Source organism: Halomonas qaidamensis (assembly GCF_025917315.1).
Lineage (GTDB): Bacteria > Pseudomonadota > Gammaproteobacteria > Pseudomonadales > Halomonadaceae > Vreelandella > Vreelandella qaidamensis.
In genome coordinates this window covers 2,076,173-2,133,843 of record NZ_CP080627.1, presented here as the reverse complement: position 1 = coordinate 2,133,843, position 57,671 = coordinate 2,076,173, and the positions used below count along the sequence as shown (strand labels likewise).

54 protein-coding genes (2 of these 54 running past the window's edge) are annotated in these 57,671 nt (G+C 51.8%); 47 read left to right on the top strand and 7 right to left on the bottom strand.

Translation table 11 applies throughout. The annotated features are described in order from the left end of the window. The 13 genes from plsX to K1Y77_RS09845 form a co-directional block, all read left to right on the top strand. On the top strand, positions 1–394 hold the final stretch of the coding sequence (gene plsX / locus K1Y77_RS09905; RefSeq protein WP_030072413.1) for a phosphate acyltransferase PlsX. Its footprint begins 626 nt before the window's first position; 394 of the gene's 1,020 nt are visible here — the last part of the coding sequence; the start codon falls outside the window, past its left edge; the stop codon is at positions 392–394. Positions 395–545: 151 nt separating this feature from the next. Then, positions 546–1,505 carry an ACP S-malonyltransferase gene (gene fabD, locus K1Y77_RS09900; protein ID WP_264018108.1) on the top strand — a complete coding sequence of 320 codons (960 nt, stop codon included), beginning with the start codon at positions 546–548 and terminating at the stop codon, positions 1,503–1,505. 66 nt (positions 1,506–1,571) lie between these two features. Next, the gene (fabG, locus tag K1Y77_RS09895) at positions 1,572–2,315 is read left to right on the top strand and encodes a 3-oxoacyl-ACP reductase FabG (RefSeq protein WP_030072417.1); all 744 of its coding nucleotides are present in this window, start codon (positions 1,572–1,574) and stop codon (positions 2,313–2,315) included. Between the two features lie 124 nt (positions 2,316–2,439). Continuing rightward, positions 2,440–2,673, top strand: a complete 234-nt coding sequence (acpP, locus tag K1Y77_RS09890; protein ID WP_008956801.1) for an acyl carrier protein — start codon at positions 2,440–2,442, stop codon at positions 2,671–2,673. A gap of 193 nt (positions 2,674–2,866) precedes the next feature. Beyond that, positions 2,867–4,105: a beta-ketoacyl-ACP synthase II gene (gene fabF / locus K1Y77_RS09885; protein ID WP_030072425.1), complete on the top strand. Its 1,239-nt coding sequence runs from the start codon at positions 2,867–2,869 to the stop codon at positions 4,103–4,105. Positions 4,106–4,111: 6 nt separating this feature from the next. Next, positions 4,112–4,918 carry an aminodeoxychorismate lyase gene (gene pabC, locus K1Y77_RS09880; RefSeq protein ID WP_264428223.1) on the top strand — a complete coding sequence of 269 codons (807 nt, stop codon included), beginning with the start codon at positions 4,112–4,114 and terminating at the stop codon, positions 4,916–4,918. Positions 4,919–4,948: 30 nt separating this feature from the next. Beyond that, the gene (mltG, locus tag K1Y77_RS09875) at positions 4,949–5,956 is read left to right on the top strand and encodes an endolytic transglycosylase MltG (protein WP_264428222.1); all 1,008 of its coding nucleotides are present in this window, start codon (positions 4,949–4,951) and stop codon (positions 5,954–5,956) included. Positions 5,957–6,019: 63 nt separating this feature from the next. Further along, positions 6,020–6,673 (top strand): dTMP kinase, encoded by a 654-nt coding sequence (tmk, locus tag K1Y77_RS09870; protein ID WP_264428220.1) that lies wholly within the window; start codon positions 6,020–6,022, stop codon positions 6,671–6,673. Further along, entirely contained in the window at positions 6,664–7,647 is a 984-nt protein-coding gene (locus tag K1Y77_RS09865; RefSeq protein ID WP_264428218.1) for a DNA polymerase III subunit delta', read from the top strand. The genes tmk and K1Y77_RS09865 overlap by 10 nt, the downstream gene beginning before the upstream one ends. Before the next feature lie 67 nt (positions 7,648–7,714). Further along, the gene (locus tag K1Y77_RS09860; RefSeq protein ID WP_264428216.1) at positions 7,715–8,050 is read left to right on the top strand and encodes a PilZ domain-containing protein; all 336 of its coding nucleotides are present in this window, start codon (positions 7,715–7,717) and stop codon (positions 8,048–8,050) included. Between the two features lie 121 nt (positions 8,051–8,171). Then, a complete protein-coding gene (locus tag K1Y77_RS09855) occupies positions 8,172–9,005 on the top strand; it encodes a TatD family hydrolase (protein WP_030072437.1) in 834 nt (277 codons plus the stop codon). Positions 9,006–9,038: 33 nt separating this feature from the next. Next, positions 9,039–9,605, top strand: coding sequence for a DUF1285 domain-containing protein (locus tag K1Y77_RS09850; RefSeq protein WP_264428214.1), 567 nt, complete (start codon positions 9,039–9,041; stop codon positions 9,603–9,605). After that, positions 9,602–11,809, top strand: coding sequence for an ATP-dependent helicase (locus tag K1Y77_RS09845; RefSeq protein ID WP_030072440.1), 2,208 nt, complete (start codon positions 9,602–9,604; stop codon positions 11,807–11,809). Before K1Y77_RS09850 ends, K1Y77_RS09845 begins: the two co-directional genes overlap by 4 nt. A gap of 34 nt (positions 11,810–11,843) precedes the next feature. On the opposite strand, the gene K1Y77_RS09840 is transcribed toward K1Y77_RS09845, so the two are convergent. Continuing rightward, complete coding sequence (locus K1Y77_RS09840) at positions 11,844–13,508, bottom strand: electron transfer flavoprotein-ubiquinone oxidoreductase (RefSeq protein WP_264428211.1); 1,665 nt, start codon at positions 13,506–13,508, stop codon at positions 11,844–11,846. A gap of 413 nt (positions 13,509–13,921) precedes the next feature. Here K1Y77_RS09840 and K1Y77_RS09835 point away from each other — a divergent pair, with 413 nt between their 5' ends. From K1Y77_RS09835 to K1Y77_RS09775, 13 genes are all read left to right on the top strand, one after another. Beyond that, positions 13,922–14,671, top strand: coding sequence for an electron transfer flavoprotein subunit beta/FixA family protein (locus K1Y77_RS09835; protein ID WP_030072442.1), 750 nt, complete (start codon positions 13,922–13,924; stop codon positions 14,669–14,671). 14 nt (positions 14,672–14,685) lie between these two features. Next, a complete protein-coding gene (locus K1Y77_RS09830; protein ID WP_030072443.1) occupies positions 14,686–15,612 on the top strand; it encodes an electron transfer flavoprotein subunit alpha/FixB family protein in 927 nt (308 codons plus the stop codon). 232 nt (positions 15,613–15,844) lie between these two features. Then, the gene (locus K1Y77_RS09825) at positions 15,845–16,456 is read left to right on the top strand and encodes a superoxide dismutase (protein WP_030072444.1); all 612 of its coding nucleotides are present in this window, start codon (positions 15,845–15,847) and stop codon (positions 16,454–16,456) included. Between the two features lie 311 nt (positions 16,457–16,767). After that, the gene (gene nrdH / locus K1Y77_RS09820; protein ID WP_030072446.1) at positions 16,768–16,989 is read left to right on the top strand and encodes a glutaredoxin-like protein NrdH; all 222 of its coding nucleotides are present in this window, start codon (positions 16,768–16,770) and stop codon (positions 16,987–16,989) included. A 9-nt stretch (positions 16,990–16,998) separates the two neighbouring features. After that, positions 16,999–17,448, top strand: a complete 450-nt coding sequence (gene nrdI, locus K1Y77_RS09815) for a class Ib ribonucleoside-diphosphate reductase assembly flavoprotein NrdI (RefSeq protein WP_051690158.1) — start codon at positions 16,999–17,001, stop codon at positions 17,446–17,448. Positions 17,449–17,552: 104 nt separating this feature from the next. After that, a complete protein-coding gene (gene nrdE, locus K1Y77_RS09810; RefSeq protein WP_232222380.1) occupies positions 17,553–19,658 on the top strand; it encodes a class 1b ribonucleoside-diphosphate reductase subunit alpha in 2,106 nt (701 codons plus the stop codon). A 43-nt stretch (positions 19,659–19,701) separates the two neighbouring features. Further along, positions 19,702–20,673 (top strand): class 1b ribonucleoside-diphosphate reductase subunit beta, encoded by a 972-nt coding sequence (gene nrdF, locus K1Y77_RS09805; RefSeq protein ID WP_030072458.1) that lies wholly within the window; start codon positions 19,702–19,704, stop codon positions 20,671–20,673. Between the two features lie 246 nt (positions 20,674–20,919). Continuing rightward, positions 20,920–21,702: a DUF3450 domain-containing protein gene (locus K1Y77_RS09800; protein WP_264018115.1), complete on the top strand. Its 783-nt coding sequence runs from the start codon at positions 20,920–20,922 to the stop codon at positions 21,700–21,702. Continuing rightward, positions 21,699–23,069 (top strand): MotA/TolQ/ExbB proton channel family protein, encoded by a 1,371-nt coding sequence (locus K1Y77_RS09795; RefSeq protein WP_264428206.1) that lies wholly within the window; start codon positions 21,699–21,701, stop codon positions 23,067–23,069. The genes K1Y77_RS09800 and K1Y77_RS09795 overlap by 4 nt, the downstream gene beginning before the upstream one ends. A gap of 1 nt (position 23,070) precedes the next feature. Beyond that, the gene (locus tag K1Y77_RS09790) at positions 23,071–23,613 is read left to right on the top strand and encodes a MotA/TolQ/ExbB proton channel family protein (protein WP_264428204.1); all 543 of its coding nucleotides are present in this window, start codon (positions 23,071–23,073) and stop codon (positions 23,611–23,613) included. Beyond that, entirely contained in the window at positions 23,606–24,013 is a 408-nt protein-coding gene (locus tag K1Y77_RS09785; RefSeq protein ID WP_030072466.1) for an ExbD/TolR family protein, read from the top strand. Before K1Y77_RS09790 ends, K1Y77_RS09785 begins: the two co-directional genes overlap by 8 nt. Further along, entirely contained in the window at positions 24,010–24,777 is a 768-nt protein-coding gene (locus K1Y77_RS09780) for a TonB family protein (protein ID WP_030072468.1), read from the top strand. Before K1Y77_RS09785 ends, K1Y77_RS09780 begins: the two co-directional genes overlap by 4 nt. Positions 24,778–24,859: 82 nt before the next feature. After that, entirely contained in the window at positions 24,860–25,960 is a 1,101-nt protein-coding gene (locus tag K1Y77_RS09775) for a tetratricopeptide repeat protein (RefSeq protein WP_264428202.1), read from the top strand. Between the two features lie 69 nt (positions 25,961–26,029). Here the strand turns inward: K1Y77_RS09775 and xthA are convergent, their stop codons facing one another. Together xthA and K1Y77_RS09765 are read right to left on the bottom strand one after the other, a co-directional pair. Then, positions 26,030–26,863, bottom strand: a complete 834-nt coding sequence (xthA, locus tag K1Y77_RS09770; protein ID WP_264428200.1) for an exodeoxyribonuclease III — start codon at positions 26,861–26,863, stop codon at positions 26,030–26,032. After that, positions 26,863–27,111, bottom strand: coding sequence for a hypothetical protein (locus K1Y77_RS09765; RefSeq protein WP_030072474.1), 249 nt, complete (start codon positions 27,109–27,111; stop codon positions 26,863–26,865). Before K1Y77_RS09765 ends, xthA begins: the two co-directional genes overlap by 1 nt. Before the next feature lie 145 nt (positions 27,112–27,256). On the opposite strand from K1Y77_RS09765, the gene rhlB reads away from it, so the two are divergent. Both rhlB and dinG read left to right on the top strand, forming a co-directional pair. Next, positions 27,257–28,531, top strand: coding sequence for an ATP-dependent RNA helicase RhlB (rhlB, locus tag K1Y77_RS09760; protein WP_030072476.1), 1,275 nt, complete (start codon positions 27,257–27,259; stop codon positions 28,529–28,531). A 5-nt stretch (positions 28,532–28,536) separates the two neighbouring features. After that, on the top strand, positions 28,537–30,663 hold the full coding sequence (gene dinG, locus K1Y77_RS09755) for an ATP-dependent DNA helicase DinG (RefSeq protein ID WP_264428197.1): 2,127 nt from the start codon (positions 28,537–28,539) through the stop codon (positions 30,661–30,663). Positions 30,664–30,782: 119 nt separating this feature from the next. Here dinG and K1Y77_RS09750 read toward each other — a convergent pair whose 3' ends face one another. After that, complete coding sequence (locus K1Y77_RS09750; protein ID WP_030072478.1) at positions 30,783–31,859, bottom strand: 3-deoxy-7-phosphoheptulonate synthase; 1,077 nt, start codon at positions 31,857–31,859, stop codon at positions 30,783–30,785. A 390-nt stretch (positions 31,860–32,249) separates the two neighbouring features. Between K1Y77_RS09750 and rpoE the strand changes: the two genes are divergently transcribed. The 12 genes from rpoE (at position 32,250) to acpS (ending at position 43,428) form a co-directional block, all read left to right on the top strand. Next, positions 32,250–32,849: an RNA polymerase sigma factor RpoE gene (gene rpoE / locus K1Y77_RS09745; protein ID WP_030072479.1), complete on the top strand. Its 600-nt coding sequence runs from the start codon at positions 32,250–32,252 to the stop codon at positions 32,847–32,849. A 447-nt stretch (positions 32,850–33,296) separates the two neighbouring features. After that, positions 33,297–34,037 carry a sigma-E factor negative regulatory protein gene (locus K1Y77_RS09740; protein ID WP_264018120.1) on the top strand — a complete coding sequence of 247 codons (741 nt, stop codon included), beginning with the start codon at positions 33,297–33,299 and terminating at the stop codon, positions 34,035–34,037. 124 nt (positions 34,038–34,161) lie between these two features. Next, positions 34,162–35,064 carry a MucB/RseB C-terminal domain-containing protein gene (locus K1Y77_RS09735; RefSeq protein WP_264018121.1) on the top strand — a complete coding sequence of 301 codons (903 nt, stop codon included), beginning with the start codon at positions 34,162–34,164 and terminating at the stop codon, positions 35,062–35,064. A gap of 14 nt (positions 35,065–35,078) precedes the next feature. Continuing rightward, entirely contained in the window at positions 35,079–35,525 is a 447-nt protein-coding gene (locus K1Y77_RS09730; RefSeq protein WP_264018122.1) for a SoxR reducing system RseC family protein, read from the top strand. A gap of 78 nt (positions 35,526–35,603) precedes the next feature. Then, positions 35,604–37,022: a DegQ family serine endoprotease gene (locus K1Y77_RS09725; protein ID WP_030072486.1), complete on the top strand. Its 1,419-nt coding sequence runs from the start codon at positions 35,604–35,606 to the stop codon at positions 37,020–37,022. 191 nt (positions 37,023–37,213) lie between these two features. Then, positions 37,214–39,031, top strand: coding sequence for a translation elongation factor 4 (gene lepA / locus K1Y77_RS09720; protein WP_030072489.1), 1,818 nt, complete (start codon positions 37,214–37,216; stop codon positions 39,029–39,031). 15 nt (positions 39,032–39,046) lie between these two features. Then, a complete protein-coding gene (lepB, locus tag K1Y77_RS09715) occupies positions 39,047–39,850 on the top strand; it encodes a signal peptidase I (protein ID WP_264018123.1) in 804 nt (267 codons plus the stop codon). Between the two features lie 61 nt (positions 39,851–39,911). Continuing rightward, on the top strand, positions 39,912–40,604 hold the full coding sequence (gene rnc / locus K1Y77_RS09710; protein WP_030072493.1) for a ribonuclease III: 693 nt from the start codon (positions 39,912–39,914) through the stop codon (positions 40,602–40,604). Further along, positions 40,601–41,500: a GTPase Era gene (era, locus tag K1Y77_RS09705; protein WP_030072495.1), complete on the top strand. Its 900-nt coding sequence runs from the start codon at positions 40,601–40,603 to the stop codon at positions 41,498–41,500. Before rnc ends, era begins: the two co-directional genes overlap by 4 nt. An 8-nt stretch (positions 41,501–41,508) precedes the next feature. Then, positions 41,509–42,201 (top strand): DNA repair protein RecO, encoded by a 693-nt coding sequence (gene recO, locus K1Y77_RS09700; RefSeq protein WP_264018124.1) that lies wholly within the window; start codon positions 41,509–41,511, stop codon positions 42,199–42,201. Between the two features lie 35 nt (positions 42,202–42,236). Continuing rightward, positions 42,237–43,049, top strand: coding sequence for a pyridoxine 5'-phosphate synthase (pdxJ, locus tag K1Y77_RS09695; protein ID WP_264428190.1), 813 nt, complete (start codon positions 42,237–42,239; stop codon positions 43,047–43,049). 1 nt (position 43,050) lies between these two features. After that, positions 43,051–43,428, top strand: a complete 378-nt coding sequence (acpS, locus tag K1Y77_RS09690) for a holo-ACP synthase (RefSeq protein ID WP_264018126.1) — start codon at positions 43,051–43,053, stop codon at positions 43,426–43,428. Between the two features lie 7 nt (positions 43,429–43,435). On the opposite strand, the gene K1Y77_RS09685 is transcribed toward acpS, so the two are convergent. Further along, positions 43,436–46,138: an ATP-binding protein gene (locus K1Y77_RS09685; protein ID WP_264428186.1), complete on the bottom strand. Its 2,703-nt coding sequence runs from the start codon at positions 46,136–46,138 to the stop codon at positions 43,436–43,438. Between the two features lie 91 nt (positions 46,139–46,229). Here K1Y77_RS09685 and cysM point away from each other — a divergent pair, with 91 nt between their 5' ends. The 7 genes from cysM (at position 46,230) to K1Y77_RS09650 (ending at position 55,900) form a co-directional block, all read left to right on the top strand. Next, a complete protein-coding gene (gene cysM, locus K1Y77_RS09680; RefSeq protein ID WP_030072505.1) occupies positions 46,230–47,126 on the top strand; it encodes a cysteine synthase CysM in 897 nt (298 codons plus the stop codon). Next, positions 47,127–48,593 carry a 23S rRNA (uracil(1939)-C(5))-methyltransferase RlmD gene (rlmD, locus tag K1Y77_RS09675; RefSeq protein ID WP_264428184.1) on the top strand — a complete coding sequence of 489 codons (1,467 nt, stop codon included), beginning with the start codon at positions 47,127–47,129 and terminating at the stop codon, positions 48,591–48,593. 70 nt (positions 48,594–48,663) lie between these two features. Then, the gene (gene relA, locus K1Y77_RS09670; RefSeq protein WP_264428182.1) at positions 48,664–50,940 is read left to right on the top strand and encodes a GTP diphosphokinase; all 2,277 of its coding nucleotides are present in this window, start codon (positions 48,664–48,666) and stop codon (positions 50,938–50,940) included. Continuing rightward, positions 50,940–51,779, top strand: coding sequence for a nucleoside triphosphate pyrophosphohydrolase (mazG, locus tag K1Y77_RS09665; protein WP_264428180.1), 840 nt, complete (start codon positions 50,940–50,942; stop codon positions 51,777–51,779). The genes relA and mazG overlap by 1 nt, the downstream gene beginning before the upstream one ends. Before the next feature lie 61 nt (positions 51,780–51,840). Then, positions 51,841–54,489 (top strand): phosphoenolpyruvate carboxylase, encoded by a 2,649-nt coding sequence (gene ppc, locus K1Y77_RS09660; protein ID WP_030072512.1) that lies wholly within the window; start codon positions 51,841–51,843, stop codon positions 54,487–54,489. 79 nt (positions 54,490–54,568) lie between these two features. Then, a complete protein-coding gene (gene rluF / locus K1Y77_RS09655; protein ID WP_264018130.1) occupies positions 54,569–55,588 on the top strand; it encodes a 23S rRNA pseudouridine(2604) synthase RluF in 1,020 nt (339 codons plus the stop codon). A 33-nt stretch (positions 55,589–55,621) separates the two neighbouring features. Beyond that, positions 55,622–55,900 (top strand): DUF1294 domain-containing protein, encoded by a 279-nt coding sequence (locus K1Y77_RS09650; protein WP_030072516.1) that lies wholly within the window; start codon positions 55,622–55,624, stop codon positions 55,898–55,900. Here the strand turns inward: K1Y77_RS09650 and K1Y77_RS09645 are convergent. Both K1Y77_RS09645 and K1Y77_RS09640 read right to left on the bottom strand, forming a co-directional pair. Next, entirely contained in the window at positions 55,884–56,558 is a 675-nt protein-coding gene (locus K1Y77_RS09645; protein ID WP_264018132.1) for an anthranilate synthase component II, read from the bottom strand. The genes K1Y77_RS09650 and K1Y77_RS09645 overlap by 17 nt on opposite strands. Further along, positions 56,555–57,671 carry the 3' portion of an anthranilate synthase component I family protein gene (locus K1Y77_RS09640; RefSeq protein WP_264018133.1) on the bottom strand. Its footprint extends 308 nt past the window's final position, so only the last 1,117 of its 1,425 coding nucleotides appear in the window; its start codon lies off the right edge, out of view; the stop codon is at positions 56,555–56,557. Before K1Y77_RS09640 ends, K1Y77_RS09645 begins: the two co-directional genes overlap by 4 nt.

Sequence of the window (57,671 nt, the reverse complement as noted above, 5' to 3'; positions counted from 1 at the left end):
TTTAAGCTTTGACTACCTGGGCTACGCCGAGGGTGGGGATATTTTTCAAGGCGATCTTGATGTCGTTGTGTGCGATGGCTTCGTTGGTAATGTCACGTTAAAGGCCAGTGAAGGGCTGACTCGTATGTTGGTGGAGCGTGTACAAATGGCGTTTGAGTCACGCCTGAGTGGACGTTTGGCAAGTATACTGGCCAGGCCTGCACTGAAGAGGCTTAAGCGGGAGCTAGACCCGGTACGCTATAATGGGGCCAGCCTCTTAGGGCTACAGGGTATTGTGGTGAAGAGTCACGGCAGTACCCAGGCGGATGGCTTTTACTACGCTATTCAGCGTGCATTGCAAGAAGTGGAGCATGATTTGCCGGTACGAATTGCAGCACGCTGGTCGCGTTCTTGAGCGTTGTCAACGCAGTAGATAATAAGACGTTATATATTTTTTGCGGGCTATTGGTGGTGGCAGGATGCGCCAATCATCATTCTAGTAGTGGTTCCAATAACCCGCTTATCGCTCAGATGAGCAAATGCCTACAAGAGCAAAGGTGAACGACATGTCTCAACCCCTTGCCCTCATTTTTCCCGGGCAAGGCTCTCAGCAGCTTGGAATGCTGCGAGAGCTAGCCGAGCGCTATAGTGTGGTGGGAACTACATTTGAGGAAGCCTCAGACGCTCTGGGCTACGATTTGTGGAAAGTCGTCCAGGAAGGTCCAGAAGAAGCGTTGAATGCCACGGCATGCACTCAGCCGGCACTACTTGCCTCCAGCGTTGCTATTTGGCGTATTTGGCAAGAGTTGGAAGGACCCCGCCCAGGCGTTATGGCAGGTCATAGTCTTGGTGAATATAGTGCTATGGTCTGCGCTGGAGTGATGGGTTTCGCTGAAGGTGTACGCCTTGTTCGCCTGCGTGGTGAAGCCATGCAGGAAGCTGTGCCTGCAGGAGAGGGTGGCATGGCAGCGATTCTTGGTCTTGATGACAGCGCCGTAGAAGCGGCTTGTGCCCGAGCGGCACAAAATGAAGTAGTGTCTGCTGTTAACTATAATTCGCCTGGTCAGGTGGTTATTGCAGGCAGCAAAAATGCTGTTGATAGAGCTATTGCGGCTTGTCAAGAAGCCGGAGCCAAGCGAGCGCTTCCTCTGCCGGTGTCAGTACCCTCACACTGTGCGCTGATGCGGCCTGCCGCCGAGCGTCTTGCCGCTGCTATGCAGGCTATTGAATTACGCGCGCCTCGTTATGCGGTGATTCAAAACGTCGATGCGCAAGCCCATGCTGATATTGAAACATTGCGTACGCGCCTAATCGAACAGCTTTATCAGCCTGTCCGTTGGTCATCTTGCGTTGAAGCGATGGTCGAACAAGGTGCTAATGTGTTTATTGAGTGCGGGCCTGGCAAAGTGCTTACTGGCTTGAACAAGCGCATTATACGTAGTGCCAAAGGGTTGGCGGTAAATGATCCTGATAGCTTGGATTCAGCCCTTGAGTTAGCACGTGATGCATCGGCGGGTGGTGCGTGAAAAATGGTGCGTGTTAAGTCGCTATTTTCCGCTACCCTTGCTTAGTTAGGTTGAAGGAAGAACGTTATGACTCAAGAACGAAGAGTTGCACTAGTCACTGGTGCTAGTCGAGGTATTGGGCGAGCCATTGCCCATGAGCTTGGGCGTCAAGGGCGTATCGTGGTGGGTACAGCCACTAGCGAGTCGGGCGCTGAAAAAATTGATGCCGATCTAAAAGAAAAGGGCATTGAAGGCGCAGGTATTTGCCTGAATGTGACTGATCAGCAAAGTATCGACCAGGTGCTCAAAACCATAGGTGAGCGTTTTGGTGCCCCAACCATTTTGGTAAATAATGCCGGTATTACCCGCGATAATTTGCTAATGCGCATGAAAGAAGATGAGTGGGACTCCGTAATGGATACCAACCTCAAATCGGTTTATCGCGTTAGCAAGGCGTGTTTGCGTGGTATGACAAAAGCACGCTTTGGGCGTATCGTGTCGATAAGTTCAGTAGTGGCAACGATGGGCAACCTAGGCCAAACTAATTACGCTGCCGCTAAAGCGGGGATGGAAGGCTTTAGTCGTGCGTTGGCGCGCGAGGTTGCTTCACGTGCCATCACGGTTAATGCAGTAGCACCTGGGTTTATTGCAACGGACATGACTGAAGCGTTGCCTGAAGCGCAGCATGAAATGCTGCTTAAGCAAATTCCTCTTTCGCGTCTAGGTGGGCCTGAGGAAATTGCGGCTGCTGTTGGTTTTTTGACAAGTGACGCTGCAGGTTATATCACTGGTGAAACGCTGCACGTTAACGGCGGCATGAATATGCGTTGATGGCCTTAGGTTTGGCGGTTGCGTCAGCTTAAGGGCGTCTATAAACTACCCCGCAGCTTTTGGCTTGCGGTTTCCAAATGGCTGGTTATCAAAAACGGCTAATGTGAACGACTGGAGTACGTTGATGAGTACTATTGAAGAGCGCGTGAAGAAAGTTGTGGCAGAGCGCCTGAACGTTAAAGAAGAAGACATCCAGAACAGCTCTTCTTTTACTGAAGACCTGGGTGCTGATTCTCTTGACACCGTTGAACTGGTGATGGCACTTGAAGAGGAATTTGATACTGAAATTCCTGATGAAGAAGCCGAAAAAATCACTACGGTTCAAGAAGCTATCGACTACGTGAATGCCCATCAGTAAGGGCTAAGTTGAAGCAATGAGCCAGGGTGGGGTGCTTACCCACCCGTATAAAAAGCCGTCCTGAGTAGGGGCGGCTTTTTTGCTTTGTTATCACAATGAAGTTAACGTTCAATCTCCGTTATACTAGTCACCAAATTTCTGCAGCAAATGACCCAGATGGGTCGTGTCACCATGGATGCCTGGAGGAAAGCTGATGGCGCGAAGAAGGGTAGTGGTAACTGGGTTAGGCCTGGTGACCCCAGTGGGCAACAGTGTTAATGAGTCGTGGGCAAATATTGTCGCCGGTAAAAGTGGCATAGCGCCGATTGAGCACTTTGACACAAGTGGTTTCAACACGCGTTTTGGGGGATCGGTTAAAAATTTCGATATTAGCCCCTACCTGAATCCTAAAGACGCACGCAAGATGGATTTGTTCATCCAGTATGGCATGGCGGCGGGAGCCCAAGCTGTTCAAGACTCGGGGCTTGAGTGCACCGAAGAGAATGCCGAACGAATTGGGGTGGCGATCGGTTCAGGCATTGGCGGCTTGCCAATGATTGAGCATAACCATAATGCACTAAATAAGGGTGGCGCACGCCGCGTTTCGCCGTTTTTTGTTCCCGGTTCAATCATCAATATGATTTCCGGCAACATGGCGATTCAGCACGGCTTCAAAGGCCCGAACATCGCGATCACTACAGCGTGTACAACGGGTACCCATAACATTGGCTACAGCGCCCGTACGATTGCTTATGGCGATGCTGATGTAATGATCTGTGGTGGTGCAGAAATGGCTACCACCCCATTAGGATTGGGCGGCTTTTCGGCAGCACGAGCGCTCTCTACTCGCAATGAAGACCCTCAGGCGGCGAGTCGCCCATGGGATACTGATCGTGATGGCTTCGTATTGTCAGACGGTGCGGGTGTGCTTGTTTTGGAAGAGTATGAGCATGCGAAAGCCCGTGGTGCCAACATCTATGCAGAGCTTGCCGGCTTTGGTATGAGTGATGATGCCTACCATATGACGGCGCCGCCGGAAGACGGGCGTGGTGCTGCACTTTCCATGAGCAATGCCATTAAAGACGCGCGTATGGATCCGGCGGATGTGCATTATATTAATGCACATGGCACGTCTACTGCAGCGGGTGACTTAGCAGAAAGTCGGGCGATTGAAAAAGTGCTTGGCAGCGCAGCTCAGCAGGTTGCAGTGAGTTCTACCAAATCGATGATTGGTCATCTATTAGGTGCTGCAGGCGCGGTTGAAGCGGTGTTTAGTATTTTGGCTATTCGAGACCAGATTGCACCGCCTACCATTAACCTGGATAACCCGCAGGAAGGTTGTAATCTTGATTATGTACCACATACCGCGAGAGAGATGACTATTGATGTAGCCCTCTCAAACTCGTTTGGATTTGGCGGCACCAACGGCTCACTGCTGTTTAAAAAGGTATAACTCGCAATGCCAATGCCCCAGGTGCCGTTTGACGACCGAGGGCTTGCATATGGTGACGGAGTATTTGAGACGGTGCTGCTGCGCGCTGGTGTTCCTGTGTTATGGGATTATCATTACGCGCGCTTACTGCTGGGCTGTCAGCGTTTGAATATTCCGTTGCCCTCTAGGGAACAGTTGGTCGCCAATTGGCAATCTCCACCTAACGCCGAACTTGAAATACTCAAACTAATCCTGACCCGCGGGAGTGGTGGTAGAGGGTATGCGACGCCAGACAACTCTCAACCACGCTTGCTTAGCCGTAGAACACCTTTTGTGGTAAATGCTGACCGTTGGCATGAGGGGGTTAATATACGGATTTGCCAGTTGCGTTTGGGGCACCAGCCGTTACTAGCTGGCATTAAGCACCTAAACCGCTTGGAAAATGTGCTAGCGCGTCAGGAGTGGAATGACCCAGCCATCGCCGAAGGTTTGCTTGGAGATGCTGATGGGTGGCTAGTGGAAGCCACCAGTATGAATGTCTTTTGGCAGCAAGCGGGAGCGCTTTTCACTCCTCCATTATCGCAATGTGGCGTGGCGGGCACCCTGCGAGCCGCTTTATTGGATCATGGCGTGGTACAGGAGGCTGCTATTGCGCTGACCGCTATCCATCAAGTTGATCGTCTATGGGTAGCTAACTCGGTACAAGGTGTGTGGCCAGTGAATAAGCTGTTAAGTGAAACAGGCGTGGTTTTGCAGTCCTGGAATCCTGCAGGTCACGATAGGCTGCAAGTAGTAGGCCATGAATTACTTGGCTATTCGCCGACCTCCCGTTAGGCAGAATTTTATCAACATTATTGAGGTGTCATGGTGAAACGGTTTTTAGCTGCCATCGGTGTCGTGGTCGTGGGTGGGTTCGCAGCAGTTGTGGGCGGCTATGCTTACTGGCAGCACCGCTTATCAGCACCGATCTCTCTTGAAGAACCCGCGCTTTATCAGGTTCCTGCGGGTGCTGGGTTCAATCAGGTCGTTCGAGAGCTGGAAAGCCAGGGTTTTATTGAAGATGCTTGGGCGTTTCAATTATTAGCGCGTGTCGAGCCTGAGCGGGTACCACGCTTACGGGTGGGTGAGTATCAGCTAACCCCAGGGATGAGCCGTCTTGAGCTGATTGCCCTCTTGGGGAGCAATAACGTTGTCACTTATCCATTGACGATTCCCGAAGGATGGACCTTCCGCCAAATGCGCGAGCTGCTAGACAATGCGCCAAAACTTGAGAATCGAACGGCAGAGTTAGGTGACGACGAAATTATGTCGTTGCTAGGACGTGAAGATACTTTTCCTGAAGGCTGGTTTTTCCCCGACACGTATCGCTATCACCTGGGTATGAGTGATGTTGATATTTTGCGTCAGGCACTGTCTCGCATGGAGCGGATTCTAGAAGAAGTCTGGGCCGCTCGTAATGATGATTTGACGATTGATACGCCTTATGAAGCGCTCATTATGGCATCGCTCATTGAGCGTGAAACGGGAGCGCCGGAAGAGCGCCGGGAGATTGCAGGTGTTTTTAAACGTCGCATGGAACAGGGAATGCGTTTGCAAACAGATCCCACTGTCATTTATGGCATGGGCGAACGCTATGAAGGGCGAATCACCCGTGCGGATTTACGTGAGGCGACACCCTATAACACCTATGTGATTGATGGCATGCCGCCAACGCCGATTGCCTTACCTGGGCGGGCTTCCCTTGAAGCGGCTGTGAATCCGCTACCCGGAGAAACGCTTTACTTCGTCTCGCGCGGCGACGGTACCCACCATTTTTCACGTACATTACGTGAACACAATAATGCGGTTAATCGCTATATTCGCAATCGCTAATTAGCTTAAGTCATGGTTTAGGTGTGATGTGTTTTTTTCGAATTTACTCAGTAAGGGGCTTCAATGAGCAAGCGCGGACGCTTCATCACCCTTGAGGGTGGTGAGGGAGTCGGAAAATCTACTAACGTAGCGTTTGTAGAGACATGGCTACAAGAACGCGGGATAGAGGTTGTGCGAACCCGTGAGCCCGGAGGGACGCCGCGCGCTGAAGCGATTCGAGGATTGCTGCTTGATCCCTCTTTCGATGAACCCTTGCACAGTGATGCCGAGTTGCTATTAATGTTTGCCGCGCGCGCCCAGCATCTAGCGCAAAAAATAGTGCCGGCGCTTGAACGCGGTGCCTGGGTGATTTGTGATCGTTTTACCGATGCGACCTTTGCCTACCAAGGTGGCGGCCGCGGAATTGAGACAGATCGGATTGCTCAGCTGGAGCAGTTCGTGCAAAAGGGTCTCTCCCCGGATCTAACCCTGTTGTTAGACATGTCACCTGAGGCTGCGAAAGAGCGTCTTGAAGGGCGTTTAAGAGACCAGCAAACTCAGCGTGACCGCTTTGAGCAAGAGCAAATAGCCTTTTTCGAAGCTGTGCGACGGGCTTACCTCGAGCGTGCTGCCGCTGCCCCCCAGCGCTTTGCAATTATTGATGCGGGGCGAGCGCTTGATCACGTACAGGCGTCGCTAGCTCAAGCGCTAGAAGAGCGAGTGGCGTTATGGCAATAACGGGCGTGTTGCCCTGGCACCAGTCCACGTGGCAGCAGTTGATTCGTCTCATCAATGAAGGGCGATTGCCGCACGCACTGTTAATCAGCGGCGCACATGGAGTTGGCAAACAGCAGTTGGCGGAAGCGTTGATTGCTCGAACGTTATGCGCACAGCCTGGCGAGCTAGCCTGTGGTCATTGTCATAGCTGTGCCATGTTGGCTTCAGGCTACCACCCCAACTTGATGCGCATTTCTCCAGAAGAGGGTAAGCGCCAGATTCGGATTGACCCCATACGTGAAGTAAACCGCTTTGTTTCGCAAACCGCGCAGCAAGGGGGCTACCGTGTGATTGTTATTTCTCCCGCAGAAGCAATGAACATTGCAGCGGCAAACGCATTGCTCAAAAGTCTTGAAGAACCTGGTGACAAAACGCTGTTTATTTTGCTGTCAGACGTCCCTTCGCGCACGCTACCTACGATTCGCTCCCGCTGCCAACAGTGGCCGTTAGCCAGTGTTCCCTTTAATGATTGCCGAGGCTGGTTGACTGAGCAACTTGGTAGCGACGAAGCACATTTTTGGTGGCGAGTGTCGGGTGGTTTGCCGCTGCTTGCGGTGGAATTGGCAACGCCGGAAGAGCGCGCTCTTCGCCATCAAATTCATGATAGTTTCGAGCAGTTAGTGCGTGGCGCTGAGCCTGTTTCAGAAGCTGCCAGGCTACACCGCCAGGCTATTGATGCCATCTTGTGGTACGGTATTGCTTGGCTTGAAGACTTGATTAGATTGGGCTTGTCTGGGGAAACCTCAGTACTACATAACCCTGATTTAGAGTCGTTATACCGTCAAGCGATGAAAAATGGGCGGGTTCAGGATTGGTTCCGATTGCTGGATTATGCACGAGAACAGCGCCGCCTATTCGCCGTGGGCGCTAACCCAAACCCTCAGCTAGTGCTAGAAGCGTGGCTGGTACGCTGGTCAGCGTTACTGCGTTCTTAAGGTTTTTGTACATAGGGTTTTTGTACATAGGGTTGTTGCCAATAGAGTTGTTGCCAACGAGGCTGTTATGACGGTTCAAAAAGCACTTTCTTTGACAATACCAGATATACCGACGTTGCTTTCCGCGTATATGCCTTTTCTGGATAGAGGTGGCATTTTTGTACCGACCAAAGCGCCCTATAGTCTTGGTCAACAGGTCTACTTGTTGCTGACGCTGCCAGGGGAGAGTGAGCGCCTCTCGATCACTGGTCATGTTGTTTGGGTATCTCCCGAAGGCGTGAGTGGACAGCGAATGCCAGGGATCGGATTGCATTTTAGTCAGCAGGACTACTCAGTCCGTGATCGTATTGAAACATTGCTGGCCGGTCAGTTAGATAAAGCACCTCCCTCTTTTACGCTCTGATAGAACTGAGTTAACAAAACTAAGTTAGCAAGCGCTAAGTTAGCAAGTACCGAGTTAGTACCGCAGTTACAGTGTACAAGACCTGCCCCTTTACCCTTTTACAAGAATTTAAGAGAGCTGCATGTTTGTCGATTCCCACTGCCATTTAGACCGTTTATCAGAACAAACCCACGGTGGCGATATTGCCGCAACGCTGGCGGCTGCTCGTGCTGCCAATGTGAACCAGTTCTTGGCTATTGCGGTGACGCTTGAAGAGATGCCAGGGTTGGCGGCAATTGCCCGTGAGCACCACGACGTGGTGATTTCTGCTGGATTGCATCCGCTTCATCAAGCTCCAAAAGAGCCTAGCGTAAGTGACATTGTTGAGGCGGCTGAGCAGTACGGTGCAGTCGCCATCGGTGAAACAGGTCTAGATTATCACTACCAGGACAGTGTACCTGTGGCGGTCCAGCACGAGCGATTTAAGCGTCACTTAATGGCGGCTACTGAGCTTGAACTGCCGGTAATTATTCATACCCGTGAGGCGAAAGAGGACACATTAGCGCTGCTGCGCGAGCACACTAATCCCGATGTAGGCGGCGTATTACACTGCTTTACCGAAGATTTAGACATGGCTCGTGAAGCCGTGCGCCTTGGGTTCTATATTTCGTTATCGGGTATTATTACCTTCCGTAATGCTGCCTCGCTTAGAGAGTTGGCAAGCAAACTGCCGCTTGATCGACTGCTGATTGAAACCGATAGCCCTTATTTGGCGCCTGTTCCCCATCGTGGAAAACCCAACGAACCTGCCTGGGTGGTTGAGGTGGCAGAGTGTATCGCTAAGGAGCGGGGTATCAGCGTTGATGAAGTGGCGATGCAAACCACCGCCAACTTTTATCACCTATTCCGCGCGGCGGTGCCCGATGCTCCTGATCATGTAAAGGAAGCGCTGGCACAGTCTGGTTTAGTGGTATAAGTGCTACTGAGCGCACAACCTGGGAGGTAAGCGATGAATATTGATCGGCTTATGCAGCAATTTGACGGCTCTGCGACGATTCCCCCCGTTGAGCAGTGGCAGCCAGCCCTGAGTGGCGATATTGATATCGTTATCCAGGCTGATGGCACATGGCTGCATGAAGGAAAGCCGTTTGTGCGCCTAGCCATACCACGGTTGCTAGCAAGTTTATTACGACGCGATACTGATGGGTATTGTTTGGTAACGCCGGTTGAGCGCTGGCGTGTCACCGTGGTTGATTGCCCATTCGTAGCGGTAGAAGCAGACTTTCACGACGATGCCTGGTGGCTGACAACCCAATTCGATGACGTTGTTCGTGTGGATGAAGAGCATCCACTCCGTCTCTCCAAAACGCCAGAGGGTGACCTTGCACCTGAGTGCGCTGTGCGTTTTGGGCTAGCTGCGCGTTTGCACCGCAATGTCTATTACCGGTTAGTAGAGCAGGCCACGCTGAGCGAAGCAGACGATGGCGAATGCCAATGCCGTCTCTACAGCGCAGGATCTTGGTATGTCTTAGGTCAGTTTAATGCCAATGATGTAATGCCAGGCGAGGAGACGTGAAGTTAACCGCTGAACAGCAAGCCGTTGTCCATCATCAAGAGGGGCATGCCCGCGTAGCTGCTGTCGCGGGGGCAGGTAAAACTACGACGATGGCCGCGAGAGTGCTTCACTTGCTGGCGTCTGGTGTCGCTCCGAAACGGATGTTGGTGCTGATGTTCAACCGCTCAGCTAGGGACGATTTTCAGCGCCGCTTGGTGAGTATGGCGCCCAAAGGCCAGCCGTTGCCCGATGTGCGCACCTTTCACTCCCTTGGCCACCGATTGACCCAGAGCCTGTGTCGATGGGGCGCGCTTGCGCCAAGACGTTTACTATCTGCTGACTGGCAGTTAGAGCGCCTTTTACGCCAAGCCAGCCTGAATGTCCTTCACGATGCCGTTGAGCGTCGCGATGCCGCATTGGAAGGTGATCGGCTGGAAGCGCTTGCGCATTTCTGCGGGTTGGTAAAAGCAGAAATGCTGTCTGCCGATACGCTCTACAAACGGTTGAATTACGAGCCGGATACGGACTACTTTCCCAGAGCGTTTGATGAGGCCGAGCGGCTGTTGCACGCTGAAGGCGTCATGACCTACGCCGATTTGCTCTATCGTCCTTTGCAGGTGCTTGAAGCCGACCAAGCATTACGTAGTCGTGTAGAAGGTTTTCTTGATCATGTGATTATTGACGAATATCAGGATATTAATACCGCACAGCAGCGCTTACTGGGGGTGCTAGCGGGCACCAGTGCCAATGTGATGGCGGTTGGCGATGCTAATCAGTGCATCTACGAATGGCGGGGCGCACGCCCTGACACCATGTTGGAAAACTTTACGGCGATGTTTGGCAGCGCTACAGACTATCCGCTTTCCATTACGTTTCGCCATGGCCACGCGCTGGCGCTAACCGCTAATCATGCCATCATGGCTAACCAGCGTCGGCCGGATCAGCTCTGTTTAGCGGATTCCAATAATCCTGAAACCCATATCTCTGTTGGTCAAGGCAGCCGTCTGCTACTTGATGCTTTAGTTGATTGGCAAGCTAAGGGGCGCGCACTGAGCGATGCCAGCTTGCTGGTTCGCAGTTGGGCGCTTTCGGTGCCTTTTCAGCTGGCGCTGTTACAGGCGGGTATTCCGTTTCGTCTTCAGCGAGAAGATCGTTTTGTTTTCCGGCTCCCACTAGTGCAGGCATTAGCAGGCTATTTGAAACTGTCTCGCCGCCCAGAGCTATTGCGCGATCCCGAGCAACTGATGCTGCTTCTATCGCAGCCAACCCCATTTGTCGCCCGCGAGGGGCTTCAGCGGTTGGCGTATCAATTAGCCAGCACCCAGCGTTGGCCTGAGCGCCACGAGCCGGTACTCACCACTTTAAAGCCACTGCAGCGGCGGACACTTAAAAAACGCTGGGCACTGCTATGCGAGCTACCCAAGCTGAGCGCTTGGCCACCTGCAAAATTACTGAGCCATGTGGTGGAGACGATTGACGCGGAAAAAACCCTAAAACGTGCAGCCGCAAGGCGTGACAAAGGTGAAGAAGACGTTCGTCTATTGGATGTGCTGATTGAGCAGGCCGATAGCGTAAAAGACCCTGATGCGTTTATCGAACTGCTCGAGCGTCCAGTAGAAAACCAAGCTGGCGGTGTGCTGATTAGCACGGTTCACGGAGCCAAAGGTCTAGAATGGCCGCTTGTCGCCGTTGCTGGCGTGAATGAAGAGGACTTTCCGCATTACAGTCGTGACAACCCGATTAACGACGAGCGGCTAGAAGAAGAACGGCGGTTGTTTTACGTGGCGATCACTCGTGCCCAAGAGCAGTTGCTGGTATTGCATGATGGCGGGGCTCATCGGCCTAGCCGCTTTATTGCCGAAAGCGCCTGGCAGGACAGTTTGCGTATGGCCTCATGTCTGGCGCGTCAAGAACCCCCAGCAACAGCTGTACAGGTCACATCACCAAGTTTAATGAAGCGCTATCTTGAACGGTTAGGGCGCACAGATATTGAACTTGAAGCGCCGCGGGTCAATGAGGCAGCGGCAACTTATCAGGCTGATGCACACTTTTACCCTGGTCAGCGCTTGTTACATGCCGTGTTTGGAGAAGGGGAGGTGGCTTCGGTGGAAGGTAATCCCTCCGATCCGGTCATCGATGTGAGGTTTGCACAGGCCGGGCGGCGCAGGTTGATTGCTCGGCGCGCACCCATTGAACGCTTAGAGCCACCAGCGCAGCCAGCGTAACTGGCTGCGCAGTATGGCTATTTAGCGGTACTGCTTACATATTGGGATAGTTAGGACCGCCGCCGCCTTCTGGCGCTACCCAGGTAATGTTTTGTGCTGGGTCTTTAATATCGCAGGTTTTACAGTGTACGCAGTTCTGGAAGTTGATCTGGAAGCGCGGCTTGCCTTGGTCATCCTCAACCACTTCATAAACGCCTGCAGGGCAGTAGCGCTGAGCTGGTTCTGCATAGATTGGCAGATTGTCACGAATCGGTAGCTCTGGGTCTGCTAAGCGCAGGTGGCAAGGCTGGTCCTCTTCATGGTTGGTGTTAGACAAGAAGACAGAGGTCGACTTATCAAACGACAGCTTGCCATCGGGCTTCGGATAATTGATTTTTTCGAACTCGGCCGCAGGTTTTAGCGCACCGTGATCGGTGGTGGTGTCGTGAACATTGGGTAGCTTATTACCCAGTAGTTGATTGGCGAAGTTATAAGCACCACCACCCACCGTGCCATATTTGTGAATCGCAGGGCCAAAGCTTGCGCTCTCTTTCAGCTCTTCATATGCCCAACTGTTTTCCCACTTCTCAGTGAAGCTGGCAAGCTCCTGAGCGCCTTCATCACCACTCTTAATGGCCTCAAAGACGCTCTCAGCTGCTACCATGCCGGACTTCATCGCGGTATGCAGGCCCTTGATTTTGGCAAAGTTCAGCGTGCCCGCATCGCAGCCAATCAGCAGGCCACCAGGGAAGGTCATTTTCGGTAGGCAGTTAAAGCCACCTTTAACAATTGCGCGTGCACCATAAGCAACCCGTTTGCCGCCTTCTAAATACTGGCTAAGCACCGGGTGATGCTTCATGCGCTGGAATTCATCAAAAGGTGACAGCCAGGGATTCTTATAACCAAGATCCATAATGAGGCCAACGACGATCTGCTGATTCTCCGCGTGATAAAGGAACCAACCGCCGTGAGTGTCTTTTTCAAGCGGCCAGCCCGAGCCGTGCAGTACAAGCCCTGGTTCATGCTTGTCAGCGGGCACATCCCATAGCTCTTTTAAGCCAATTCCGTAGTGCTGCGGGTCGCGGCCAGCATCTAGCGAGAACTCTTTGATTAGCCGTTTGCCCAGGTGGCCACGGGCGCCTTCGGCAAACAGCGTGTATTTGGCGCGCAGCTCCATGCCTGGCATGTGACCATCTTTGGGGGTGCCGTCTGCGCCAACGCCCATGTCGCCAATCAGGATGCCGCGCACTGCGTCATCTTCAATAATTACTTCCTGGGCTGCAAAGCCAGGGAAGATTTCCACCCCCAGGGCTTCTGCCTGCTCAGCCAGCCAGCGGCACAGGTTGCCCGCACTAATCACATAGCGGGTCAGGTCGCCGCCGGTGTTATGCATGCTTTTGGGCACCAGCGCATTGGGAATTTTCTGCGCTTTTTGGGCATCTTTTAACAGATAAACATCGTCACGAACGGCAGGCGTATTGAGCGGTGCGCCGCGCTCTTCCCAGTCGGGAAACAGCTCAGTCAGTGCGCGGGGCTCAAACACAGCACCGGAAAGAATATGGGCACCGACTTCGGAGCCTTTTTCGACCACACAAACCGTTAGCTCTTGTTCCGCTTGGGTTGCCTGTTGCATCAAGCGACAAGCAGCAGCTAGACCAGAGGGGCCTGCCCCGACAATGACTACATCGAAGTCCATGACGTCGCGTTCAACATTTTCCACCTGGTTTCTCCTTACGCTTATAAGTGCCATCTTTTGCAAAGACTAGTTCATGCTTACGGGGTGGGAACTAGCTTATAAACAGATGGCCTTAATTTAAAACGGTCGTTTGCTTCTGGTTATGCTCCATGATAGGCATAATACCCTTGTCAGGTCACCCCTACGATGGCAAAAGCACCATTTATCCGCGCAATATAGGGGGAAGCTACGACCAAGGCCGTAGTTAAAGGGTGTTGTTGCCAGTCACTAGGTTGTGGCAAATTGATAGGGTTTTTCATTTACAGACCTATCAAACGCTTGCATGAATTTTTGAAGGCGTCGTTTTAGAGTTGCGTCGCCCCCTATTTTAAGCGGCATCAGCTGGTACGATGCAGTGACAAGCTAACGGCTTTCATCACAAGCCAAGCGAGGAATCTATGAAAGTACTCGTCGCGGTTAAACGCGTCATCGACTATAACGTCAAAATCCGCGTGAAAGCGGACAACTCTGACGTTGACCTTACCAACGTCAAAATGGCGATGAACCCCTTCTGCGAAATTGCCGTAGAAGAAGCGGTACGCCTTAAAGAGAAGGGTGTAGCGACCGAAGTTGTGGCCGTGACGGTTGGCCCTAAAGCGGCTCAAGAGCAGCTACGTACTTCTTTAGCGCTGGGTGCGGACCGCGCTATTCATATTGAAACCGACGAGCGGGTTGAGTCGCTTGCGGTAGCCAAACTGCTTGCTAAAGTCGTTGACGAAGAGCAGCCCGGTTTAGTGATTCTCGGTAAGCAGGCGATCGATACCGATAACAACCAAACGGGGCAGATGCTAGCCGCGCTAACTAACCTTCCCCAAGGTACCTTTGCGTCTGAAGTGGCCGTGGATGGTGACAAAGTTAACGTCACCCGGGAAATCGACGGTGGCTTGCAAACTGTGGCGCTTTCCCTGCCGGCAATCGTCACTACCGATCTGCGTTTGAACGAGCCGCGCTACGCTAAGTTGCCAGACATTATGAAGGCTAAGAAGAAGCCGCTGGATGTCAAAACCCCCGCTGATTACGGTGTTGAGGTGGCCTCTAAGGTTAGTCTGCTCAAGGTAGAGTCGCCGGCTGAACGCAAAGGCGGTGTCAAAGTTGCCTCGGTAGATGAATTGATCGACAAACTGAAAAACGAAGCCAAAGTGCTTTAATAGGAGCTGATCTCATGAGCATTCTGGTACTTGCCGACCTTCATGAAGGTCAGTTGGCGGGCGCAACCGCCCATGTGGTTGCGGCGGCCAAAGCGATTGGTGGTGACATTGACGTCTTGGTAGCTGGTGAAGGCGTTCAAGCGGCTGCTGAAGCGGCTGCTAAGCTTGAAGGCGTCAGTAAAGTTCGCGTTGCCGATAACGCTGTTTACGCCCATCAGCTGGCTGAGCCCATGGGCGCGCTGCTGGTAGAGCTGGCTGGCGACTACAGCCATGTTTTGGCGAGCGCCTCTACGACGGGTAAAAACGTACTGCCCCGCTTGGCAGCGTTAAAAGATGTTAGCCAGCTTTCCGACGTCATTGGCGTTGAGAGCGCGGATACTTTCCTGCGCCCTATTTATGCGGGCAATGCCATCGCCACGGTAAAAAGCGATGACGCTCTGAAAGTTATGACCGTGCGTACTACCGCATTTGATGCGGTCGAGAGCTCGGGCAGCGCTGCTGTAGAAGCAGTAGAGGTGGTGGTTGAAAACAGTCAGTCGAGCTTTGTTAAGCAAGAGCTGGCGCAGTCCGACCGCCCAGAGCTTGGTGGAGCCAAAGTGGTGGTATCTGGCGGGCGCGGCATGGGCAATGGCGAAAACTTCAAACTGTTGGACGGCATTGCCGACAAGCTGGGTGCTGCCATTGGCGCATCACGAGCGGCCGTTGACGCTGGTTTTGTACCCAACGATATGCAGGTTGGTCAAACCGGTAAGATCGTTGCGCCTGAGCTGTATATTGCGGTGGGTATTTCCGGCGCGATTCAGCATTTGGCAGGCATGAAGGACTCGAAAGTCATTGTTGCCATCAACAAAGACGAAGAAGCGCCGATCTTCCAAGTGGCCGATTACGGCTTGGTAGGTGATCTTTTCGAGATTCTGCCAGAGCTTGAAAGTAAGCTATAAGCCACTGAATCTAAACTAGCTAAAAGCCGACTTCGCCAGAAGTCGGCTTTTTTATTGGCGATGAATTCGATAAACTGCCAATAGTTGACTAAGGTACTGGGGTATATAGCGTACCGATGTATCCTTATTTACTGCTCACGGTAATAAAAATGGCCGGGGTGGTTGAAAAAGGTGGGGAAAGACCACACTTAACTAAGTGAACGTAACAAAAGCCACTTAAGGAGAAGTTAGCATGGCACATACACTTCCAGAATTACCGTATGCCTACGACGCGCTCGAGCCACACATTGATGCGATGACGATGGAAATTCACCACTCTCGTCACCACAATACATATGTTACTAACCTGAATGCTGCGCTTGAGGGCACGGGTCTTGAAGACGTGCCGGTAGAAGAGCTGGTTGCTAATCTTGACCGTGTACCTGAAGAGAAGCGTCAAGCCGTTATTAATAACGGTGGCGGCCATGCCAACCACTCTATGTTCTGGCAAATGATGTCACCCAACGGTGGTGGTCAGCCCCAGGGCGATGTGGCAAGCGCCATTGATGCAGAGCTAGGCGGCCTTGATGCATTCAAAGAAGCGTTCAAGAAAGCAGCGTTGGGTCGTTTTGGTAGCGGTTGGGCATGGCTCTCCGTGACGCCTGACAACAAATTGGTCGTAGAAAATACCCTGAACCAAGACAGCCCGCTAATGCACGGCAATACGCCGGTGTTGGGTTTGGATGTTTGGGAGCACGCTTACTACCTGAAGTTCCAAAACAAACGCCCTGATTACGTAGAAGCCTTCTTCAACGTCATCAACTGGGAAGATGTTGAGCGTCGTTACCAGGCGGCTACTGCTTAAGCTTGCATCGCTAATAACAGGCGCCAAGTGACTTGGCGCCTTGTGAAAAAACCGCTTCCATTTGGAGGCGGTTTTTTGTTGCTGGAAAGGTTTAGGAACCGTTGATCAATAAGCCGGTTGTGCAGGTGATTAAGCTGTTGTTGGGTATGATATTGGGTACGAGCTGTCAATAACCTGTGGATGAAAAATACCATATATGCTTGAATTGATTTTCTCATGGTCTATATATAGTATGCGTTGTGTCTTCCAGAGAGAGCGAGCACAAGATGTGCTCTACCCGAAAAACGCCGCTATGAAAAGGAAAAATAGCCATGGATATCCAAATTTATAGCAAGCCCGCTTGTGTTCAGTGCACTGCTACTTATCGTGCGCTGGATAAGCAGGGTCTAGAATATACCGTTATCGATATTACTGCTAAAAGCGGTGCTCAGGAGGAAGTGGAAGCACTGGGTTATCGTCAGTTACCGGTCGTCGTCGTAGGTGAAGATCATTGGTCCGGCTTCCGCCCTGATCGCATTCAAGCACTGGCGTAAAAGACCGCTATGCAAACCGCTAATGTGGAAGCTGAGCGTGCTGGTTCGCTGGTTTATTTTTCCACTAAGTCAGGCAATACCCACCGTTTTATACAAAAGCTTGGCTTAAGCGCCCAGCGGCTGCCGCTAAACCGTGAAGAACCAACGCCACGCGTAGAGCAGCCCTACATATTAGTGACACCTACCTATGGTGGCGGCTATGCCGAAGGGGCAGTGCCGAGGCAGGTGATCCGATTTTTAAACGATGAGCACAATCGGCACCTTCTGAGGGGTGTCATTGCCGCTGGGAATACGAATTTTGGTGAAGCGTACGGGTTGGCGGGGCGAATCATCGCTCAAAAGTGCCAAGTGCCGCTGCTTTATCGATTTGAACTGTTTGGCACTGACGACGATGTCGCCAAGGTCCGCAAAGGAGTAGAAGAGTTTTGGAAACGTCAAGCTCAGTCTCTAACAATGTAGCCTCTCACCCTGAAGTCTCTGAAAACGAGGCGACTAAAAATGTTGCTACAAAAAACTCGACAGAAACAAAGCGGCCTACTGCAGCGGCATCCGAGGCGCGTACCCTGGATTACCATGCGCTGAACGCGATGTTGAATCTATATGGTGCCAACGGTGAATTGCAGCTTGATAAAGACCGCGAAGCCGCCCGTCAATATTTCTTGCAGCACGTTAACCAAAACACGGTGTTTTTCCACTCGTTAGAAGAAAAACTCGATTACTTGGTGGAAGAACAGTATTACGAGCCAGAAATGCTTGCTCAGTACAGCTTTGCCTTTATTAAAGGGCTGTTTGAGCAGGCGTACGCCTATAAATTTCGTTTCCCGAGTTTCCTCGGCGCGTTCAAGTACTACACCAGCTACACGCTTAAGACGTTCGACGGGCGGCGCTACCTGGAGCGCTTTGAAGACCGCGTTTGCATGGTAGCGTTAGCGCTGGCGCGTGGTGATGAAGCATTGGCCAAGTCACTGGTTGATGAAATCATTAGCGGCCGTTTTCAGCCGGCTACGCCGACCTTCTTAAACTGTGGTAAGCGTCAGCGCGGCGAACTGGTGTCGTGTTTCTTGCTGCGTATCGAAGACAATATGGAGTCAATTGGCCGCTCAATTAATTCGGCGCTCCAGCTCTCTAAACGCGGCGGTGGCGTTGCTTTCTTGCTGACGAATATTCGTGAGTCAGGCGCACCGATTAAGCGTATCGAGAATCAGTCGTCGGGCATTATCCCGATTATGAAGCTGTTGGAAGATGCTTTCTCTTACGCTAACCAGCTGGGCGCGCGCCAGGGTGCCGGTGCGGTCTATCTGAACGCTCACCACCCGGATATTCTGCGCTTTCTCGATACTAAGCGCGAAAATGCCGATGAAAAAATTCGCATTAAAACGCTGTCGCTGGGCGTGACGATTCCTGACATCACGTTTGAACTTGCTAAACGCAACGACGACATGTACCTGTTCTCTCCTTACGATGTAGAGCGGGTGTATGGCGTGCCGTTTGGCGATATCAGTGTGACCGAGAAGTACCATGAAATGGTCGCTGATGCGCGTATCCGTAAGCATAAAATCAATGCGCGTGCGTTCTTCCAGACTCTGGCCGAACTGCAGTTCGAATCGGGCTACCCGTACATTATGTTTGAAGATACGGTTAATCGTGCCAACCCGATTGCCGGGCGTATCAATATGAGCAACCTGTGCTCTGAGATTCTTCAGGTGAATACGCCTACCGAATACGACGATGATCTTGGCTATCGTCAGATCGGTCAGGATATCTCCTGCAACCTTGGCTCCATGAACATTGCCAAGGTGATGGACTCAGGCGATATCGGCACCAGCGTTGAGATTGCCATTCGTGGTTTAACCGCGGTTTCTGAGATGAGCAACCTGCGCAGCGTGCCGTCCATCGCTGAAGGTAACGCCAAGTCTCGAGCCATTGGCCTTGGGCAAATGAACCTGCATGGTTTCTTAGCTCGCGAACACATTTATTACGGGTCAGAAGAGGGCTTGGACTTCACCAACCTCTACTTCTATTGCGTTGCGTTCCATGCCATTCGTGCCTCTAATCAGCTAGCCATTGAGCATGGTGAAGCCTTTGCTGGGTTTGAAGACTCCACCTATGCATCGGGCACGTTCTTTGATAAGTACACTGATCAAGCGTGGCTGCCGCGTACCGAGAAAGTACGTCATTTGTTCGAGCGTAGTGGTATCGCGCTGCCTACCCAAGAAGCGTGGCAGGCTCTGAAGGCGTCGGTAATGGCCCACGGGCTATATAACCGTAACCTGCAGGCGGTGCCGCCGACAGGCTCTATTTCGTACATTAACCACTCCACCTCGAGTATTCATCCGGTGGCTGCGAAAATTGAGATTCGCAAAGAAGGCAAGCTCGGGCGTGTTTACTACCCCGCGCCATTCTTGAACGAGGCGAACTTCGATTATTTCCAGGATGCTTACGAAATTGGTCCTGAAAAAATTATTGATACTTATGCAGAGGCATCTAAGCACGTTGATCAGGGGCTTTCGTTGACGCTGTTTTTCCCGGATACCGCCTCCACGCGGGATATCAACAAAGCGCAAATTTACGCGTGGCGTAAGGGTATCAAGACGCTTTACTACATTCGTTTGCGCCAAAGCGCGCTAGAAGGCACGGAAGTAGAGGGCTGCGTCTCCTGCTCGTTGTAATCGTGTATTGCTTCCATAAGATTATGTTTGTGAGAGAACTCTGATGACCATTATGCAACGCTTATCGCGGGTTAATGCGATCAACTGGAACCGCCTTCAGGACGATAAAGACCTAGAAGTGTGGAACCGGCTGACCAGTAACTTCTGGCTGCCGGAAAAAGTGCCACTCTCCAACGATATCCAGTCGTGGAATACGCTGACCCAGCAGGAAAAACAGCTGACGATTCGTGTGTTCACAGGCCTGACGCTGCTCGATACGATCCAGAGCAGCGTGGGTGCGCCAGTATTAATGGATGACGCGCGCACACCCCATGAAGAGGCGGTTTATACCAATATCGCCTTTATGGAGTCGGTGCATGCGCGCTCCTACAGCTCGATCTTCTCGACACTGTGCACTACCCGTGATGTAGATGATGCCTTCCGCTGGAGCGAAGAGAACCCGACGCTGCAGATGAAGTCTGAGCTGATCCTCAAGCGCTACCGTGCTGATGATCCCTTGATGCGAAAGGTAGCCAGCGTTTTCCTTGAGTCATTTTTGTTCTACTCAGGGTTCTACCTGCCCATGTACTGGTCAAGCCATGCCAAGTTGACCAATACCGCCGATCTGATTCGTTTGATCATTCGTGATGAGGCAGTACACGGCTACTATGTAGGCTACAAATTCCAGCAGGCGCTGGCGGAAGCAACGCCCGAGCGCCAGCAAGAAGTGAAAGACTACGCCTACGAACTGCTGCTAGAGCTTTACGACAACGAAGTGCGCTACACCGAATCGCTTTATGATGAAGTGGGCTTGACGGAAGACGTGAAGAAATTCCTTCACTACAACGCCAACAAAGCGCTGATGAACCTGGGCTTCGAGCCGTTGTTCCCGAGCAGCGTTACCGACGTCGATCCAACCATTATGGCGGCACTTTCCCCAAGTGCGGATGAAAACCACGACTTCTTCTCCGGTTCTGGTTCTTCCTACGTCATCGGCAAGGCCGTTGCCACTGAAGACGACGACTGGGCGTTTTAAGTTAATTATTGGCTGCTTATAAACTTTTTCCCGATATCTTTACTTCAGGGCGCCACTCGGCGCCCTTTTTTATGGTGGTGTAGCGGTCTGGATCGAAACACCATCAAATGCTAATGATAAATATTGTCATTTATTCTATTAGTGTTAGGCTATGCACTGCTTAAACGAAACGCAAATCGTTCTTATACCTAATGAGTTTTAGTGCGCGGTTAACGTTAGCGTGCTAATAAGTAACGGAGATATCACGTGCTGAAAAGGCCTTTCTTCGCCTTGCATGGAGGCTGGCTTGCCGGTTTGCTGGTCAGCGGTACGCTAATGGCAAGCGATGAGACAATGGATCAAGCGGCTCAGAGTGTCGAGGCCCAGCAAGCGCAATCCGCACTTCAGCAGCAAATCGATGAGGCTGATGACGCCACGCGTTCAGCAATTGAAGAGCTGCGCCGCCTAGAGCGGGAAACCCGCCAGATGAAAGCGTCTAATGCTGCTTTAAGCGGCCGTTTAGCCAGTGAGGCCGAACGCCAGCTGCGCCTTGGTGAAGCACTCGATACATTAAGCGATACGCGTGCCTCACTGCCTGCGGTTGAGCAGGATATGACGGAACAGCTAATTAGCTGGATCGAATCTGACCTGCCGTTTCTGAAAGACGAGCGTTTGGCGCGTGTTCGGCCTACTGAACAGCAGTCTTTAGAAAGCGCGGCACGTATTGCTAATTTGTTGGAAGCGTGGCGTGCCGAGCTTGCATATGGCCGTGAAGTAGATAGCTGGCGTGGTCGTTTACAATTAGCAGCAGGAAATCCACGTGAAGTGGAATATTTGCGCATTGGCCGAATCGGCTTTTATTACCTAACGCCTGACGGTCGAGAAGGGGGTGTGTGGGATAAAGCCAGCGGTGAGTGGCAGCCGCTTGATGAGCGGGCTCGACGTCAGGTGCGTAACGGTCTGCGTATTGCTGACGATCAGCGCACGCCAGAATTACTGCGTTTACCGCTGTCGATTACTGCTGATGAGCATACAGGGGGCCAACAATGAGTTTGTTGGCACTAAAGCGAAGTGCGCACAGAAGCGTTATCTGCTTAGCGCTACTAACAAGCCTTCTGAGCAGCAGTGTGTTGATGGCGCAAACTGACGGCGTTAGCTCATTACGTGAAGCTCGCGAAGCCGCCGAAGCGCGTGATCAAGCTCGGTTACAAACATTTCTGAAGGATCAGCAAGCATTAGAAGCTGCGCTAGACGAGGCGCGGGCTGAGCATCAAGCAGCAGAACAGCAGCAGGTAGCATTAGCCGCGCAACAGCAGGAACAAGCGCAGCAGGCTCAAGCGTTGACCGCGCGCCAAGAAGAGCAGGGTGAAGCGCTTACCTCGCTGCTGGCGGATCTGGCGCGACACAGCGAAGAGGTGCGCAACGAGCTAGGTGGCGACAGCTGGTTAACACTAACTGCTGATGCATTACCGCCGCGCCTCAACGAGGTCGAGGTGCTGGAGCGCCAGCAGATCGAAACCACTGTGGATAGCTTGGCAACACTTACGCTAAACACTGGGCGTGCTGAGCGTCTTGAATTGCCGGTGGCTGATGCCAGTGGCGAAATTGAAACAAGAAGCGTCGTGCGCTTGGGTGATTTTGCCGCGTTTACTGACACAGCGCTGCTTAGAAAAGGTCAGGACGATAGTAGCTTGGCCGAAGTGCCGCGGACTCCCGCAGACATCAGCGACGTACTGGCGTCCTATCACCAAGGTGAAAGCCGTGTGTTTGCCGTTGACCCTACTCAGGGGAGTGTGCTGCAAGCCCTTGCTCAACAGCCAAACCTCTGGGAACGCTTCCAGCAGGGCGGCTATGTCGGTTACGTGGTGGTGGCGCTAGGTGGATTTGGCCTATTGGTGGCATTGGCTCAATACCTCTACCTCGTAGTCGTTAGTGCGCGAGTGCGTCGTCAGCGTAAGGCGCTGGATCAGCCAAATGCCAACAACCCGCTGGGGCGTGTGCTGGCCCGTTTTAAAGAGTTGGATAAACACCAAGCACCGGAGGCCTTAGAGGCACGGCTAGATGAGGCGGTGTTAGCGGAACTGCCACGAATTGAGCGTGGCCAGCCGATTGTAAAGCTGCTGGCTGCCATTGCGCCTTTGCTGGGTCTTCTAGGTACCGTGACCGGTATGATTGTCACCTTTCAGGCGATTACTGTGTTTGGCACTGGTGATCCACAGTTGATGGCGGGGGGGATCAGTCAGGCACTGGTAACAACGGTGCTGGGGCTTGTAACAGCTGTGCCGCTGCTGTTTGCTCAGACAGCCTTGGCGAGCCGCAGCCGTTTGATTACTCAGGTAATCGAAGGCGAAGCAAGCGCCACTTTGGCTGACCATCTCGAAGCGCAGTCGACGGCTAATGCGCAAGCGGTGACCTAATATGCCCACGTTACCTCTTTGGCTTGAGCCCGTTGAGCGGCTGCTTGATGCCGGTGGTGCCGTTTTAGTGGTGCTAGCCTTTGTTGCCGTGCTGGTATTTGGGATGGCTATTGAGCGCTGGTGGTATTACCGCTTTAGCTGGCGGCGTGCTCGTCGCCAACTGATTCGGCGTTGGGCAGCACGCAGTGATCACCGTAGCTGGAGTGCGCGTACGTTACGCGATGTATGGACAGAGGCGTTGGTTGCTAAGCTACGCCGCCCGTTGCCATGGATCAAATTGCTGGTGGCGCTATGCCCACTGTTAGGCTTGCTGGGTACCGTTACCGGCATGATTACCGTATTCGATAGCCTGTCACTGAGTCATACCCATCAGGCGCGGGCAATGGCCGACGGTGTAGCTCGTGCCACGCTGCCCACGCTAACCGGCATGGCGATTGCAGTGGTGGGATTGTTGTTTATTAGTCGTTTAGAGCACGTAATTCGTCGCGAAGATCAGCGGTTACACGACCGTTTAGCCCGTGCCTTGGAGGAGAATGATGCGTAGACGCCGTTCCATAGACACCACGGCTGATAGCAATGAAGTGAATCTGACGCCAATGCTTGATGTTGTCTTTATCATGCTGATCTTCTTTATTGTAACGACCAGCTTCATTAAAGAGAGTGGTGTGGAGATTGATCGCCCAGAAGCGGCAGCGGCAAGCCCGCGTCCAGACGCACAGGTACTAATTGCCGTGACACCAGAAGGGGCGGTTTGGGTCGATGGTAAGCCAGTTGATGTTCATCGTATTGGTCAGCAGGTTGCCGGTATGTTGAGTGGTGATGGCTCTGTGGTTATTCAGGCGGATCGAGAATCCACCACGGGACTGTTGATTGAAGTGATGGATCGCCTCAAACAGGCAGGTGTTGACCAGATCGCCGTGGCAGCGAGCCGGAGTGCGCCATGATTCGCCATTTCCTCTCGCTACTGGGCGGTATTGGCTTAGCCGTTGGTTTATTTTGGATGTTAGCGCTACTGGTAACACCCCCAGAGCGCTCCCCAGAAACGCCTATCATGGCCATGTCGATGACCATGGTAGAAGCTCCAGAGGTGGCGCCAGAGCAAGAAGCACCGCCGCCTGCGCCTTCTGAGGCGGCACCAGCGCCGCCGCCAATGCCCATGCCGGCACCAGCGCCAGTGGCTGAAAGTGCGATTGCGTTACCTGAAGTAGAGCTTCCTGACGAGCCAGTAGAACCGGTTGAGTTAGAGAGTGAGCTACCAGAGCTGACCGAAATTACGCCCGAGCCAGCTCCGCAGCCCGCGCCGAAGCCGTCTCCAAGACCAGCGCCGCAACCTGACCCTGCACCACAGCCTGCAGAAACGGCAGCGCCCTCTCCTGCGCCTTCAACAGCACAGAGTCAGGCTGCGCCCTCAGAGCCAGAGCCTGCGCCATCGAATGAGCCTGTAAGTGTCGGGCAGGTCACCCCAACCAGTCGTGTGAATCCTTCTTATCCACCACGTGCCCAGCGGCGTGGCATGGAGGGCTTTGTTGAGGTGGAGTTTGTTATTCGTCGAGATGGCAGCGTCGATAACAGCACGATTCGCGTCACGCGTGCGCAGCCAAGACGAGTGTTTGAAGACGCTGCCCGTGAAGCGATTGCACGCTGGCAGTTTGAGCCTGGTCAGCAGCTTCGTCGTGCTACTCAGCGCATAGAATTTCAGCTGAGATAGCCCGTTAAGTTGGCTAGTTACGATAGCCAGTAGAGGTGGCCAGTAGAGACAGCCTGTTGAAAATGCCAGTTGAGGAAAAAGTATGCAGCGTTGGGTGGGAATCGTCGTATTAAGCGCGCTAAGCGTTGTGGCGCACGCGAACGAACCGCTGCCGGGTGACATTGTTCGCGATCTTAACGGGCTTCAAAGTCAATTAGCTGAGCAACCCAGTGGCGAGGTTGATGACGATGTCCTTAATCGTATTATCAGCCATGCACGCTCCCAGTCGTCGCGTCTTGCCAGTGGTAATCGCGCCGACCAATGGGCGAGTGCGCTCTATCACCAGCTCGCCGCGAGTGCGTTGGTGCGACAAGGTGATCACCTTGTCGCTGCTGATGAGTTAGCCAGCGCCCAGCAGCGCCCGAGCGTGCCTAACAGTCAAATTCTACGCTGGCTGCGTGATGAAGCATCGCTTCGTCGCGCAGGTAACCAGCGCCCTGAGGCCATTACGTTGTATGAGCAGTGGCTAACGCAATCTCAAGGCAGTCCACACTATGACGAATCAGCATGGCGGCTGATTCGCTTGTTAGCAGAGGAAGAGCGCTGGGATGAGGCAATTGAATGGCTCTCGCCGCTCCTGCAAAAAGGTGGATTGACGGACACCCAGCAAACACTAACCACCGTAGTAATACGCAACACGGAGCAAAACGAGCAAACTCTCGGTTGGCTAGTGGATGGCTTAACTGCCCAGAGTGAGCCTGATGCTTGGCGTCAGGCGGCAGGGCTTGCCCAGCAGATGGGCCAGGCTGGCGTGGCGGCTGGCGTGTGGGAGATGGCCTGGCAGCTAGGTAAATTTACGTCGGCTGAAGATCGCTTAACGTTAATTCGGCTGCACCTAGCGGGGGGAACGCCAGCTAGAGCAGGCGAGCACCTGGATACGGCTATTGAAGAAGGCGCAGTGGCTCGTGATGAGGAAACGTTACGGCTGTTAGCGGGGGCGTGGCAACAGGCTAGGCATGTTGAGAAGGCGTTAAGTGCTTCGAGAGCGCTTGCTGAAAGCACGCAAAAAGCTGAAGACTGGCGGCAGTACGGGCAGCTTGCTTACCGCTGGGGGCAAGATGGCCAGGCCGAGGAAGCCCTTATCAAAGCGGCGAACCTTGGCGATGATCAGGCAGGGCAGTGGTTGTCGAATTTTGAAAAGTGAAGTGAAAAGCTCGCAGTAGACGCCCCTAGAGTGACGTAAGGGGCGTACGTGTGTTTGGCGTGTTTGTGCTTAGCCTGACTGGGAAAGCGTCAGCGCAAAATCACTCCAGGTGGGAGCGTGATCGGAAGGCCGCTCCATACCGCGCAATTCATAATCAATGCCTGCACCGGTGACGCAGTCGGCAAGCGGTTTAGACACCAGAATATAGTCAATGCGCAGGCCGCGTTTTGGCTCGCGGTCAAAACCCTTTGAACGATAGTCAAACCAGCTGAACCATTCACTGTTATCTGGGTGACACAGCCGATAGCTGTCGCTCAGGCCCCACGCTTTTATGCCGTCAAGCCATTCTCGCTCGATGGGCTGAAAGCTGGTTTTGCCCTCGCGTAGCCAGCGTTTGCGGCTTGGCTCACCAATGCCAATATCCTGATCTTCTGGCGATATGTTGAAATCCCCCATAATCGCCAGCTGTTCTTCAGGATGGTGCTGGTTTTGTAGCAGACTTGCCAACTGCTGATAAAAGCGCGCTTTATGAGGGAATTTAGTTGGGTGTTCAACATTTTCACCCTGGGGGAAGTAGCCATTCCACACGGTGACTGTTTCGCCATTTTCGGCTAGTAACCGCACGCCAATCATCCGGCGCTGGGCATCTTCCTCATCATCAGGGAAGCCATAAAATACCGCTTGGGGTTTTTGCCGACACATTAAGGCAACCCCGTAATGGCCTTTTTGACCGTAGTAAAAAACGTGGTAGCCCATGGCTTCAACGTCAGCCAGAGGAAACTCGCTGTCTTGCACTTTGGTTTCCTGCAGGCCAATAACATCTGGCTGCTGCGTGTCGATCAGCGCTTGAAGCTGATGAAGCCGTGCCCGAATGCCATTGATATTAAATGAAACCAAACGCATTACGAACGATCCCCAGAAGGCTTGTCTCCTTCTTTGTCCGGATGGATAGCAATATGTTGTCCATCTTGCTGGCGTGCCAGTTTACGCACTGCTTGAAGCTTGCGTTGTTGCTGCTTTTTAGCCACAAAGCGGCGTGAGGGGGCCACCTGATCAGGATTATCATGGCGCCACTTTTTGTAATCTTTGCGGCGACCAGTACGGATAGTGACCTTATCCGCGAGTGAACGGGTTTTTTTCTTACGCGTCATGTCGCGCTCCTTGGGTTAATTTATGCTTCATTCTAACAGGCAAGCGCACTCCTTCGACAGCAGGACGCGCTCTTATCGCCAAGCCCTGGTACAATGCGCACTTCGTGATGCCTAACATCCACAGCAATGGACAGATACACAGCCTATGAGCGAGTCGGAACAGACCACAGCATCGGCCCAGAACCGCAAGCCTAAACGTCGCCGTCGGAAACCGCGTCGTCGTCAATCGAACTGGGATCTTCGTCAGTTTCAGGTGCCCGCCGTTGCCGGCAAGTGGCGCTTTCATGACTTTGATTTGCCGCTGCCTTTAATGCGCGCTATTCATGCCCAAGGATTTGAATACTGCACGCCTATACAGTCAGAGGCTCTGCGTCACACCTTGCTGGGTGGCGATATTGTCGGCAAGGCGCAGACAGGCACCGGAAAAACCGCTGCTTTTTTGATTTCAGTAATGGCTTATTTTCTGGAAGAGCCAACCCCAGATGGCCAAAAGCCAGGGGCACCCCGTGCGTTGATTATTGCGCCTACTCGGGAGCTGGCGCTGCAAATTGAAAAAGATGCTAAAGCGCTTGCCCGCTTTACACAGCTTAATGTGGCGAGTGTTGTTGGTGGCATGGATTACCAAAAGCAGCGCGAGAGCCTAGGCAAGAAGATTGATATTTTGGTGGCAACACCAGGGCGCCTGCTGGATTTTCATCAGAAGCGTGATATCGATCTCTCTGAAGTTGAAGTATTGGTATTGGATGAAGCGGATCGCATGCTTTCTATGGGCTTTATTCCCGATGTGAAGCGCATTATTCGCTACACGCCTAAGAAAGAGGAGCGTCAAACGTTCCTGTTCTCGGCAACCTTTACTGACGATATCTTGAACCTGGCAAGCCAGTGGACGCTTGATCCTGCCCACGTAGAGATCGAAGTCACTGTTGAAAATCAGGCCGATATCGATCAGCGCGTTTATCTTGTGTCGGATGAGGATAAACAGCGGTTGCTGATTAACCTGCTAACGCAGGAAAGCTTCGAGCGTGTGATGGTGTTTGGTAATCGTCGTGACCTTGTGCGCAAGCTTGATGATTTGCTGAAAAAAGCAGGCGTGAGCGTCGCTATGCTATCTGGCGATGTACCGCAAAATCAGCGCATCAAAACCTTGGAAAGCTTCCGTGAGGGAGAAATCCAAGTGCTAGTGGCAACCGATGTAGCCGGTCGTGGCATTCATATTGAAGATGTCAGCCACGTGATTAACTACACCTTGCCGGAAGATCCTGAAGATTACGTTCACCGCATTGGGCGGACTGGGCGTGCAGGTGCTAAGGGCGTTTCAATTAGTTTTGTTGGCGAAGAAGATGCCTTCTCGCTACCAGAAATTGAGCGCTACATTAACGGTAAACTGCCCTGCGAACATCCGCCGGAAGGCATGCTGTAACGCGCATGCTCGATAATGCGCTGAAAAGCGATATTCAAGACGCCTATCGTCGCGTGGTGGAGAGGCTTGAGCTGACGCCACGCTACGGCCAGCGTCTGATGATCGCAGAAATTGCTCGTACGCTAGGTGGCATTGAGCAGGACGGCGAAGGCAAGCGCACAAACGATAATCATGTGTGCGTGCTGGAGGCGGGAACCGGAACCGGTAAAACGCTGGCGTACCTGATCGCTGCCTTGCCAATAGCCAAAGCGCAGGGAAAGCGACTGATTGTTTCCACTGCCACGGTGGCACTGCAGGAGCAGGTGCTTAATCAAGATTTGCCTTCGCTTGCCAGTCATAGCGGTATTGCTTTTCGTTATGCCTTGGCAAAAGGGCGTGGCAGGTACGTGTGTGTTGCACGTCTTGACCAGGCGTTAGAAGGCGTTGAGCCAAACCCGACGCTGTCGCTATTTGAGCAGTCACTTCAATCCCACAGCAGTGACTTTTCGCTATTAGCCACCGATATGGCGGAGGCTTACGGTAAAGGCGAATGGGAAGGCGATCGCGATACATGGTCGGCGTCGATCGACGATGGCCATTGGCGGCAGCTAACGGTGGATCATCGTCAATGCACAGGCCGTCGCTGTGGTCATTTTGGTGCTTGCGCCTTTTTTCGTTCCCGCCGTGAGCTGGAAAATGCCGATGTTATCGTCGCTAACCATGATCTGGTGCTTGCTGACCTGGCGCTGGGTGGCGGTGCTATTTTACCGGACCCTGCCGACTGCATTTTCATTTTTGATGAAGGCCATCATCTGCCTGATAAGGCGCTCTCTCATTTTGCTCACCGCTTTGCGGTACACGGTTGTTTGCGTTGGCTTAAAACTCTGAAGAGCAGTTTGACGGATCTGCATCAGGGGTTAGCGGTTCAACCGACAATTGCGCGCTTGCTCGCTGGATTGCCTGAGCTGCTGCATAGCTTAGAGCCTGCTTTGGGCGATGTATTTAGCATGGGCCACCAGCTGGCCGGGCGAGAAAACGGCCTGTCGGATGAAGAGGCCAACCATCAGCTGCGTTTTGAGAAAGGCCAAGTGCCTGAAGCACTTCGCGAACAAGCCCAGCAGCTGTTAGTCATGTTTGCCACGCTGTCACGCAGTCTGGAAAGCATTAGTGACATCCTGCGCGAAAGCCTCGACCCGGATAAGCAAACTGGTTTGGATAGAGAGCAAGCTGAGGCATGGTTGCCGCTGATTGCACTGCTTCATGGGCGTTCGCTGGAAGCCCATGCACTTTGGCAAGCATTCAGCGAACTAGATGCTGCCAATGCGCCGCCGAGCGCTCGCTGGATTACCCTTAGTCGTGTGGCGGGGGAGCCAGAAATAGAGTTTTCGGCAAGTCCGGTATCCGCGGCACATACGCTTGCAAAACATTTGTGGGGGCGCTGCCATGGTGCGGTAGTAACATCGGCGACGCTGACTGCATTAGGGCGGTTTGAACGTATTCAGGAGCGCGCTGGGTTAGCAAACCGCTATCGCTATCAGGCGTTGCCGAGTCCCTTTGATTACGCCAATGCTATTTTGCGTGTGCCTAGAGAGGCAACTGATCCTAGTGATCGCGATGCCCATGAAAGCGCCATCGTTAATTTCGTGACCCAGTTGGGAGCTGACGAAGCGGTGCTGGTGCTGTTTTCTTCTCGGGCGCAGCTGCGAGCGGTGGAAAAAGCCTTACCTGCGTCAGCTAAGGAGCGGGTGTTGGCGCAGGATGCGCTTCCCAAGCGTGAATTGCTTGAGCGCCATCGTGCGGCAGTTGATGGTGACAAAGGGAGTATTATTTTTGGCCTGGCCAGTTTTGCTGAAGGTATCGACTTGCCTGGCGACTATCTCACCCATGTGGTGATTACACGGCTACCATTTGCGGTGCCGGATGATCCAGTAGGAGCTACGCTAGCTGAGTGGATTGAAAGCCAGGGCGGAAACCCGTTTATGCGGATTAGCGTTCCGGATGCGTCAATCAAGCTAGTACAAGCCTGTGGGCGTTTGATACGCAAGGAGAGCGACAGAGGTGTCATTACGTTGCTAGATCGTCGGGTCATTACGCGTCGGTATGGTCAGGCGTTGTTAGATGCATTGCCGCCGTTCAAGCGAGAAATCATGTAGTAACAAGAAGTCATGTAGTAACAAGAAATCATGTAGTAACAAAATGTCGTCATATCATCTAGCAAACAAACGCCCCGCTAAGGCTAATTGCCTTGCGGGGTCGCTTGCTAGCCGTGTTCTTACTGGGCGATGCGCTTGGCGAGCACCGGAGCAAGTTTCTCGTTCATGCGGGTAAATGTGTCGACCGTTGTGTCCCAGTCAATACAGGCATCAGTGATAGAAACGCCGTATGTTAGCTGACTAAGATCGGCAGGCACTTTCTGATTGCCCCAGCCAATGTTTGACTCAACCATCAGACCGATAATGGAGGTGTTGCCTTCCAATATTTGGTTGGTGACATTTTCGAGCACCAGCGGCTGTAGGCCAGCATCTTTATTAGAATTGGCGTGCGAGCAATCGATCATAATGTTGGCGGAAAGGTCGGCTTTTTTCAGCTCTTTTTCTGCTAGGGCAACGCTGACGCTGTCATAATTGGGTTTGCCATTGCCGCCGCGAAGGACGACGTGGCCATAAGCGTTACCTCGGGTACGAATAATAGCGACTTGACCTTCGTTGTTGATGCCCAGGAAATTGTGAGGGCTAGCAACAGATTGTAGGGCGTTAATGGCAACGTCTAGGCTGCCGTCGGTACCATTTTTGAAACCTACCGGGCAAGAGAGTCCAGAGGCCATTTCCCGGTGGGTTTGCGATTCTGTAGTGCGTGCACCAATCGCTGACCAACTGATGCAGTCTTGCATATACTGCGGTGAAATCGGGTCTAGCGCTTCCGTTGCAAGCGGTAGGCCAATTTCAGCTAGGTCCACCAGTAACTTGCGCGCGATATGCAGGCCTTCATCAATTTCGAAAGAGTCGTTAAGATGCGGGTCGTTAATCAGCCCTTTCCAACCGACGGTAGTACGGGGTTTTTCGAAATAAACGCGCATGACAATAAAAAGGCTGTCATTTACTTGATCTGCTAATTTACGTAGACGTCGTGCGTAGTCCAGTGCGGCATCCACATCATGGATAGAGCATGGACCAACGACAACGAGAAGCCGGTGATCTTTGCCATCGAGGATGTTTTGAATGGTACGACGGCCCTCTATAACAGAGCGTTCTGCAGTTTCCGTTAACGGAATGGTCTGCTTGAGGGCTGCGGGGGTGGTAAGAACATCCTGTGCAAGGACGTTAAGGTTACTAACCTGCTGATCTGACATCATGCTACCTGTGCGTGCGCTATGGACTAAAAGTGGCTCTACTATGGCGTGTCAGGCGGGTAAAAATCAATTGTTGCGGAACTTGTTCTAATCGAAAAGTGTCATGGTCAGGATTCTAAGGACCTTTGGATCAATCTAAGGTTCCAGTTGAGAGTAAAAAAGGGAAGCAGAGAGTGTAAGCGCTTGATGCCTCGCTAAGAACGCGTAACACTAAGTACCATTGGACATTTTTAACACTCAATGTGGTAGACGAATCATTTTCTACCATCTGTCATTATTAAGATTAACCAATGCCCAAGGGACACTATGCTGCTTGCTGTGAAGGCCCACATGAAAGGGCGAAGAGAGATAGCGCTCGGCGTGCGTCGCACGAGCGGGAGGGGGGTGTGAATGGGCACCCGTGAAACAGACCAGCAGTTGGTTGAACGTGCCCAAAAAGGTGATACACGTGCTTTCGATCTACTGGTAAAAAAATATCAGCACAAAATTATTGGGTTGATTGGCCGTTATGTTCACGACCACTCTGAAGTACAAGATGTAGCGCAAGAAGCGTTTATTAAAGCGTACCGAGCGCTTGGTAAATTTCGCGCTGAAAGCGCTTTTTATACCTGGATGTACCGCATTGCGATCAATACGGCTAAAAACCATTTAGTGTCACGGGGCCGTCGGCCTCCAGGGAGCGACCTTGATATCGTTGATGCTGAACTGGTAGACCAGAGTGGGCGGCTGGCTGACGCTGAGTCGCCGGAGGCATCGATTGCCCGTGATCAATTAGAAGCTGCCGTTTACGAAGCCATTGAGAACCTGCCGGATGACCTACGTACCGCGATTACGCTGCGTGAACTAGACGGCTTGGCTTATGAAGATATTGCCCAGGTAATGCAGTGCCCTGTGGGGACAGTGCGCTCGCGCATTTTCCGCGCCCGTGAAGCAGTTGATGAGCATATACGTCCATTAGTAACAACGGCACGGAACAGCCGCGAAGAGTAAGGGTCTGAAGCATGGTGGCAAGCCTGTTAATAGATAGTGCTGTTTTTAAATCGTGTTTTTAAGCTCTGTTTTGAACCCTTAAGCGCTGTTTTAAACCCTAAGGAAAGCAGCTCCCAGATGAGGAGCTGCTGGATGAGCAACGGGTGCTAGTGGCAAAACATTGCTTCACATTCACATTTGATTACGTTTTTACATTTTTTGTGAACTGTCTGGAAAGCGAAGCGTCATAGAACCTGACGATCTTAGTTAGGTCGATTAAGCGCCAAGTGAACGTGCCACGCTTAGTGAGGAAGTTTCGGTAGCGAATAGTTAAAGCTACTGATTATTAAGCGTTTAAAAATTGGCGATTTGAAACAAGGTCTTGGCCTGTGGAGTTGCTGGGTTGATAAACACTCGTTAGCAGTGTCATCGCAGCGCTTCTTTTAACACAGTGTGAGGGTGTGAAGTATGAGTCATAACACACGGGAGTCGCTTTCAGCGTTGATGGATAGCGAAAGTGACGAGCTTGAATTGCGCCGAGTGTTGAAGTCTCTGCCTGATGATTCTGATGCAGCAGAGACGTGGCGGCGCTATCATTTGGCGCGCAGCATGATGCAGCGTGAACGAAACGTAGATGTAAGCATTGATCTTTCGGCTGGCATCATGGATCGATTGCGTGATGAGCCGGCACCGGTCCTTGAAAACGACACTGTGGTTACTCCTGCTCGTTCTGGTGGGCTTTCTTTTGCTCGTGGTGCAGGGGTAGCGGCGGCTGTCTCGCTCATGGTAATAACCGGCGTGCAGTTTTTTAGCAACGGCAATACGTCGCCAGGTAGTTCACAGGGTGCCGGCGATAGCATTGCAGCGCAGTCAGGTGGTGGCTTGCAGGTTCAGCCTGTTAATTTATCAGCTCCTCAGCCGGCCTCAATGACATCGTCCGAAATGCCGATGTTTGAACAAACGCCATTTCGGATTAGTGGTCAATCTGGCCAAAGCGGTTTTATGAATGTTAGCGATGCTGGCTTCTCTACACCGACTGCGCCTCAAGGAGATATGTCTCAACAGACAATGGCCATTGATGCTGACCAGATCCGTTTGCTCAAATCATATCTTGAACAGCATGCGCAAGGTGCGGCAGGTGGGAGCGGTGATAGCTGGATGCCATTAATGCGCTCTTCGTCAGTAACAGAACCTTTAGGGCAACGTTGACAGGCACATTGGCCTACCTTTTTTTCACTAAGCGAGGGCCTACGTGGCTGGTAACGTGATTGGAAAATATCCATGCTGGAGAGGCAAGCTCGTGGTCAGCCTATGCGTATTGGGTGCCAGCTTAATGCCTCTCCAGCTGAAAGCTGATAGCTATCCATCGCTTTCTTGTGTAGACGCACTTGACCAGTTCCCTTCTAACACTGCCCATGAATGGCTTGTAGCCAGCGTATATGCAGGGCACTGCTTTGAGTTTCAAGCGCGGGCGGTGTCTATAGATGCTATCGGGGTAAGAACGTTGGCACTCTCCCACCGCATCCGAGATGGCGTTCGTCAACAAGTTGTTCAGCATCTGGATGGTCCCTCGGTGAGCGTCGAACGCCGATCTATCGCGGGTCATTTGGCGTGGTTTCCCTCCAGCGATGCCGATCCGCTCTCTCCAGAAGCATGGGCAGATCATGTTGCTGAGCACTATGACATTGAGCTTAAAGATCAAACACGGGTAGCCGAGAGAGATGCCGTAGAACTTCGCTTTTCACCAAGTGATAGCCAGCGGTACCATCACGCTTGGTGGGTCGATCAAGCGACAGGGTTATTGCTTAAGCACGTACTTAGTGATGCTCAAGGTCGGGTACTCGAAACTTTCCAGATCACCCAGCTTCACTCTCCCTCAGCGTATAAAGGGGATGTTAGGGGTGATATTGGTCGTGAAGTGCTTCGCGTTAAAGATTCACGCGTGCTTGACCAGTCTTGGCAGGCAACTTGGCTGCCAGAAGGGTTTGTTGAGCAACCTGTAGAGCCGGGGCTGCAAAGTAATCAGCGTGTGTACAGCGATGGCTTAGCGGCCGTGAGTGTGTTTGTATCGCCCGTTAGTCAATCAATGCTGCAAGAGGGTGTTCACCGCATAGGTGTGTCTACCGCTGCTGTGTCATTGATAGATGCTGGAGACCAGACCTGGCAATTAATCGGCATCGGTGAGCTACCTGCTGAGTTGCTGCAACGAATTGTTCAGTCAGTGCAATTTGAGTAATTGGGTATCTCGTTGTGAACACTACAAATTGCAAAGCTATTGTACGTTCAGGCACTGTCATTGCTCACTCGACAACAGGACTCGTGGTTGATGTGTCGAGCAATGTTGCTTGTCAGAGATGTGCTGAAGGACGTGGTTGTGGCGTGGGGCTGTTAGCTCGTCGTCAGCCGCACACTGTTATTGATCCAGGTGGTTTGCCCTCACACTATGCAAACCGTTATCCACTAGGTAGCTTAGTTTCGTTCACTGTCGAGAAAAGTGACGTCAGCGTGCTGGCTCTGCTTGTTTATGCGTTGCCCCTTCTGTTTTCTATTATCATCTCTGGGGCTGCGGCGGGTAGGGGAGTGAGTGATTGGTTTTGCGCGCTGCTATTTTTTAGTACGTTAATCGTTTCTATGGTCATCCTAAAATACCTTCTGCGTGGGCGAGTGGAACGCTTCCGTCCACGCTTGGTCAGTTGATACTCCTGTAACTCGCTGAGAGTTGCACTTCCTTACGTTTAGTACGTGGTCAGTACTTGCTTGATTAGGAGCTGTTGCATGAAGCGCTTGGTTCTTCCTTCCGTACTTTGGCTGTGCTTTATGGCACTTTTGGCTGTGGGGCAAAATGCCCACGCGCAAACCCTTCCTGACTTTACCAAGTTGGTTGAAGATGCAGCCCCTGGTGTGGTCAATATCTCTACCAGTAGGACGATTCAACGTGGCTCTGGGCCATCTATCCAAGGTTTTGGTGGCCAAGATATCCCCGAAATTTTCCGGCACTTTTTTGGTGACAGCTTTCCCTCTCCACCCCCTAGCCGGGGACCAGGGCGTAGCGAAGAACGTCAGTCACTTGGCTCTGGCTTTGTTATTAGTGCCGATGGCTATGTGCTAACAAATGCTCATGTGGTTCAAGATGCTGATGAAATTCTTGTGCGGTTAAATGATCGCCGAGAACTAACTGCAGAACTAGTGGGTAGCGATACGCAGACAGATGTAGCGCTACTGAAAGTTGATGCCAATAATTTGCCAGTGCTTAATCTCGGCGACTCTGATGAATTAAAAGTCGGTGAGTGGGTGGCTGCCATAGGATCGCCTTTTGGTTTCGATCACTCTGTATCAGCAGGAATTGTGAGTGCTATTAACCGCACATTGCCTCGTGATGTCTATGTGCCATTTATTCAAACCGACGTTGCCATTAATCCAGGTAATTCTGGTGGTCCCTTATTTAACCTAGAGGGGGAAGTTGTCGGCATTAACTCACAAATACTGACGCGTAGCGGCGGCTTTATGGGGCTCTCTTTTGCTATTCCCATTAATGTAGCAATGGATGTAGCTGACCAGCTACGTGAAGACGGGCATGTTAATCGTGGATGGTTGGGCGTAATGATTCAGCCGGTGTCTCGTGATCTAGCCGAGTCGTTTGGCATGGAGGAGGCGATTGGCGCGCTGATCGCTGATCTAGACCCGGAGGGCCCCGCGGCGCAAGGTGGTCTTCAGGCAGGTGATGTGATTATCGAAGTGAACGGAGAAGAGGTTGATCGTTCCAGTACGTTACCGCGCTTGATTGGTCGCGTTGCTCCAGGCAGTGATGTTGAATTAACGCTGATGCGTGATGGAGAAGAGGTAACCGAAACGGTTGAACTGGGCAGCTGGCCTGATTCAGAAGCTGATCATAGCGATAGTTCGAGCAGTAATAATCAGGTTCGCCTAGGCGTGGCCGTGGTAGAAATTGACGAAGCACTGCGCGAGCGCCTGAACATTAGTGGTGGTGTCGAGGTACGCCAAGTAGACCCCGACAGTGTTGCTGCACAAGCGGGTCTACGTGTAGGCGATATATTGGTCAGCATTGATCACCGCAGCGTTTCTTCAGCAGATGAGCTGGTGAGAATTGTTGAAGATTTGCCAGATGATCGCGCTATACCCTTGCGTTTGTACCGAGATGGTCGCTCGCTATTTGTGGCATTACGTCTAAAGTAACCCGCTGATTGTCTCTCCAGTCCGGCGGTTCTCGCCGGACTGCTGTTCCTATCCCGCGCATATCGCTACAATAGCGCTTATCTTTTTGACGAACATTGGCAAAGTGGTGGTGCGGCAACCTTTATTGCCCGCACATGCTGGTTTAATACCGCCAACAGCACCTTGCATACCCATAAGGCAGAACACACTCGATGTCTCAAGACGTTTCCAGCGGAAAGCTCAAGCATATACGTAATTTCTCGATAATCGCCCACATCGATCATGGTAAATCGACCCTATCAGATCGTTTGATTCAGACCTGTGGCGGTCTGACCGAGCGAGAGCTTAAGGAGCAAGTGCTCGATTCCATGGATATTGAGCGCGAGCGTGGTATCACTATCAAAGCGCAGTCCGTTACGTTGGATTACACGGCGGCAGACGGTGAAGTTTATCAGCTCAATTTCATCGATACGCCTGGGCACGTGGATTTCTCTTACGAGGTGTCACGCTCTCTATACGCTTGTGAAGGGGCGCTTTTGGTTGTCGATGCGGCTCAAGGGGTAGAAGCCCAGTCGGTTGCTAATTGCTATACCGCGATTGAGCAGGGCCTGGAAGTATTGCCAGTTCTTAATAAAATTGATTTGCCCCAGGCTGACCCTGACCGAGTTGCGCAAGAAGTCGAGGAAATTATCGGGCTAGACGCTACCGATGCTTGCCAAGTGTCAGCAAAAAGCGGCATTGGTATCGACGCTTTATTAGAGAGACTCGTGCGGGATATTCCGCCTCCCAAGGGTGATCCTGATGCACCGCTTCAGGCGTTGATTATCGATTCCTGGTTTGATAATTATCTAGGTGTTGTCTCGCTAGTGCGATTGTTTGACGGAACATTGCGCAAAGGCGACAAAATCCGCATCAAGTCCACAGGGCGTGATTGGGGAGCCACCGAGGTAGGGATTTTTACCCCGCTGCGTAAAGAGACCAATATTCTGCGTGCGGGTGAAGTAGGTTTTATTGTCGCTGGCATCAAAGAAATCCACGGTGCACCGGTGGGCGATACCATCACCCACACTAAAACGCCCGATGTGCCTCGCTTACCTGGCTTCCAAAAGGTGAAGCCTCAGGTGTATGCGGGCATGTTCCCTGTGAGTGCCGATGATTACGAAGACTTCCGTGATGCACTTGAAAAGCTCGCGCTCAATGATGCTTCCCTTGAGTATGAGCCGGAAAACTCCGATGCGCTTGGATTTGGTTTCCGCGTTGGTTTCCTAGGCACGCTGCACATGGAGATCATCCAAGAGCGCTTAGAGCGTGAATATGATCTTGATCTACTCACCACAGCGCCAACGGTTGTGTATGAACTTGCCATGAAGAATGGCGATATTCAGTACGTATCGAATCCATCAAAACTGCCTGATATGGCCGATGTTGACGAGATGCGAGAACCCATCGTGCGTGCCAGCATCCTGGTCCCGCAAGAGTATGTTGGTAACGTGATTGCTGAGTGTGAACAGCGCCGTGGTACCCAACTAGATATGCAATTCCTGGGTAATCAGATCCAGTTAACCTATGAATTGCCTATGTCAGAAGTTGTCATGGACTTCTTTGATCGCTTGAAGTCAATTTCGCGTGGTTATGCATCACTGGAGTATAACTTCGAGCGTTTTGAAGCCGCTAAGTTGGTTCGTCTGGACGTGTTGATTAACGGCGATAAAGTTGATGCGTTGGCCGTCATTATCCACCGCGATCATGCGCATAACCGTGGCCGTTTGCTAGTGGAAAAAATGAAAGAACTGATTCCTCGGCAAATGTTTGACGTGGCTATTCAAGCGGCTATTGGGGGCCAAGTGGTTGCGCGCTCAACGGTCAAAGCACTGCGTAAAAACGTGACGGCAAAATGTTACGGCGGCGATGTCAGCCGTAAAAAGAAACTACTGGAAAAACAGAAGGCCGGTAAGAAACGGATGAAACAGGTGGGGCGTGTTGAAATTCCCCAGGATGCCTTCCTTGCTGTGCTCAAGGTAAACGACTAGGGATACTTACCCCACATGGATTTTTCACTATTACTGGTAATTGCCGTTGCGCTGTCTGGGGCTATTTATTTACTGGATGTGCTTTGGCTAAGGCCTAAGCGCCGTGAGCGATTAGCGACTGCTGAAGCAGCGACCACGGAAGGCTTAGATGCACCCACCCGCGAGAAACTGTTAAAAGAGCCGTGGCCAATTGATTATTCGCGCTCATTTTTCCCAGTTTTGCTAGTAGTGTTGGTTGTACGTAGCTTTATTGTTGAACCGTTTCAGATTCCATCAGGATCAATGAAACCAACGCTTGAAGTGGGCGATTTTATCCTAGTGAATAAATTTGCCTACGGGTTGCGTCTGCCTGTGGTGCATCATCGCTTCCTGGAAGTAGATGATCCAGAACGAGGCGATGTAATGGTCTTCCGTTTTCCAGAAGAGCCAGCAGTTAACTTTATTAAGCGGGTGGTGGGCCTACCTGGGGACAGTATTCGTTATGAAGGGAAACAGCTGTATGTTAACGGTGAGCCGATTACAAAAACATTGATAGAAGAAGGCCCCGAGCTTTCACCGCAGCAGTTATTATTAGAAGAGCAACTAGGTAGCGTTAGTCACTATATCTACAATAACCCCCGAGATCCCGGCCCCCAGATGCGTGAAGTGGTTGTTCCAGATGGGCACTATTTCACTATGGGCGATAACCGTGACCACTCTAACGATAGCCGTTATTGGGGGTTTGTCCCTGAAGATAATATTGTTGGAAGAGCGTTTGCTGTTTGGATGCATTGGGACGGTGGTTTGCCCAGTTTTACAAGCGTGCGGCGTATTGAATGAAATATAGTTTGCAAATTGTTAATGCTGTCATATTAGTTAACGTCAACGACGTAGGAGCACTGTGAGTAATTCCCTAACCGCTTTTTGCCGACGAATCGGCCACACCTTCGGTGATCCTATGCTGATGGAGCTGGCTATGACCCACCGTAGCTACGGTGGTCGTAACAATGAGCGCCTGGAATTTCTGGGTGACTCTATCGTCAATTTTGTAATTGCTGAGGCGCTTTTCCAACGCTTTCCGCAAGCTAGAGAAGGTCAGTTGTCGCGACTGAGGGCGCGTTTGGTAAAAGGCCAAACGCTGGCTGAGCTAGCGCGGGAAATGGAATTTGGTGAATGCTTGCGGCTGGGCTCGGGAGAAATGAAGAGCGGTGGTCATCGCCGTGAATCTATTCTAGCGGACGCAGTAGAGGCTGTGATTGGTGCTATCTATTTAGACGCGGGGATGGATGTTGTTCGTCAACGCGTGTTGGCATGGTACGCCGAACGACTTGAAAATATTTCGCTACAAGATACTCAGAAAGATCCCAAAACACGCCTACAAGAATTTTTGCAATCGCGCCAGGCGGCATTGCCACGCTATGAAGTAGTCTCTGTAAAGGGGGAAGCACATGCCCAGACCTTTACCGTGGAGTGCTACATTGATTTGCTAACCGAGCATACTACGGGTAAAGGTCCCAGCCGCCGCCATGCTGAGCAGCAAGCGGCTGAAGAAGCGCTATCCCATCTTGAAAAAACACCTGGAGACAAGTCATGAGTCAAACCTGCGGCTTCGTGGCCATCGTTGGACGGCCCAACGTAGGCAAATCAACCCTCATGAATCGGATTCTGGGGCAAAAGATATCCATCACTTCGCGTCGGCCCCAAACCACGCGGCATCAGGTGATGGGTATTAAAACGGTCGAAGAAACGCAGTTCATCTACGTTGATACGCCTGGCATGCACATCATGTCAAAAGATCGTAATAAAGCAATTAATCGCTTTATGAACCAAGCAGCAACTCAGGCACTGCGTGATGTTGACTGTGTGGTGTTCATCATCGACCGTACCCGCTGGACGGATGAAGACCAAGCCGTTTTAAAACGGCTTGAGCATGTTAAAGCGCCAGTAATTTTAGCAGTCAATAAAGTAGATCGCTTAAACGAAAAAGGTGATTTGTTACCTTGGCTAGCGGAAGTAGGCGCGCGTCGTGAGTTTGCTGCAGTAGTGCCCATTTCTGCAAAGCATGGCACTCAGGTAGAAACGTTAGAACAGGAAGTTGCCAAATACTTGCCAGAGAGCGTTCACTTTTTTCCAGAAGATCAAGTGACTGACAAGAGTTTGCGCTTTATGGCAGCCGAGCTAGTGCGAGAAAAAGTCATGCGCCAGCTGGGTGATGAGCTGCCGTATCAAATGACCGTAGAAATCGAAGAGTTTCGCGAAACTGAGCGTGTAACCCATATCAGTGCCTTGATTCTTGTTGAACGCCAGGGCCAAAAGGTTATCTTAATTGGTGAGAATGGGGATCGTATTAAAAGCATTGGTCGTGAAGCACGCCTAGACATGGAGCGCGCCTTGGGTACCAAAGTCATGCTAAATTTATGGGTGAAAGTGAAACGCGGCTGGTCAGATGACGAGCGGGCTTTGAAAAGTTTGGGTTACGATCTCGATTGAGTGCTTCGATGTCGGCAGAGCCAGCGTTTTTACTGCACCGCAGGCCATACCGTGAAACCAGTGCGCTGGTGGATTTATTAACCCTTAATCATGGTCGTGTACGCGCCGTTGCCCACGGTGGGCAACGGCCAGGCTCTAAATCCCGCCAGCGGCTGCAACCGTTCACTCCTTTGTTTGTGTCGTGGCGGGGGGAGCGTGAGCTCAAGCGATTAATGCTGATGGAATCGCGTGGACATACTGCTTTGCTTGCTGGAGAAGGGTTGCTCTGCGGCTTATATGCCAATGAAATAGCGACACGTTTACTGCCTTTGGAGCTAGCTGCGCCAGAGGTTTTTGCATTTTATGGCGCGCTGCTAGAAGCGCTGCCCACGCCAGCGAGCCGGGCCTTGGCACTGCGACGTTTCGAGTGGGCGCTGCTCGAAACGCTAGAAGCAACGCCACGCTTCTGCACCTGCGATGGCGGTGCACTTGATCCTCAGATGCGTTATCGGTTTGATGCAGCAAGCCGTGCTTTTGTGCCTTCAGAGCAGGGCATAGAAGGCCGCTCATTACGTTATATAGATCAAGGTGATTGGCAGCCCGCTGGTTTAGCAAGTGCATTGAAAGCGGTAATGCGGGCAGCGCTTGCACCTCATTTAGGAACGACTGTTTTACGCTCTCGAGAATTAATGCTCGACTTGGCCCGCCGCCGACAGCGTTAAGCGGGCATCTCAATATCACTTATTGGAGACACGCGATGCATCCTCCTCGGATTTTATTAGGCGTTAATATCGATCATATTGCGACGCTACGCCAAGCGCGTGGTACTCGCTATCCCGATCCCGTTCAAGCGGCACTGTTAGCAGAAGAAGCGGGCGCTGATGGTATTACTGTTCACCTGCGTGAAGATCGCCGTCATATTCAGCCCAGAGACGTTCGGCTGCTAGCAGAAGTGCTCAACACGCGCATGAATTTAGAGATGGCCGTTACTGAAGAGATGCTAGCGTTGGCTGAGGAAGTACGCCCGGCGCACGTGTGTTTAGTGCCAGAAAAGCGTGAAGAGCTAACTACGGAAGGAGGCTTAGACGTTGTCGGTGGTTTTGATCTTATTGCTGATGCTTGCCGACGTTTAAGTGCAATCGGCTGTGATGTATCGCTATTTATTGATCCTGAAGAAGCGCAAATTGATGCGGCCATTCGTGCTGGGGCACCAACGATTGAACTGCATACAGGAGCTTATGCAGAAGCAAAGCCTGGTAGCGAGGCAGCAACTGCTGAATATGAACGCTTGAGTACGGCAGCCATTCATGCTGTTTCTGCAGGATTAGTGGTTAATGCCGGTCATGGCTTGCACTACCACAATGTTGAAGCGATTGCAGCGCTGCCAGGTGTTAATGAGCTCAATATTGGTCACGCCATTATTGCTCGTTCGCTTTTTGTTGGGTTGAAGGAAGCTGTTCAAGAGATGAAGCGTTTGATCATTGCTGGTCAGGAAGCCGGGTTAATGGCGGCCTTAGATGCTCACGAGCACGAGCACGAACACAACCACAATGGCTGTTGCAGCCACTAAGATGATTGTTGGAATTGGGTCGGATATCGCCCGTGTCGAACGCTTTACTAAGGCAGTAAAGCGTCATGGTCCACGCTTTGCCCAGCGAATCTTAGGACCTGAAGAGCAGGCTGTTTGGCAGGTGAAAGGTCAGCCTATTAGCTATTTGGCAAAGCGATTTGCAGCAAAAGAAGCGTATGTTAAAGCGCTTGGGCTTGGTTTAAGAAGTGGTATGCAATGGAGTGATATTCAGATTCTCAATGATCCTCTGGGTAAACCAAGCCTACAATTAAACGGCGAGGCGCTTCGTCTTTTTCAAGCCAGCGGTGCCTCTGCTGCCCATATAACGCTCAGTGATGAAGCCGAGTACGCGGTGGCATTTGTAGTGCTTGAGCGCTAACGTTCGTTTAGCGCTCATATAACGTGCTCCGCTGCTCCTGTAGGCGCTTGATGGCGGTATATAACTCATCAAGTAAATTCTCAGCTTGATCCAGTCCCCCGGTACGCAAACGTGTTTCCAGTGTCTCAACCGTTAAGGCTAGTTCAGGTGCGCCACAGTAACGACAGATGCCATTGAGCGAATGCACATGGTCAAGCAGTGCTGTAAGGTTGTTTTTTGCAAATGCGCCGCGTATTGCTTGCTCGTATTCATCTAAGCTATCGATTAGCCGCTTCAACTGTTCTTTCGCAAACTCAGTTTTTCCACCGGCTAGTCTGGCGCCTAGTTCAAGGTCAATCGCAGGTAATGAAAGCGGTGAATAAGGAGTAGTGAAGACTGCATTAGGTGTTTCATCAAGCACGTCAGTAGGCAGTGCAATCCCTAAAAAGCGCAGTAATTGCTGCTGTAATTGAGCTTCATTGATAGGTTTTACGAGTACATCGTCTAAACCCTCTGAGAGCCACTGTTGGCGTTCAGCGCTGAGTACATGGGCAGTCACTGCAATAATGGGGCAGCGTGCCCAGCTATTATTAATGCGCCGTAATGCCTGAGTGGTTTGAACACCGTCCATATCAGGCATACGAATATCCATCAGTACCATGTCGGCTTCATGCTGGCGTGCATAATCCAGTGCTTCTTGACCGCTAGCGGCTAACACAATGTTGATGTGCTCATTTTCGAGCATGGCTTTTAATAGTTCACGGTTAGGCGCGTTATCGTCAACAATTAAAATCGTGAATGTTGGAGAAGGAAGTGCTTTTTCCGATTGAGTATTGACGGAAGAAGACGCAGTTTTAATGGGTTCTATTAGCTGTTTAAACGTGGCAGCAAGCTGTGCTCGAGTAAATGGTTTACATAACATATCACCCCCATTGGGAAGCTCCCAGAGAGGTAGTTCGAAGCTAGTAGTATTTGCAAGTACCAGAGTAGGGCAGGGCGCTTGGGAAATTATTTTTTGCCAATAGGCTTTTTTTTCACTAATAAAATCATCTTGCTCAAGGCCTAAAATAAGCAATTTTTCATTACCTGGTTTATTAAACGGAATGACAGTTGCGTCCCAGCGTTTCAATAGGTGTTCTACTACATTGCGAGTAGGTAGATGGGGTTCATGCATGCGAATAATCGCGCCATCGAGGGAAAGTTCTGGCGGCCGTTCACTTGCTAAACTTGCCAGTAATGGCAAAGTGAATGAAAAAGATGTGCCTTCTTTCAGCGCACTGTTAACCGAAATTTCCCCACCCATGCGTTGAATAAGTTGCCTACAAATAGTGAGTCCCAGGCCGCTACCACCGAAATGTCTAGAATGGCTAGGTTCTGCCTGAGTGAAGGCACTAAATAGCTGCTTTTGTTGCTCTTCACTCAAACCAATCCCTGTATCGCTTACGCTAATACGTAACACCAGATGCTGGCCTTCTTGGCTATCCAGCATGACGCGAATGATGACGTCTCCCTTAGAGGTAAACTTCAAGGCATTGCTGATTAAATTGCTAAGGACTTGGTGAATGCGTAGCGGGTCGCCGCATAATATGGGTGGTACATCCTCATATACCATCGCTACTAAATGTAGCCGCTTGCGTTGTGCTTCTGGCGCATGAAGGCCGATCACTTCGTCCACTAGCGATATAATATCGATGTCGACCTCTTCCAGTGTGAGCCTATCTGCTTCAAGTTTAGAGAAGTCCAGCACATCATTAACAAGCATTAGTAGGTTATTGCAGGCACGATGCACATGCTCCAACCACTCTTTTTGTCGAGCGTCGAGAGGGGAGCGACCTAATAAGCGACAAAATCCGATAATGCCGTTTAAAGGGGTGCGAATTTCATGACTCATATTGGCCAGAAATTCGGACTTTACTGCGTTCGCGCGAAGAGCACTTCGGTGAGCAAGGTCGAGTTTGATATTTTGCTCCTCGATTGTCTCCATGGACTCCTGTAATTCAGATGTTGCTTGCTCGATTTGGCTCTGCAAATCATGCTGAGCCTGTTGGAAATGCTTTGCTAAGCTATTGATATGTTCTGCGAGTTGCCGAAACTCTGCGGGCCGTGCAGCAGCAATAAAAAGCCGATAATCTCCCCTCGATAGGCGATAAAGTGCTTGATTTGCTTCTTCAATGGGACGTGTAGCGTATCGGCTAATGGCGAATGCAGCTAAAAAAAGTAGTAGGCCAAGTAGCATGCCACCTAAGCTAAGGCTGGCAATAAGCTTGTATCTTTCTAGCGTAAGGGTGCGAATATCTAATTCAGCTTCAAGCCAGCCGGTATTAGCGAGTTCAAATTGCTGGTCGGGGAAGGTGCGCAAGGGGACCTGTAATCGCCAAATGGCGTCATCGATAGTCAGCGTAGTGGTATTGGGAGCATTTAGGCGGGGAGGAAAAGGCATCGAACGACCAAGCACTAATAAACGGCTACCCTGCTCATCAAAAAGTGTCACTGCGCGTAACTCTTTGTGTTCTAGGAGCTGCCTAGCAATAACTTCCAAACGAGATAAATCGCCATCTGCCATCGCGTTTCCAAGGCTTGGTGCCAATAATTCGCCAGCGCTAACTAACCGTTCTTTAAGCATATCGCGGCTGGTGGTCTCGTTTTGCACCACTAATAACAACGCCATAATGGCATAAACAAGTAGCGGAAATCCGAGTAACGCAAATAGCAAACGCGTGTTTAGAGACATGAAAGAAGCTCGTTGATTCAATGAGGTTGCCTGTCAAGCTTACGGCAGCACCGATATAATGCAGCATAATAGTGCTGATAAGGAATGTACGATGAATTATCCCACGCTCGAAGATGTGGTTGGCAATACACCGCTGGTTCGCTTAAAGCGCATAACTGCCGGTCGCAACAATACCTTGCTTGCCAAGCTAGAGGGTAATAATCCCGCGGGTTCAGTTAAAGACCGTCCGGCACTGTCTATGTTAAGTGAAGCAGAAGCACGGGGTGATATCGTTCCGGGCGATACGCTGGTGGAGGCAACTTCAGGTAATACGGGTATTGCGTTAGCCATGGCTGCGGCTATTAAAGGCTATAAAATGACGTTAATCATGCCTGAAAACGCCTCGGAAGAGCGTAAACAGGCGATGGCCGCTTACGGTGCTACCCTGATTTCAGCTAGCAAAGAAGGTGGAATGGAAGAGGCGCGAGATATTGCCGAAGCAATGATTGCAAGAGGCGAGGGTAAGCCGCTAAACCAATTTGCCAACCCAGATAACCCGCTAGCGCACTACCGTACAACAGGCCCCGAAGTATGGCAGCAAACAGGCGGTGAAGTGACGCATTTTGTTAGCTCAATGGGCACAACCGGCACGATTATGGGTGTTTCCCGGTATCTGAAAGAGCAAAACCCAGCGATCCAAATTGTTGGTCTACAGCCTGCGGACGGCGCAAGCATACCTGGGATTCGTCGTTGGCCGAAAGAGTACCTACCATCGATTTTTGAAGCACCGAGGGTTGATATTACTCTTGATATTGGCCAGCAAGAAGCAGAAGCCCACATGCGCCGCTTGGCTCGTGAAGAAGGTATTTTTGCAGGTGTCTCCTCAGGTGGTGGCTTAGCTGGAGCGCTGAGGATCGCGGAACAAACCGAAAATGCGGTCATTGTCTTTATTGTTTGTGACCGAGGTGATCGCTACCTTTCTACAGGCTTATTTGCCCCGGAGTTATAAATGGCCATGTTGGGTAAGCGGCGGCCATCTCGGCCCGCGTCAGGACACTCGGGGCTAGTACGCAAGCCAAGCAGTAAAGCTGAGCAAAAAGAGGGCGACTCGACCACGCTAGTGGTGGAGCGTCTAGCCCATGATGGCCGTGGTGTAGCGCATACTACTGCCGGTAAAACAGTCTTTATTGATCAAGCGTTACCCGGTGAGCACGTTGATGTGGCGGTACAGGTGACCCGCAAGCGGTATGACGAAGCGCATATAAAAAATCGGCTCACCTCTTCAGAACAGCGGGTTGAGCCTCCCTGTGCTTACTTTGGGCAGTGCGGAGGCTGTGATTTACAGCATCTTAATCTTACTGCGCAACGCCAGCATAAGCGCGACGTTGTCACCGAGCTAATGGCGCGTCAGGGCCTTACGCTAGGTCCTATTGCTGCGTTAGATGGTAGTAGCGAGCACTACCGACGTCGTGCCCGTCTTGGGGTTAGAGTTGATGGTCAGGGGAATGTTCTCCTTGGGTTTCGAGCACCCAATAGCCACCGATTGATTGATATTGAACAATGCTACGTGCTGGTACCCGCACTGAATGAATTAATGCTTCCTCTACGGCAGCTATTGGCAACACTAGAGGCTCCTCGTCTCGTTGGCCATGTTGAGTTGCTGGCAACCAATGAAGCGACGGTAGTACTGGTGCGTCAGTTAAAAGCCCATGACCAGGATATGGCTCGCTGGCAGCGTTTTGCGGAGCAGCAAAAGATCTCGCTAGGCACCTGGTTAGGGCGGGAAACGCCTGTTTTGCACTGGAATGGTGCGCGTAATAACACAGGGCCCGCTCTGCAAGATGTGCTTAACCTTGAAGAGCTCGGTATTCAACGCGTGAAATCGTTAATAAACGATCCTCCTTCTTCAAATGATGAGGGATCAAAACAATTAACGTTACGTTTTTTCCCTGGTGATTTTTTACAGGTTAATGCAGAGGTTAACCAAAAAATGGTCGCTCAGGTGTTAGCATGGTTGAAACCAGCGCCAGGACAACAGCTAGTGGATCTTTTTGCTGGGGTTGGAAATTTTAGCCTGCCTTTAGCAGCCGCTGGCGCACAAGTGGCGGCCATAGAAGGCAACCCAGCGATGGTGGAACGGATAACTGCCAATGCTGACGCTAACCAACTGGAAGTACATGCGCGGCAAGCAGACTTAAGTGACGCTAGCACAGTGCAAATGCTGTTAAGCGAGCATCAACACATTGATGCGATTGTGCTTGACCCTCCCCGCAGTGGTGCAGAAGCAGTTTGCCAAGTAATTGGCCGTTACAACATACCGCGGGTGGCCTATATTTCTTGTGACCCGGCAACGCTTGCTCGTGATGCGGCACATCTTGTGCATGCAGGTTATCGCGTCAAGCAAGTCGCAGTGGCAGATATGTTTCTCCACACTGCGCATCTGGAAACGCTGATGCTATTCGAATACGAGGGCTAGCCTGCCTATTGCATCAAGCCTCGGTGACGGAACATGGATAGCCGTCACCCTGAAAGGATGAATCATTGTCATGGTGAAAGTGCGTGAAGACCAGCCGCTTACTGAAAGCGGAAAAGTGGACATACAGCAGTGGTTAGCGCGCCTTCAAGAGGATGTGCGCTTACGCGAGCCTGAGCGATTATTGCAGGCGTGTGAACTTGCCGAACAGTTAGAGCGAGAGGCACCGCAGACCCATCGCGTGTGGCTCTCACCAGGATCAAGTTTTCGCATGGGACTGGAAATGGCCGACATACTGGCCGAGCTTAAACTTGATCAAACGACCCTTGAAGCTGCCGTATTGTACCGTGCTGTTCGCGAGGGGCTGCTAAGTCTAGATGCCGTTACCAAACGTTTTGGTGAAGAAGTTGCGAAGCTGATTGACGGCGTTTTGCAAATGGCAGCTATTAGCTACCCGCTAGCGCCTAACCATAGTATGGGACAGCATAACCAGCAGGAAAATCTGCGCAAAATGCTGGTTAATATGGTGGGGGATGTGCGTGTTGCGCTGATTAAAATTGCAGAACGCACCTGTGCGTTGCGCCAAGTGAAAGACGCCCCCCGTGAAAAGTGTCTGCAGGTAGCACGTGAAGTTGCCGATATTTATGCGCCGCTTGCTCATCGACTAGGGATAGGCCAAATCAAGTGGGAACTTGAAGACCTGTCGTTCCGCTATTTGCATGAAGAAGAGTACAAAGCGATTGCTAAGCTGCTGGCTGAAAAGCGCTTAGACCGTGATCGCTATATTCATGACGTGGTAGAAACCATCAAAAGCTTGATGGAAGCCCAAAATATTCATCATTACGATGTAGATGGGCGAGCCAAGCATATTTACTCAATCTGGCGCAAAATGAAGCGTAAACGGATTGATTTTTCCCAGGTGCACGACGTGCGTGCGGTGCGCATTCTGGTTCCTGATGTGGCCGATTGCTACACGGTGTTGGGGATCGTTCACTCCCGTTGGCACCATGTTCCCAATGAATTTGATGACTATATCGCCAACCCGAAGAAAAATGGTTACCAGTCGCTGCATACTGCAGTGATGGGACCAGAAAATAAGGTGCTGGAAATCCAGATTCGCACCTTTGCTATGCACGACGAAGCAGAGTTAGGCGTATGCGCGCACTGGCGATATAAAGGCCACGATACCAATGCTAAAAGCCGCAGTTATGAAGAGAAAATTGCCTGGTTACGCCAAGTGCTTGAGTGGCAAGATGAAGTGGGTGGGTTTGGCGATCTGCGTGAAGGGCTCTCTAGCGATGTAGCGCCAGACCGCATCTATGTCTTCACCCCTGATGGTCATGTCATAGACCTGCCGCGTATTGCCACGCCTATTGATTTCGCTTACCGCGTGCACACTGAAATTGGTCACCGCTGCCGTGGCGCAAAGATCAATGGCCGGATAGTACCGCTGACATATAAGCTAAAAACTGGCCAGCAAGTCGAGATTTTAACGGCCACCAAAGGCGGCCCCAGCCGCGACTGGTTAAACCCCAGTTTGGGCTATGTGCGCACCTCGCGCGCGCGGGCCAAAATTCAGGCATGGTTTAAGTACCAAGCGCGAGACCAAAATTTAGAGGAAGGGCGGTCGCTGTTCGAGCGTGAAATGCGCCGTTTAGATGTTGAAGGGCTTGACCTTACCAAGCTTGCCGGTGCAGTTAACTACCAAAACGCCGACGATATGTATGCGGCCCTTGGGGCAGGCGACCTGCGCATTGGCCAAGTGCTTCATCAAGCCCAGCAGTTGTTTGGTGAAACGGACGATCAAGAGCAATTAGATCGGTTGCTGGCGAAGCCGCGCCGCCAGATAAGTAAAGCGACCCAAAGTGATATCACTGTGCTAGGTGTTGGTAACTTAAAAACCAGCATGGCGAATTGCTGTCGGCCAGTGCCAGGCGAACCGATTGTTGGCTTTATTACCCAAGGTCGCGGCGTCACTGTACATCGCCAGGATTGCAGCAACATCCTTCAATTGCGTATGGAAGAGCCCCAACGCATTATCGAAGTTGAGTGGGGCGAGCGCGCCCAGACCCGTTACCCAGTCACTATTGAAATTCAAGCCTGGGATCGCTCTGGCCTGCTGCGTGACGTGACCGGGCTACTAGGCAACGAGAAGGTTAATGTATTAGCAGTGAACACACTGACCGATACTGACGAGGGGATCGCTCGTTTACGCATCACTCTGGAAGTCGATGGTCTAGAAGCGTTAGGCCGTTTGTTTTCCCGTATCCAGCAGTTGCCCAATGTCACCGAAGTGCGTCGTTTGCGCAATGCCGACCCAGAGAAAAATGTCCGTAAAGGAGGCGCCTGATGCGTTATAGCGTAGAGGATCTGCTGACATTGATGTCGGTACTTCGTAATGCGGACCAGGGGTGTCCTTGGGATATTAAGCAAGATTGGGACAGCATCGTGCCCCATACGCTGGAAGAGGCTTACGAAGTTGCTGACGCTATCGAGCGGCGCGCTTTTGATGAATTGCCCGGCGAACTGGGTGACCTGCTTTTTCAAGTGGTTTACTACGCCCAGTTTGGTGCCGAAGAGCAGCGCTTCGACTTTCACGACATCGTCGATACATTGACCGCAAAGATGTTGCGACGTCATCCGCATGTATTTCCTGATGGCACGCTAGCGTCACGGCGCCCACCTGGAGTGAGTGCCGAGTACGTACAAACCCAGCAGGTCAATTCACGCTGGGAAGCGCTTAAAGCCGATGAGCGTGCCGAGCGTGCACCGCAGAGCGCACCCTCTGTACTTGACGATGTTCCACGGACGCTGCCTGCGCTTAGTCGTGCCGCTAAGCTTTCAAAGCGCGCCGCTAGGGTAGGGTTCGACTGGCCGGATGCCAGCGGTGTGTTGGACAAAATACGTGAAGAGCTGGCTGAAGTTGAAGAAGCCCTAGCCGAGGGCAACCAACAGCACGCTCAAGAAGAAGTTGGCGACCTGTTGTTTGCAGTGACCAATTTAGCTCGCACCTTGGGCGCTGATCCCGAGCAATGCTTGCGTACCACAAATACAAAATTTGAGCGCCGCTTTCGCTACGTAGAGCGCGAGCTTGCCGCCGCTGCGCGTCCGCTAGCTGACGCCTCGCTTGATGAAATGGAAACCCATTGGCAAGCCGCTAAAGCACAAGAAAAAACGCTTACCCCTTAACAACTGATTTTTAACAACTGACTTTTAACAACTAATGCGACCCCGTAAGGAGGCCATGCCAATGAGTCACGACCTACACGAATCGCTACGTGATAACGTGCGTATTCTCGGTGATAGCCTGGGCCGTACGATTGCCGATGATTTAGGCCAGTCATTTGTTGATAAAATTGAAACGATTCGTGCCCATGCCAAGCGGGGACGCCAGGGCGATTCACTGCAGCAGCGTGAGCTTATAGAGTATCTACGTCAGTTGCCTGAACGCGATCTGCTGCCAGTGACGCGTGCGTTTAACCAATTTTTGAACCTTGCCAATATTGCTGAGCAGCACTACCGGGCGCGCTTTCGCCGGGTGGAAGACTACAAGCCTGGCTCCCAGCCCGTACTTGGTGAGCTGCTAAGCCGTGCACAGCAGGCGGGTAATTCACCCCGTAAATTAGTAGAAACCCTGGCCAGTATGCGCGTTGAGCTAGTGCTGACTGCCCACCCTACAGAAGTTATTCGCCGCACGTTGATTCAAAAATACGACGCTATCGACGAATGCCTAACCGCCATTGAAAGCTCTGAAGACTACCCAGAGCGTGGCACTCGTGCCCAGGGCCGCTTGGAAGAGTTGATCAGTCAGGCGTGGCATACCGATGAGATTCGTCATGAACGGCCAACCCCCGTGGATGAGGCCAAATGGGGCTTTGCGGTTATCGAAAACTCCTTATGGCAGGCAGTGCCAGACTTCCATCGCGATTTGGATAATTTATTACTCGATACTGCCGGCGAACGTTTGCCGTTGGATGCCGCGCCCATTCGCTACGCCTCCTGGATGGGCGGTGACCGAGATGGCAATCCAAATGTCACCGCGCGGGTAACGCGAGAGGTGCTGTTGTTGGGCCGATGGATGGCCGCTGATCTCTATTTACGTGATCTTGAACAGCTGAAAACCGAGCTTTCAATGTGGAAAGCCAACAGCGCCTTGAAGGCAGAGGTGGGAGAAGTTGCCGAGCCTTACCGCGAGCTGCTTAAGCGTCTGCTGAATAAAATGGAAGCCACACGCGACTGGGCTAAAGCAGAGTTGGACGGCCGTAACTATGACGGTGGACCAATTATTGAAACCCGAGACCAGCTCTACGCGCCGCTGCTGGCATGCTACCGCTCGTTGTGTGATGTCGGGCTGGACACCATCGCAAACGGTGCGCTGCTGGATACCTTGCGTCGGGTAGCAGTGTTCGGTGTCACGCTGACCAAACTTGACTTGCGCCAAGAGGCCAGTCGCCATGCCCAGGTAATGGAAGAACTCACCAGTGCATTGGGCTTGGGCCATTACCAGGACTGGAACGAAGCTCAGCGCCAAGAGTTTCTGCTCGCTGAGCTTGAATCACGGCGGCCGCTGATCCCACGCCGTTGGGAGTGTTCGGCAGAATCCCGTGAAGTGCTCGATACCTTCAAAGTGATTGCCCAAGAGCATGCTGAAGCGTTGGGTACCTATATTATCTCGATGGCTGCCGAGCCTTCTGACGTATTAACCGTTGCGTTATTGATGAAAGAGGTGGGCGGCCAAGTCACGCTGCCTATTGCACCACTGTTTGAAACCCTCAACGACCTTGATCATGCGGGCGATGTGGTTGACCAATTGCTGGCGCTTCCCGGTTACCGGGCCCTGGCGAAAGACCGCCAAGAGGTCATGATTGGCTATTCAGACTCTGCTAAAGACGCCGGACAGCTTGCTGCTGCCTGGGCACAGTACCGTGCCCAAGAATCGTTAGTGAACGTATGTGAAAAACATGGCGTGGATTTGACGCTCTTTCATGGTCGTGGTGGCACCGTTGGTCGTGGCGGCGGCCCCGCGCATGCGGCGATCCTTTCCCAGCCGCCGGGCTCAGTGAATGGCAGCCTACGGGTAACAGAGCAAGGCGAAATGATCCGCTTTAAGTTTGGTCAGCCAGATATCGCGCTGCGCTCTATGGAAATTTACGCCTGTGCGGTCATGGAGGCGACATTATTGCCACCGCCTGCACCTGAGCCTCACTGGCGTGAAGAGATGGAGCAGCTGGCGAAAGTGGCCCATGCCGCCTACGTGGGCGTGGTGCGTGAAGATCCTGACTTTGTTCCCTACTTCCGAGCGGTTACGCCGGAAGGCGCACTGGGCAGACTGCCGCTTGGTTCTCGGCCGACTAAACGCCGTCAAGATGGCGGCGTGGAAACCTTGCGAGCGATTCCATGGATTTTTGCCTGGACACAGATTCGCCTGATGCTACCCGCTTGGTTGGGCAGCGGAGAAGCATTCTCGCGGCGTATAGAGCAGCCAGGTGGTCGGGAAGTGTTGCAAGAAATGCGCAGTCAGTGGCCCTTTTTTGGCACCTATCTTGATATGTTAGAGATGCTATTGGCCAAAGCGGATGTCGCGATTGCCGCTTACTATGAGCATCGTTTGGTCGATGAGCCTTCGCTGAAAGCGCTGGGTAAGAAGTTACGTGAGCGTTTTGAGCGGCTTGAAAACGTGGTGTTGGATATTCTCCAGCAAGAGAAGCTGCTTGAAAACACCCCGCTTATTCGCCAAGCAATTGATGTGCGCAACCCTTACATCGACCCGCTTCATGGCTTGCAAGCGGAGCTTCTACAGCGTAATCGGGACGCCGATGGTGCTATTAGTGCAGATCTCTCTCGTGCGCTTATGGTGACCATGGCCGGTATTGCGGCAGGTTTACGCAATACGGGTTAAGCCCACTGTTTTGCTCAATCAGCGCTGCGGCCATTTGGCGGCAGCGCTTTTTTAATCGACTACCGTTGGTTGACGCTTTATGTCGTTACGAAAATCTACCCGTATCAATAAATACATCAGCGAAAGTGGTTTATGTTCCCGCCGAGAGGCTGACCGCTATGTTGAGCAAGGCAACGTTTGGATTAATGGGCGTCGGGCAACGACAGGCGACCAAGTGGTGCCGGGTGATCGGGTTAAGGTCAACGGTCAGGACATAGAGCCTCAGGAAGAAGAGGATTTAGTGCTTATTGCGCTAAATAAGCCGGTGGGAATTGTCAGCACCACTGAGTCCAGCGAAAAAGACAATATTGTTGAATTCGTTAAGCACGGTACACGAATTTTCCCGATCGGGCGGCTGGATAAAGATTCACAAGGGCTTATCTTTTTGACCAATAACGGCGACTTGGTTAATAAAATCCTGCGCGCCAATAACAATCACGAAAAAGAGTATGTGGTAACCGTCAATAAGCCGATTACCGATGAATTTGTGGCAGGCATGCAAAAGGGTGTGCCTATCCTGGGGCAAGTGACTAAAAAGTGTAAAGTGACCAAAGAGTCGACGTTTGTGTTCACTATTACGCTGGTGCAAGGGCTGAACCGCCAGATCCGCCGTATGTGCGAGTACTTTGGCTACGAGGTCACCCAGCTGGTTCGCACGCGAATTATGAATGTCTCTCTGCAAGGATTGGCTCTGGGCGACTGGCGGGATTTAACTCCCAAAGAGATTGACACTATCATTGCGTTAACCGAACGCTCTGGGGCTGCGCCCGAAAAAAACAAACCCAAAAAATTCGATGCGACCGAAAGGCCTAACTACAGTGCACGCTCCAGTGCGAAAAAAGCAAAGAAACCAGCAGCTAAACGAGCACCACCTGACGCTAAAGCAGCCAATAAAAAGCACCAAGACCCTAAAGCCAAAACGGCTGCTTCCGGTAAGCCCAGCGGTAGGGGCAAACCATCTGGAAAGCCGGCTGCTAAAGGCAAAGGAAAGCCGGTCAATAAAAATCGCGCTGGGCGTAGCAAGCTTGCTACGAGCAAGCCGCTACAGCGGCGCAAATAATGCGTGCGCCGAGCAGATTAAGATGACTAACAAATGATAAGTCTTGTTGCAGCGTCCTATGTGTTGGTCAGCGTGATCACATATGGGGTTTATGCCGTGGATAAAAGGGCGGCAGTTAAACGGCGCCGCCGAGTGAGCGAGAAAACGCTCCACCTGATGGCGCTTGCGGGTGGTTGGCCGGGAGCGTGGCTGGCGCAACAACGTCTACGGCATAAGACCCAAAAGACCCGCTTTCGGCGTCTCTTTTGGGTCACCGTGGTGCTCAATGTGGCTGCGCTATCGGGGCTGTTAGCTGTTATGCCGCTGGGTTAGGTGCAAAAAGGAAGTTAGCAATTAACTCTTTGCCTCCTTCAGTAGCAAACGATTCAGGGTGAAACTGAATGCCATGAATGGGGTAGTCGCGGTGCTTTACGCCCATTAATTCAAATTCGTCTATCGTTTGCCAGTGGCTGCGTTGTTCAAACTTATCAGCGCCTAAAGCTCCTACCGCTGCGGTTACTTCCAAACAGTCGGGCAGAGTGAACGCATCGGCAATCAATGAGTGATAGCGCATTACCTCAAGCTGGTCGGGTACGCCATTAAACACCGAGCGGTTGTTGTGGTTGATCGGGCTGATTTTGCCGTGCATCGGCAGCGGTGCTTTCACTACCTTGCCGCCAAAGACATGCACAATGCCTTGCATGCCTAAGCAAACGCCCAACAGTGGCGTAGTTTTGCCTAGTTTTTCGATGACTTCAGCACAGACCCCAAAGTAACGCGGGTCATCCGGCGAGCCTGGGCCAGGAGAGATGATAATGCGATCAGGTGCCATGGCTTCTATCGCCTTGAAGTCGATCTGGTTGTTGCGCTTAACAAGTATCTCGAAATGGGGCAGCTCGCCGCGATTCTTCTCCGTGGTCAAAATCTCACCAATAAACTGATACAGGTTATAGGTGAAGGAGTCATAGTTATCGATAATTAGCACTTTCATGCTTGGCTCTCCATGTCCGTACCTGCGCTCATAAAAGGGGCAAGGGCTTTGCGTGTGCCGGCAAATTTACGGCGAATTTCCTCGTACTCGTCTTCGGCGTTGCTATCAAACACGTTGCCGCCACAGGTTTGTACGTAAGCGCTTTCACCGTTTACAAACACCGTACGAATCGGAATCGCGAAGGTGCAGTCGCCGTTGAAAGAGAACTGGCCAACTGCGCCGCCGTAAGGGCCACGCCCATCGATTTCCAAATCATCGATAATTTTCATTGCTTCAATTTTAGGCGCGCCTGTCAGCGTACCCGCGGGGAAGTTACTGGCAAGTGAGGTAAACATATCCTCGCCTTCAGCAATAATACCGACAATTTCACTGGAGATATGCTGCACGTGGCTAAAGCGTTTGATATCCATCAGGCTACGCACTTTTACCGTGCCAAACTGCGCCACTCGACCAATATCATTGCGGTGTAGATCCACAATCATATTGTGTTCGGCAATCTCTTTAGGGTCGTTGAGTAGTGCACGAGCTAACTGAGTGTCTTCTTGCGGGGTTTTGCCACGCGTGGTGGTTCCTGCCAGCGGGAAGGTCTCCATTTCGCCCTGGCGGAGCCTGAACAGAAGTTCCGGGCTTGCACCAATTAGCTTCTGCTCGCCGAATTTTACGTAGTACATCTGTGGCGATGGGTTGATCGTGCGCAACTGATCGTAGAGCGCTAATGTGTCGCCTTTAATGCTAAAGCGTTTTTTAAAGCCGACTTCGCACTGAAACACCTTACCGTCGATAATATCCTGTTTCACTTTGGCCACTGCTTCAGCATGCTCTTCGCGGCTCATGGTGTCGCCCAACGCAGTGATGTGCAACGCGCCAGCAGGTAAATCATCAGCGTCAATCAAGGTTTGCAAAAACTCATAGCGGCTATTGTCGTAATAAAAATAGGTGACTTCCCCGGTCATTTTGTCGAGGATCAAGCCATCTTTATAAAGGCCAAACCGAAACGTGTCGAAATCGTCACTAGCTTTCAACGTTAGCGAAGGCTCAAAGTATTGCATGGCGTCATAACCGAGATAACCGCTTAGCCCACCTGCATACTTACGGGAAATAATATTCTGGGGA

Coding starts and splice junctions, on each gene's coding strand:
- fabD (WP_264018108.1), top strand. CDS start 546: ATGTCTCAACCCCTTGCCCTCATTTTTCCCGGGCAAGGCTCTCAGCAG.
- fabG (WP_030072417.1), top strand. CDS start 1,572: ATGACTCAAGAACGAAGAGTTGCACTAGTCACTGGTGCTAGTCGAGGT.
- acpP (WP_008956801.1), top strand. CDS start 2,440: ATGAGTACTATTGAAGAGCGCGTGAAGAAAGTTGTGGCAGAGCGCCTG.
- fabF (WP_030072425.1), top strand. CDS start 2,867: ATGGCGCGAAGAAGGGTAGTGGTAACTGGGTTAGGCCTGGTGACCCCA.
- pabC (WP_264428223.1), top strand. CDS start 4,112: ATGCCAATGCCCCAGGTGCCGTTTGACGACCGAGGGCTTGCATATGGT.
- mltG (WP_264428222.1), top strand. CDS start 4,949: ATGGTGAAACGGTTTTTAGCTGCCATCGGTGTCGTGGTCGTGGGTGGG.
- tmk (WP_264428220.1), top strand. CDS start 6,020: ATGAGCAAGCGCGGACGCTTCATCACCCTTGAGGGTGGTGAGGGAGTC.
- K1Y77_RS09865 (WP_264428218.1), top strand. CDS start 6,664: ATGGCAATAACGGGCGTGTTGCCCTGGCACCAGTCCACGTGGCAGCAG.
- K1Y77_RS09860 (WP_264428216.1), top strand. CDS start 7,715: ATGACGGTTCAAAAAGCACTTTCTTTGACAATACCAGATATACCGACG.
- K1Y77_RS09855 (WP_030072437.1), top strand. CDS start 8,172: ATGTTTGTCGATTCCCACTGCCATTTAGACCGTTTATCAGAACAAACC.
- K1Y77_RS09850 (WP_264428214.1), top strand. CDS start 9,039: ATGAATATTGATCGGCTTATGCAGCAATTTGACGGCTCTGCGACGATT.
- K1Y77_RS09835 (WP_030072442.1), top strand. CDS start 13,922: ATGAAAGTACTCGTCGCGGTTAAACGCGTCATCGACTATAACGTCAAA.
- K1Y77_RS09830 (WP_030072443.1), top strand. CDS start 14,686: ATGAGCATTCTGGTACTTGCCGACCTTCATGAAGGTCAGTTGGCGGGC.
- K1Y77_RS09825 (WP_030072444.1), top strand. CDS start 15,845: ATGGCACATACACTTCCAGAATTACCGTATGCCTACGACGCGCTCGAG.
- nrdH (WP_030072446.1), top strand. CDS start 16,768: ATGGATATCCAAATTTATAGCAAGCCCGCTTGTGTTCAGTGCACTGCT.
- nrdI (WP_051690158.1), top strand. CDS start 16,999: ATGCAAACCGCTAATGTGGAAGCTGAGCGTGCTGGTTCGCTGGTTTAT.
- nrdF (WP_030072458.1), top strand. CDS start 19,702: ATGACCATTATGCAACGCTTATCGCGGGTTAATGCGATCAACTGGAAC.
- K1Y77_RS09795 (WP_264428206.1), top strand. CDS start 21,699: ATGAGTTTGTTGGCACTAAAGCGAAGTGCGCACAGAAGCGTTATCTGC.
- K1Y77_RS09790 (WP_264428204.1), top strand. CDS start 23,071: ATGCCCACGTTACCTCTTTGGCTTGAGCCCGTTGAGCGGCTGCTTGAT.
- K1Y77_RS09785 (WP_030072466.1), top strand. CDS start 23,606: ATGCGTAGACGCCGTTCCATAGACACCACGGCTGATAGCAATGAAGTG.
- K1Y77_RS09780 (WP_030072468.1), top strand. CDS start 24,010: ATGATTCGCCATTTCCTCTCGCTACTGGGCGGTATTGGCTTAGCCGTT.
- K1Y77_RS09775 (WP_264428202.1), top strand. CDS start 24,860: ATGCAGCGTTGGGTGGGAATCGTCGTATTAAGCGCGCTAAGCGTTGTG.
- xthA (WP_264428200.1), bottom strand. CDS start 26,863: ATGCGTTTGGTTTCATTTAATATCAATGGCATTCGGGCACGGCTTCAT.
- K1Y77_RS09765 (WP_030072474.1), bottom strand. CDS start 27,111: ATGACGCGTAAGAAAAAAACCCGTTCACTCGCGGATAAGGTCACTATC.
- rhlB (WP_030072476.1), top strand. CDS start 27,257: ATGAGCGAGTCGGAACAGACCACAGCATCGGCCCAGAACCGCAAGCCT.
- dinG (WP_264428197.1), top strand. CDS start 28,537: ATGCTCGATAATGCGCTGAAAAGCGATATTCAAGACGCCTATCGTCGC.
- K1Y77_RS09750 (WP_030072478.1), bottom strand. CDS start 31,859: ATGTCAGATCAGCAGGTTAGTAACCTTAACGTCCTTGCACAGGATGTT.
- rpoE (WP_030072479.1), top strand. CDS start 32,250: ATGGGCACCCGTGAAACAGACCAGCAGTTGGTTGAACGTGCCCAAAAA.
- K1Y77_RS09740 (WP_264018120.1), top strand. CDS start 33,297: ATGAGTCATAACACACGGGAGTCGCTTTCAGCGTTGATGGATAGCGAA.
- K1Y77_RS09735 (WP_264018121.1), top strand. CDS start 34,162: ATGCCTCTCCAGCTGAAAGCTGATAGCTATCCATCGCTTTCTTGTGTA.
- K1Y77_RS09725 (WP_030072486.1), top strand. CDS start 35,604: ATGAAGCGCTTGGTTCTTCCTTCCGTACTTTGGCTGTGCTTTATGGCA.
- lepA (WP_030072489.1), top strand. CDS start 37,214: ATGTCTCAAGACGTTTCCAGCGGAAAGCTCAAGCATATACGTAATTTC.
- lepB (WP_264018123.1), top strand. CDS start 39,047: ATGGATTTTTCACTATTACTGGTAATTGCCGTTGCGCTGTCTGGGGCT.
- era (WP_030072495.1), top strand. CDS start 40,601: ATGAGTCAAACCTGCGGCTTCGTGGCCATCGTTGGACGGCCCAACGTA.
- recO (WP_264018124.1), top strand. CDS start 41,509: ATGTCGGCAGAGCCAGCGTTTTTACTGCACCGCAGGCCATACCGTGAA.
- pdxJ (WP_264428190.1), top strand. CDS start 42,237: ATGCATCCTCCTCGGATTTTATTAGGCGTTAATATCGATCATATTGCG.
- acpS (WP_264018126.1), top strand. CDS start 43,051: ATGATTGTTGGAATTGGGTCGGATATCGCCCGTGTCGAACGCTTTACT.
- K1Y77_RS09685 (WP_264428186.1), bottom strand. CDS start 46,138: ATGTCTCTAAACACGCGTTTGCTATTTGCGTTACTCGGATTTCCGCTA.
- cysM (WP_030072505.1), top strand. CDS start 46,230: ATGAATTATCCCACGCTCGAAGATGTGGTTGGCAATACACCGCTGGTT.
- rlmD (WP_264428184.1), top strand. CDS start 47,127: ATGGCCATGTTGGGTAAGCGGCGGCCATCTCGGCCCGCGTCAGGACAC.
- relA (WP_264428182.1), top strand. CDS start 48,664: ATGGTGAAAGTGCGTGAAGACCAGCCGCTTACTGAAAGCGGAAAAGTG.
- mazG (WP_264428180.1), top strand. CDS start 50,940: ATGCGTTATAGCGTAGAGGATCTGCTGACATTGATGTCGGTACTTCGT.
- ppc (WP_030072512.1), top strand. CDS start 51,841: ATGAGTCACGACCTACACGAATCGCTACGTGATAACGTGCGTATTCTC.
- rluF (WP_264018130.1), top strand. CDS start 54,569: ATGTCGTTACGAAAATCTACCCGTATCAATAAATACATCAGCGAAAGT.
- K1Y77_RS09650 (WP_030072516.1), top strand. CDS start 55,622: ATGATAAGTCTTGTTGCAGCGTCCTATGTGTTGGTCAGCGTGATCACA.
- K1Y77_RS09645 (WP_264018132.1), bottom strand. CDS start 56,558: ATGAAAGTGCTAATTATCGATAACTATGACTCCTTCACCTATAACCTG.